The 56145-nt window shown below is 65.7% G+C and carries 52 protein-coding genes (1 of these 52 running past the window's edge); 24 read left to right on the forward strand and 28 right to left on the reverse strand.

The features are described 5' to 3' along the window. Positions 1-138: the 5' portion of a tripartite tricarboxylate transporter substrate binding protein gene (locus tag C8C99_RS10070; protein WP_056640497.1), read on the reverse strand. It extends 825 nt beyond the left edge of the window; the window shows 138 of its 963 coding nt (coding positions 1-138); the start codon lies at positions 136-138; its stop codon lies off the left edge, out of view. Positions 139-378: 240 nt separating this feature from the next. Beyond that, positions 379-4503: an ATP-dependent RNA helicase HrpA gene (hrpA, locus tag C8C99_RS10075; protein ID WP_056640495.1), complete on the reverse strand. Its 4125-nt coding sequence runs from the start codon at positions 4501-4503 to the stop codon at positions 379-381. Between the two features lie 329 nt (positions 4504-4832). On the opposite strand from hrpA, the gene C8C99_RS10080 reads away from it, so the two are divergent. The 3 genes from C8C99_RS10080 (at position 4833) to argA (ending at position 7232) form a co-directional block, all read left to right on the forward strand. Beyond that, positions 4833-5084, forward strand: coding sequence for a hypothetical protein (locus tag C8C99_RS10080; protein WP_056640493.1), 252 nt, complete (start codon positions 4833-4835; stop codon positions 5082-5084). 218 nt (positions 5085-5302) lie between these two features. After that, positions 5303-5812: a hypothetical protein gene (locus C8C99_RS10085; RefSeq protein WP_056640490.1), complete on the forward strand. Its 510-nt coding sequence runs from the start codon at positions 5303-5305 to the stop codon at positions 5810-5812. A gap of 73 nt (positions 5813-5885) precedes the next feature. Further along, on the forward strand, positions 5886-7232 hold the full coding sequence (argA, locus tag C8C99_RS10090) for an amino-acid N-acetyltransferase (RefSeq protein WP_056640487.1): 1347 nt from the start codon (positions 5886-5888) through the stop codon (positions 7230-7232). Here argA and bla read toward each other — a convergent pair. Next, positions 7229-8143, reverse strand: coding sequence for a class A beta-lactamase (gene bla, locus C8C99_RS10095; RefSeq protein WP_056640646.1), 915 nt, complete (start codon positions 8141-8143; stop codon positions 7229-7231). The genes argA and bla overlap by 4 nt on opposite strands. A gap of 113 nt (positions 8144-8256) precedes the next feature. Here bla and C8C99_RS10100 point away from each other — a divergent pair, with 113 nt between their 5' ends. Continuing rightward, a complete protein-coding gene (locus C8C99_RS10100; protein ID WP_056640483.1) occupies positions 8257-9177 on the forward strand; it encodes a LysR family transcriptional regulator in 921 nt (306 codons plus the stop codon). Between the two features lie 102 nt (positions 9178-9279). Here C8C99_RS10100 and C8C99_RS10105 read toward each other — a convergent pair whose 3' ends face one another. Continuing rightward, a complete protein-coding gene (locus C8C99_RS10105) occupies positions 9280-10908 on the reverse strand; it encodes an HD family phosphohydrolase (RefSeq protein ID WP_108625660.1) in 1629 nt (542 codons plus the stop codon). A 91-nt stretch (positions 10909-10999) separates the two neighbouring features. Here C8C99_RS10105 and C8C99_RS10110 point away from each other — a divergent pair, with 91 nt between their 5' ends. The 3 genes from C8C99_RS10110 to C8C99_RS10120 all read left to right on the forward strand — a co-directional run bounded on the left by C8C99_RS10110 (position 11000) and on the right by C8C99_RS10120 (position 13068). After that, entirely contained in the window at positions 11000-12007 is a 1008-nt protein-coding gene (locus C8C99_RS10110; protein WP_108625661.1) for a rhodanese-related sulfurtransferase, read from the forward strand. Next, positions 12004-12672, forward strand: coding sequence for a glutathione S-transferase (locus C8C99_RS10115; protein ID WP_108625662.1), 669 nt, complete (start codon positions 12004-12006; stop codon positions 12670-12672). Before C8C99_RS10110 ends, C8C99_RS10115 begins: the two co-directional genes overlap by 4 nt. 177 nt (positions 12673-12849) lie before the next feature. Next, positions 12850-13068 carry a hypothetical protein gene (locus tag C8C99_RS10120; RefSeq protein WP_108625663.1) on the forward strand — a complete coding sequence of 73 codons (219 nt, stop codon included), beginning with the start codon at positions 12850-12852 and terminating at the stop codon, positions 13066-13068. A 141-nt stretch (positions 13069-13209) separates the two neighbouring features. On the opposite strand, the gene C8C99_RS10125 is transcribed toward C8C99_RS10120, so the two are convergent. The 6 genes from C8C99_RS10125 to C8C99_RS10150 all read right to left on the reverse strand — a co-directional run bounded on the left by C8C99_RS10125 (position 13210) and on the right by C8C99_RS10150 (position 18634). After that, entirely contained in the window at positions 13210-13746 is a 537-nt protein-coding gene (locus C8C99_RS10125; protein ID WP_108625664.1) for a disulfide bond formation protein B, read from the reverse strand. A 146-nt stretch (positions 13747-13892) separates the two neighbouring features. Then, positions 13893-15017 (reverse strand): sulfate/molybdate ABC transporter ATP-binding protein, encoded by a 1125-nt coding sequence (locus C8C99_RS10130; RefSeq protein WP_056640465.1) that lies wholly within the window; start codon positions 15015-15017, stop codon positions 13893-13895. Beyond that, positions 15014-15919 (reverse strand): sulfate ABC transporter permease subunit CysW, encoded by a 906-nt coding sequence (cysW, locus tag C8C99_RS10135; RefSeq protein WP_108625665.1) that lies wholly within the window; start codon positions 15917-15919, stop codon positions 15014-15016. Before cysW ends, C8C99_RS10130 begins: the two co-directional genes overlap by 4 nt. Then, the gene (gene cysT, locus C8C99_RS10140; protein WP_108625666.1) at positions 15916-16785 is read right to left on the reverse strand and encodes a sulfate ABC transporter permease subunit CysT; all 870 of its coding nucleotides are present in this window, start codon (positions 16783-16785) and stop codon (positions 15916-15918) included. The genes cysW and cysT overlap by 4 nt, the downstream gene beginning before the upstream one ends. A 24-nt stretch (positions 16786-16809) precedes the next feature. Then, positions 16810-17814, reverse strand: coding sequence for a sulfate ABC transporter substrate-binding protein (locus C8C99_RS10145; RefSeq protein ID WP_108625667.1), 1005 nt, complete (start codon positions 17812-17814; stop codon positions 16810-16812). A gap of 232 nt (positions 17815-18046) precedes the next feature. Continuing rightward, positions 18047-18634 (reverse strand): alpha/beta hydrolase, encoded by a 588-nt coding sequence (locus C8C99_RS10150; RefSeq protein ID WP_056640454.1) that lies wholly within the window; start codon positions 18632-18634, stop codon positions 18047-18049. A 193-nt stretch (positions 18635-18827) separates the two neighbouring features. On the opposite strand from C8C99_RS10150, the gene C8C99_RS10155 reads away from it, so the two are divergent. From C8C99_RS10155 to C8C99_RS10165, 3 genes are read left to right on the forward strand one after another with little or no spacing between them, the layout of a single operon-like run. Further along, entirely contained in the window at positions 18828-19736 is a 909-nt protein-coding gene (locus tag C8C99_RS10155; protein ID WP_108625668.1) for a hypothetical protein, read from the forward strand. A gap of 38 nt (positions 19737-19774) precedes the next feature. Continuing rightward, positions 19775-20389, forward strand: a complete 615-nt coding sequence (locus tag C8C99_RS10160; RefSeq protein ID WP_369867245.1) for a sigma-70 family RNA polymerase sigma factor — start codon at positions 19775-19777, stop codon at positions 20387-20389. Continuing rightward, complete coding sequence (locus C8C99_RS10165; protein WP_108625669.1) at positions 20386-21456, forward strand: ankyrin repeat domain-containing protein; 1071 nt, start codon at positions 20386-20388, stop codon at positions 21454-21456. The genes C8C99_RS10160 and C8C99_RS10165 overlap by 4 nt, the downstream gene beginning before the upstream one ends. Positions 21457-21557: 101 nt before the next feature. On the opposite strand, the gene C8C99_RS10170 is transcribed toward C8C99_RS10165, so the two are convergent. After that, positions 21558-22427, reverse strand: a complete 870-nt coding sequence (locus C8C99_RS10170) for an HDOD domain-containing protein (RefSeq protein ID WP_108627114.1) — start codon at positions 22425-22427, stop codon at positions 21558-21560. Between the two features lie 138 nt (positions 22428-22565). Continuing rightward, entirely contained in the window at positions 22566-23513 is a 948-nt protein-coding gene (locus C8C99_RS10175) for a LysR family transcriptional regulator (RefSeq protein WP_108625670.1), read from the reverse strand. 146 nt (positions 23514-23659) lie between these two features. Between C8C99_RS10175 and C8C99_RS10180 the strand changes: the two genes are divergently transcribed. Beyond that, positions 23660-24304 (forward strand): FMN-dependent NADH-azoreductase, encoded by a 645-nt coding sequence (locus C8C99_RS10180; protein WP_056640442.1) that lies wholly within the window; start codon positions 23660-23662, stop codon positions 24302-24304. A gap of 168 nt (positions 24305-24472) precedes the next feature. Here C8C99_RS10180 and C8C99_RS10185 read toward each other — a convergent pair whose 3' ends face one another. The 4 genes from C8C99_RS10185 to C8C99_RS10200 form a co-directional block, all read right to left on the reverse strand. Beyond that, a complete protein-coding gene (locus tag C8C99_RS10185; RefSeq protein ID WP_108625671.1) occupies positions 24473-26779 on the reverse strand; it encodes a bifunctional diguanylate cyclase/phosphodiesterase in 2307 nt (768 codons plus the stop codon). 275 nt (positions 26780-27054) lie between these two features. Next, positions 27055-27858 (reverse strand): MetQ/NlpA family ABC transporter substrate-binding protein, encoded by an 804-nt coding sequence (locus C8C99_RS10190; protein ID WP_233247198.1) that lies wholly within the window; start codon positions 27856-27858, stop codon positions 27055-27057. Between the two features lie 265 nt (positions 27859-28123). Then, complete coding sequence (locus C8C99_RS10195) at positions 28124-29212, reverse strand: DUF6817 domain-containing protein (protein ID WP_108625672.1); 1089 nt, start codon at positions 29210-29212, stop codon at positions 28124-28126. 323 nt (positions 29213-29535) lie between these two features. Beyond that, positions 29536-29844: a hypothetical protein gene (locus C8C99_RS10200; RefSeq protein WP_108625673.1), complete on the reverse strand. Its 309-nt coding sequence runs from the start codon at positions 29842-29844 to the stop codon at positions 29536-29538. 281 nt (positions 29845-30125) lie between these two features. Here C8C99_RS10200 and C8C99_RS10205 point away from each other — a divergent pair, with 281 nt between their 5' ends. Beyond that, positions 30126-30419, forward strand: coding sequence for a hypothetical protein (locus C8C99_RS10205; protein ID WP_056639501.1), 294 nt, complete (start codon positions 30126-30128; stop codon positions 30417-30419). A 215-nt stretch (positions 30420-30634) separates the two neighbouring features. Here C8C99_RS10205 and C8C99_RS10210 read toward each other — a convergent pair whose 3' ends face one another. Further along, positions 30635-31774, reverse strand: coding sequence for a zinc-binding dehydrogenase (locus C8C99_RS10210; RefSeq protein ID WP_056642393.1), 1140 nt, complete (start codon positions 31772-31774; stop codon positions 30635-30637). A 286-nt stretch (positions 31775-32060) separates the two neighbouring features. On the opposite strand from C8C99_RS10210, the gene C8C99_RS10215 reads away from it, so the two are divergent. After that, positions 32061-32540, forward strand: a complete 480-nt coding sequence (locus tag C8C99_RS10215; RefSeq protein ID WP_056642391.1) for a MerR family transcriptional regulator — start codon at positions 32061-32063, stop codon at positions 32538-32540. Beyond that, positions 32467-32868 (forward strand): carboxymuconolactone decarboxylase family protein, encoded by a 402-nt coding sequence (locus C8C99_RS10220; RefSeq protein ID WP_056642389.1) that lies wholly within the window; start codon positions 32467-32469, stop codon positions 32866-32868. Before C8C99_RS10215 ends, C8C99_RS10220 begins: the two co-directional genes overlap by 74 nt. A gap of 55 nt (positions 32869-32923) precedes the next feature. Here the strand turns inward: C8C99_RS10220 and C8C99_RS10225 are convergent, their stop codons facing one another. Both C8C99_RS10225 and C8C99_RS10230 read right to left on the reverse strand, forming a co-directional pair. Beyond that, positions 32924-33511 carry a DUF1566 domain-containing protein gene (locus C8C99_RS10225; protein WP_056642385.1) on the reverse strand — a complete coding sequence of 196 codons (588 nt, stop codon included), beginning with the start codon at positions 33509-33511 and terminating at the stop codon, positions 32924-32926. A gap of 128 nt (positions 33512-33639) precedes the next feature. Further along, the gene (locus tag C8C99_RS10230) at positions 33640-34614 is read right to left on the reverse strand and encodes a LysR substrate-binding domain-containing protein (protein WP_056642382.1); all 975 of its coding nucleotides are present in this window, start codon (positions 34612-34614) and stop codon (positions 33640-33642) included. A 166-nt stretch (positions 34615-34780) separates the two neighbouring features. On the opposite strand from C8C99_RS10230, the gene C8C99_RS10235 reads away from it, so the two are divergent. The 4 genes from C8C99_RS10235 to C8C99_RS10250 all read left to right on the forward strand — a co-directional run bounded on the left by C8C99_RS10235 (position 34781) and on the right by C8C99_RS10250 (position 39181). Further along, on the forward strand, positions 34781-35869 hold the full coding sequence (locus C8C99_RS10235; protein ID WP_108625674.1) for a tartrate dehydrogenase: 1089 nt from the start codon (positions 34781-34783) through the stop codon (positions 35867-35869). Between the two features lie 41 nt (positions 35870-35910). Beyond that, entirely contained in the window at positions 35911-37215 is a 1305-nt protein-coding gene (locus tag C8C99_RS10240; protein WP_108625675.1) for a glycerate kinase, read from the forward strand. A 65-nt stretch (positions 37216-37280) separates the two neighbouring features. Then, a complete protein-coding gene (locus C8C99_RS10245) occupies positions 37281-38315 on the forward strand; it encodes a tripartite tricarboxylate transporter substrate binding protein (protein ID WP_056642376.1) in 1035 nt (344 codons plus the stop codon). A gap of 86 nt (positions 38316-38401) precedes the next feature. After that, entirely contained in the window at positions 38402-39181 is a 780-nt protein-coding gene (locus C8C99_RS10250) for an N-acetyltransferase (protein WP_056642410.1), read from the forward strand. Positions 39182-39339: 158 nt separating this feature from the next. Here the strand turns inward: C8C99_RS10250 and C8C99_RS10255 are convergent, their stop codons facing one another. From C8C99_RS10255 to C8C99_RS10265, 3 genes are all read right to left on the reverse strand, one after another. Next, positions 39340-40005, reverse strand: coding sequence for a methionine ABC transporter permease (locus C8C99_RS10255; protein WP_015013836.1), 666 nt, complete (start codon positions 40003-40005; stop codon positions 39340-39342). Positions 40006-40020: 15 nt separating this feature from the next. Continuing rightward, positions 40021-41067 carry a methionine ABC transporter ATP-binding protein gene (locus C8C99_RS10260; RefSeq protein WP_108625676.1) on the reverse strand — a complete coding sequence of 349 codons (1047 nt, stop codon included), beginning with the start codon at positions 41065-41067 and terminating at the stop codon, positions 40021-40023. 169 nt (positions 41068-41236) lie between these two features. Then, positions 41237-42445 carry an MFS transporter gene (locus C8C99_RS10265; protein ID WP_233247199.1) on the reverse strand — a complete coding sequence of 403 codons (1209 nt, stop codon included), beginning with the start codon at positions 42443-42445 and terminating at the stop codon, positions 41237-41239. A 186-nt stretch (positions 42446-42631) separates the two neighbouring features. Here C8C99_RS10265 and C8C99_RS10270 point away from each other — a divergent pair, with 186 nt between their 5' ends. Then, positions 42632-43228, forward strand: a complete 597-nt coding sequence (locus tag C8C99_RS10270; RefSeq protein ID WP_056642407.1) for a hypothetical protein — start codon at positions 42632-42634, stop codon at positions 43226-43228. A 147-nt stretch (positions 43229-43375) separates the two neighbouring features. Here C8C99_RS10270 and C8C99_RS10275 read toward each other — a convergent pair whose 3' ends face one another. Continuing rightward, on the reverse strand, positions 43376-44611 hold the full coding sequence (locus C8C99_RS10275) for an MFS transporter (protein WP_056642367.1): 1236 nt from the start codon (positions 44609-44611) through the stop codon (positions 43376-43378). A 97-nt stretch (positions 44612-44708) separates the two neighbouring features. On the opposite strand from C8C99_RS10275, the gene C8C99_RS10280 reads away from it, so the two are divergent. Then, complete coding sequence (locus C8C99_RS10280; RefSeq protein WP_056642364.1) at positions 44709-45653, forward strand: LysR family transcriptional regulator; 945 nt, start codon at positions 44709-44711, stop codon at positions 45651-45653. 658 nt (positions 45654-46311) lie between these two features. On the opposite strand, the gene C8C99_RS10290 is transcribed toward C8C99_RS10280, so the two are convergent. From C8C99_RS10290 to C8C99_RS10300, 3 genes are all read right to left on the reverse strand, one after another. Then, positions 46312-47316 (reverse strand): DUF4917 family protein, encoded by a 1005-nt coding sequence (locus tag C8C99_RS10290; protein ID WP_108625678.1) that lies wholly within the window; start codon positions 47314-47316, stop codon positions 46312-46314. Positions 47317-47774: 458 nt separating this feature from the next. Beyond that, positions 47775-49133 carry a type II toxin-antitoxin system HipA family toxin YjjJ gene (yjjJ, locus tag C8C99_RS10295; RefSeq protein WP_056642360.1) on the reverse strand — a complete coding sequence of 453 codons (1359 nt, stop codon included), beginning with the start codon at positions 49131-49133 and terminating at the stop codon, positions 47775-47777. Between the two features lie 87 nt (positions 49134-49220). Next, a complete protein-coding gene (locus C8C99_RS10300) occupies positions 49221-50150 on the reverse strand; it encodes a LysR family transcriptional regulator (protein WP_233247200.1) in 930 nt (309 codons plus the stop codon). An 83-nt stretch (positions 50151-50233) separates the two neighbouring features. On the opposite strand from C8C99_RS10300, the gene C8C99_RS10305 reads away from it, so the two are divergent. The 4 genes from C8C99_RS10305 (at position 50234) to C8C99_RS10320 (ending at position 54138) form a co-directional block, all read left to right on the forward strand. Next, positions 50234-51250, forward strand: coding sequence for a tripartite tricarboxylate transporter substrate binding protein (locus C8C99_RS10305; RefSeq protein WP_108625679.1), 1017 nt, complete (start codon positions 50234-50236; stop codon positions 51248-51250). Between the two features lie 102 nt (positions 51251-51352). Continuing rightward, positions 51353-52993 (forward strand): FAD-dependent monooxygenase, encoded by a 1641-nt coding sequence (locus tag C8C99_RS10310; protein WP_108625680.1) that lies wholly within the window; start codon positions 51353-51355, stop codon positions 52991-52993. A 250-nt stretch (positions 52994-53243) separates the two neighbouring features. Beyond that, positions 53244-53705, forward strand: coding sequence for a DUF1801 domain-containing protein (locus C8C99_RS10315; protein ID WP_056642403.1), 462 nt, complete (start codon positions 53244-53246; stop codon positions 53703-53705). A 37-nt stretch (positions 53706-53742) separates the two neighbouring features. After that, entirely contained in the window at positions 53743-54138 is a 396-nt protein-coding gene (locus tag C8C99_RS10320) for a VOC family protein (protein WP_056642348.1), read from the forward strand. Positions 54139-54160: 22 nt separating this feature from the next. On the opposite strand, the gene C8C99_RS10325 is transcribed toward C8C99_RS10320, so the two are convergent. Continuing rightward, positions 54161-55096: an aldose 1-epimerase gene (locus C8C99_RS10325; protein WP_056642345.1), complete on the reverse strand. Its 936-nt coding sequence runs from the start codon at positions 55094-55096 to the stop codon at positions 54161-54163. A 75-nt stretch (positions 55097-55171) separates the two neighbouring features. Continuing rightward, the gene (locus tag C8C99_RS10330; RefSeq protein ID WP_056642343.1) at positions 55172-56125 is read right to left on the reverse strand and encodes an SMP-30/gluconolactonase/LRE family protein; all 954 of its coding nucleotides are present in this window, start codon (positions 56123-56125) and stop codon (positions 55172-55174) included. Positions 56126-56145 lie beyond the last annotated feature (20 nt).

Raw genomic sequence — 56145 nt, forward strand, 5'->3', positions numbered from 1 at the left:
CACCGCATCGCTCGGACCGCCAGCCACGATCGGCACGATCAGTCGGATGGGCTTGTTCGGATAGGAGGCCTGTGCTGCCACAGAAGCCGTCCATATCGCCAACGCGCCCACAACGATGCCAGTCTTCAGTCGGTTCATTCCAAGCCCCTGCCGAGTCCATGGAGCACAGTATGGATGGAACCGGACACGCCAGAAAGAAGGTGGCCGTTGTGGCTGGCCTGAACTTCTGGTTCAGCCCCCGTCCCGAACAAGGCTGCCGCAAAGCGGCCACAGGGGCGCATGACCTTGCATGCATGCGCTGGGCGCAGGATGGCCAGTTTTCAACCTGCGACGAAGGGGGCACGACCGGCAACAGTCGCGGCCTTGGCGTCCCTCACGTCAACTCTGAATCTGTGCCCACAGCTTGTCCAGTCGCTTCACACTCACCGGCTGGGGCGTGCGCAGCTCCTGCGCGAAGAAGCTCACGCGCAGCTCCTCCAGTAGCCAGCGCAGCTCTTGCATGCGGGCATCCACGGCGCCCTTGCGCTCGGCAACCAGGCGCCAGTAGCGCTGCTCTTGCGGGCGCAGTTCAGCCAGCTTGGCGGCGTCGCGGGCTGGGTCGGCACGGACCTTGTCCAGGCGCAGGGTAATGGCCTTGAGGTAGCGCGCGTAGTGGGCCAGTTGCGCCCAGGGGGCGATGGCGATGAAGTTCTTGGGCACGAGACGCTGTAGCTGCTGCAGTGCGTCCGCTGTCGCCTCGGGGGCGCTCTTGGTGTCCTTGATCTTGCGGGCGGCAGCGGCGTATTCGATGAGGATGGTGCCCGCGAGACGCGCCACCTCGTTGGCAATCAGCGTCAGGCGTCCCCGGCCCTCTTCCACGCGGCGCTTGAAGTCGAAATCGTTGGTAGGCAGCGGGTCGAGCAAAAAGGCGCGGTCGAGCGCCACGTCGATGATCTGGTTGCGCAGTTCTTCCTGCGTGCCACCACCGGCCCCGTCAGGCGACCGCCCGACTTGCATGTAGGCCACGGCCATCTTCTGCAGGTCGGGGATGTTCTTTTCGAGATACTTGAGGGCGTCCTTGATCTGCAGCGCAAACAGGCGACGCAGTCCGGCGCGGTGCTTGGCGGCAGCCACCTCGGGTTCGTCGAAGACCTCGATGGTCACAGCGTCGCCACCGTCGATCAAGGCCGGAAAGCCGATCAGCGTCTGGCCCGCCTTCTTGATCTCCATGAGTTCAGGCAGCTCACCAAAGGTCCAGGTGGTGTAGCGCTGGCCAGCGGGAACGGAAGGGGCGGCGGGTGCAGAATGCGCGGCGCTGGCCGGCTTGGCTGAGGCATTGGGGCCATTTACTCCTGATTTAATAGCACCTTGGGCATGTTTCTCTAACGCATGCGGTGCTTTTTGCTTTAAATCCGTTGCATCAGCCGCTGTTCCGCCCAATTTGAGCCCCGCCAGCGCCTGGAAGGCCCCGCGCGCCTTGGCACCCCACTCCGCTTTGAGCGCGCCTAGGTTGCGGCCATGGCCCAGCTGGCGGCCATGCTCGTCCACCACCCGGAAGTTCATGAACAGGTGTGGGCTGAGCATGTCGAGCTTGAAGTCCGCACGCTTCACGTCGAGCGAGGTCTCATCGCGCACTTGCTTGAGCAGCACATCCGTCAGGCTGCCCGTGCCAAAGCGCTCGGGCGCGCCCAGCAGTTCAGCCAGGCGCGTGGCCGATTCGGGCAGCGGCACAAAGCGGCTACGCGGGCGCTGCGGCAGGCTCTTGAGCAGCGCCTGGATCTTGTCCTTGAGCATGCCGGGCACCAGCCATTCGCAGCGCTCGTCGCTCACCTGGTTGAGCACGAACAGCGGGATGGTCACGGTGATGCCGTCGCGCGCATCGCCGGGCTCGTGCAGGTAGCTGGCGGCGCAGTCCACGCCACCCAGGCGCACGGTCTTAGGAAACGCGTTGGTGGTGATGCCTGCAGCCTCGTGGCGCATCAGCTCTTCGCGGGTGAGCTTGAGCAGGTCGGGCTGCTTCTTGGACTCGTCTCGGTACCACGCTTCAAAGCTGTGGCCGCTGCACACCCCGGGCGGCAGTTGCTGGTCGTAGAAGGCGTAGATCAGCTCATCGTCCACCAGCACGTCCTGGCGGCGGGACTTGTGTTCCAGCTCCTCTACCTTGGCGATCAGCTTCTGGTTGGCGGCCAGGAAGGGCAGCTTGGTCTCCCAGTTGCCGCCCACCAGCGCCTCACGGATGAACACCTCACGCGCGGCGTGCGGGTCCACCTTGCCAAAGTTCACGCGGCGGTTGTTGTAAACCACGATGCCGTAGAGCGTGGCGCGCTCCAGCGCGACCACCTCGGCGGATTTTTTTTCCCAGTGCGGGTCGAGCAGTTGCTTGCGCAAAAGATGCCCGCCCATCTGCTCCAGCCACTGCGGCTCGATGGCGGCAATGCCGCGCCCAAACAGGCGCGTGGTTTCCACCAGCTCCGATGCAATGATCCAGCGACCGGGCTTCTTGTTGAGGTGCGCGCCCGGGTGCTTGTAGAACTTGATGCCCCGCGCGCCCAGGTACCAGTCTTCTTCGTCGCCCTTGGCGCCTACGTTGCCCAGCAGGCCGGCCAGCATCGACAGGTGCAGCTGCTCGTAGCTCGCCGGTTGGGTGTTGATCTGCCACTTGTGCTCGGTCACCACGGTGAGCAACTGGGTGTGGATGTCGCGCCACTCACGCAGGCGGCGGATGCTGATGAAGTTCTGGCGCAGCAGTTGCTCATATTGGCGGTTGCTGAGCTTGTGCGTAGCGGCTGGGGCCGCAGCGGGTGCGGCAGGTACTGGGGCAGGACGACCACCGCCGCTGCGCTGCGCCACCGGCAAGTAGGCTTGCGATGGAGCCTTCTGCGCCGCCATGGCCTTCTGCGCGCGGGCCGACGGCAGGCTGGGCGCCCCGCCCCGGGCCTCGTTGATCCACTTCCACAGCTTCAGATACCCGCTGAACTCGCTCTTGTCGTCGTCAAACTTGGCGTGGGCCTGGTCGGCCTGCTGCTGCGCCTCCATGGGGCGGTCGCGCACGTCCTGCACGCTCAAGGCGCTGGCAATCACCAGCACTTCATCCAGCGCCTTGCGATCGCGTGCCTCGATGATCATGCGGCCCACGCGCGGGTCCAGCGGCAAGCGCGACAGCTCCACACCCATGGGGGTCAGCTCGTTGGCATCGTCCACGGCACCCAATTCGGCCAGCAACTGATAGCCGTCGGCAATGGCACGGCCCGAGGGCGCCTCGATGAACGGGAACTGCACCACGTCGCCCAAGTGCAGCGACTTCATGCGCAGGATGACGCCGGCCAGCGAGCTGCGCAAAATTTCGGGGTCAGTAAAGCGCGGACGGCTGTTGAAATCTGCCTCGTCGTACAGGCGGATGCAGATACCGTTGGCCACCCGGCCGCAGCGGCCCGCGCGCTGGTTGGCGGCGGCCTGACTGATGGGCTCGACCAGCAGTTGCTCGACCTTGCTACGAAATGAATAGCGCTTGACGCGCGCTGTGCCTGCATCAATGACGTATCGGATGCCCGGCACGGTGAGCGAGGTTTCCGCCACGTTGGTGGCCAGCACAATGCGGCGGCCCGTGTGGCCGTCAAAGATGCGATCCTGCTCGGCTTGCGACAGGCGCGCGAACAGCGGCAGCACCTCGGCGTTGCGCATCACGGGCTGGTGCGAAAGGTGCTTGCGCAAATGGTCTGCCGCCTCGCGGATCTCACGCTCCCCGGGCAAGAAGACCAGGATGTCGCCCGCCGCGTTGCCCTGCCACAGCTCGTCCACGCCATCGGCAATGGCCTCGTTCAGGCCGTAGTCGCGGCTTTCTTCAAACGGGCGGTAGCGTTGCTCCACCGGAAAGGTGCGGCCCGACACCATGATGACCGGGGCCGGGCCCTTGGCGCTTTCAAAGTGTTTGGCAAACCGGTCGGCATCAATCGTGGCCGACGTGACGATGACCTTCAGGTCCGGCCGGCGCGGCAGGATCTGGCGGATGTAGCCCAGCAGGAAGTCGATGTTGAGGCTGCGCTCGTGCGCCTCGTCGATGATGATGGTGTCGTAGGCCTTGAGCAGCGGATCGGTCTGCGTCTCGGCCAGCAAGATGCCGTCGGTCATCAGCTTGACGGAGGCATCGCGGCTCAAGCGGTCCTGAAACCGCACCTTGAAGCCCACCACATCACCCAGCGGCGTGTTCAGCTCTTCGGCAATGCGCTTGGCCACGCTGCTGGCCGCAATGCGGCGAGGCTGGGTATGGCCGATGAGCTGGCCCTTCTGGCCTGGCTTGGCATTGCACTTGCCCCGGCCCAGCGCCAGTGCAATCTTGGGCAGCTGGGTGGTCTTGCCCGACCCAGTTTCACCGCACACGATGATCACCTGGTGCTTGGTGATGGCCTCCATGATCTCTTCGCGCTTGCCCGATACGGGCAGGGATTCTGGGAACTCGATGGTGAACGCGCGGGGAGAAGGCGGATGGGAAGGCTCTGGCGGCCGCTGCTGATCGGGAGAAGACATGGGGCGCAATTATCGGGCCGCGCTGTGCGTTTGGCGCGACAGACGGGCTTATGCCCCCAGCGCTCGCTTGCCACGCGCTGCGCGCGTCGCCACAATCGCGCCTTCGTTGTTCAGCCAGGTTTGGGTCTGTCACCCGCCGCTGAAAACCACCTGGAGGTCACTGCTATGTCTGCCCGCTCGTCCGCTCCCGCCTGATCACTTCCACCGCCCCGGCTGGACTGTGTCTTCACGCATCCAGCCAAGGCAGACCGGCGCCCTCTTGCACCCTGTGCAGCGCTCCCCAAGCCCTGGCTATTTCGCCGGGGTTTTTTGTTTGGTGGAACGCACACATGAGTGCCAAGAAATTGTCTCGGGCCTTTGCCCAGGGTGAAATCAAGAAGCTGCGCCGCATGAAGCAGCCCCTGGTGCTGACGCTCGAAGCCTCGGGCCCGCCCCGAAACCCGGTGGCCATTGCACTGGCCCAACGCAGCCTGTCCAGCGCGGCAGGCAAGCACATCCGAGACCGTGGGGCCCAACGCCGTGCGGACAACGTCGCCCTGCGCAAGGCAACACTTAACGCACGCTTTGCCGAGAGCGACTGAGGGGTGGCCAATGAACGCCGTGGAGCCCTTATTGCCTGCCCTGTCTCAAGCAGCCGCTACGTACCACCCAAAGCGCAGCCCCGACCAAAGCCGGGCCGCAAAGGCTGACTTAGCCACGGGGCCAGTCACCCACCACACGACCCGGCATCTCCGTGGCATGCTCCTGCCACACCATTGCATTGCCGCGTATGCACGCAGGTCTGCCACCAGGAACCGCCATGGCCCACGGTTTTTCAGAATCATCCAACGGGGTGCGTTACGCGGAGCACATTTCCGTGCCCATGCGCCTGTTTGTGGGCCTGCTCAGCGCGGCGATGTTCTTGATTCCGGTCCCCTTTGTGCAACATGCCAGCACCGCCACTCCGTGGCCTCACCTCCTCCTGGCCGCCGCCTGCGTGCTGGCGGCCAGCGCGATGGGGTTGCTGTTCATGGCCATTGCAATGGGACGGGTGCTCACGCTGCAGTTCGACGCCGCCCGGCGATGCATGGTGCGCACGTCCCGCTGGCCGCTGGGTGCGCGCAGCACCTCCATTGCATTCGACCAGATCGCGCCGCCCGACATCCAGCGACGCGAATCGGAAGACGGTCCCTACTATGTGCTGCGCCTGGCGGTACAGGGGGAGCGCCCCCTGCAACTGGGCGGCTTTGACCGCAGGGAAGAAGCCGAGCACTGGTGCCACCGCATCGCTGCGCTGGTAAGGCCTGGCATCCACTCGGCGCCCGGATGAAGGAGCAGGTTCTAAGGACACTTATCATTCGCACCTCGCACATTTCCGCCACCGCCCCACGCCACCTCCGTCCATGTCCGCCGTCTTCAACTTCACCTTTGTCCCCTGGTTCCGCTCGGTGGCGCCCTACATCCACAAATTTCGCAACCAGACGTTTGTGATCGGGCTCACGGGTGAGGCCATCGCGGCAGGCAAACTGCACAGCATTGCGCAAGACCTGGCGCTGATCCAGGCCATGGGCGTCAAGATCGTGCTGGTGCACGGTTTTCGCCCGCAGGTGAACGAGCAGCTCGCGGCCAAGGGGCATGCGGCCAAGTATTCGCACGGCATCCGCATCACCGACTCGGTGGCCCTCGATTGCGCGCAAGAGGCTGCGGGCCAGCTGCGCTACGAGATCGAGGCGGCCTTCAGCCAAGGCCTACCCAACACACCCATGGCAGGCGCCACCGTGCGAGTGATCTCGGGCAACTTTCTCACGGCGCGGCCCGTGGGCATTGTGGATGGGGTGGATTTTCAGCACTCGGGCCTGGTGCGCAAGGTGGATGTGGCCGGCATTCAGCGCACGCTGGACATGGGGGCGCTGGTGCTGCTGTCTCCGTTTGGCTTCTCGCCCACGGGCGAGGCCTTCAACCTGAGCATGGAAGAAGTGGCGACCAGCGTGGCCATCGAGTTGCGGGCTGACAAGCTGATCTTTTTGACCGAGGTGCAGGGCATCCGCATGTCGCCCACCGAGCCCGAGAGTGACGACAACCCCATCGACACCGAGCTGCCGCTGGCCGCTGCGCAGGCCCTGCTGGCCCAGTTGCCACCCGCCCAGCAGCCCACCGACACTGGCTTTTATCTGCAGCACTGCGTGAAGGCCTGCAAGGCCGGCGTGGAGCGCAGCCACATCCTGCCGTTTGCGGTGGATGGCTCGCTGCTGCTGGAGGTGTATGTGCACGACGGCATCGGCACCATGGTCATCGACGAAAAGCTGGAAGAGCTGCGCGAGGCCACCATCGACGACGTGGGCGGCATCCTGCAGCTGATCGAGCCCTTCGAGAAGGACGGTACGTTGGTCAAGCGCGACCGCACCGAGATCGAACGCGACATCTCCACCTACACCATCATCGAGCACGACGGCGTGATCTTCGGCTGCGCCGCGCTCTACCCCTACCCCGAGGCCAAGACGGCGGAGATGGCCGCCGTGACCGTATCGCCACAAAGCCAGGGCACGGGCGACGGCGAAAAGCTGCTCAAACGCATCGAGCAGCGTGCACGCCTGCTGGGGCTGGACAGCATCTTTGTGCTGACCACCCGCACCATGCACTGGTTCATCAAGCGCGGCTTCTCGCCGGTAGACCCTGACTGGCTGCCCGACGCCCGCAAGCGCAAGTACAACTGGGATCGCAAGAGCCAAGTGCTGGTCAAGAAGCTCTAAGCACGGGTGAAAGTCTCGTGTGCGGCCGCCACGGCGCGCGCCACCTGGGCAATCGCCGCATCCCGCTGCTCGGGCGACGCCATGGAGCGCGTGAGGTAACAGGTCACCAGCACCGGGGCGCCGCCGCCCTGCGGCCACAACACGCCGATGTCGTTGGCCGTGCCGCTGTCGCCCGCCGTGCCTGTCTTGTCGCCCACCTTCCAGCCCGGCACACCGGCGCGCAGCCGTTTGTCGCCCGTGCTGGTCTCCACCAGCCAGCGCTGCAGCCAGGCCCGGGACGTGGGGCTGAGCGCGTTGCCCAGCACCAGTTTCTGCATGGTCTGCCGCATGGCCAGCGGCGTGGTGGTGTCACGCGGGTCGCCCACGGCAGCCTCATTCAGTGTGGGCTCCGTGCGGTCCAGCCGCGTGACCTCATCACCCAGGGAACGCACGAATGCGGTGAACCCGGCCGGGCCGCCGTGGCGGGCCAGCAGCACATTGGCGGCGGTGTTGTCGCTCAGGCTCACGGTGGCAGCGCACAGCTCTCCCACCGTCAGGCCACCACCATCGCCCGCGCGCGGGCCGCTGACGGGCGAGTACGCCACCACGTCGGCCGCTGCGTAGTGCACACGTGCATCCAGCCGCTCTTTGCCCTGGTCCACCAAAGCCAGCATCCAGCCGGCGAGCACCAGCTTGAAGGTGCTGGCCATGGCAAACCGCTCGTCTTGCCGCCAGCCCAGCGCCAGGCCCGACCCGGTATCGAGCATGGCCACACCCAGGCGGCCCTGGGCGGCGCGTTCGATGCCGGCGAGGGTGTCTTTCCAGACGCGGGTGGTCTGGTCGCGGCGGTCCGGGTTGCAGACGGCAGCGCAACCCCACAAAGGCAGGGCCGTGGCGGCCATCAAACCCAAGGAAAACTGTCTTCTTTGCATATCGATGGAAAGCGTGTTGAGGAACAAGGCCCGAACGATACTGGGGTTCAGCCCCCAGCACCATCGACAATAATTGCCAAAAGCCCCAAGAAAAACTTTGACCTTTTGGCGCCATGCACTTGCCGCTCAACGCCCTGCGTGCCTTCGAGGCCTCGGCCCGCCACCTGAACCTCACGCGCGCCGCCCAGGAGCTGCACGTAACCCAGACCGCCGTGAGCCAGCACATCCGCAAGCTGGAAGACCGGCTGGGCAAACCGCTGTTCCGGCGCCTGCCGCGCGGGCTGGCACTGACGGATGAAGGCCAGGCACTGCTGCCCGTGGTGGTGGAGTCGTTCGGCAACTTGCAGCGCGCCCTGGAGAAGCTGGGCGACACCCGCCCGCGCGAGGTGCTGACCGTGGGGGCTGTGGGGACGTTTGCGGTGGGTTGGTTGCTGCCACGGCTGCGCGATTTTCAGCAGGCCTGCCCCTTTGTGGATCTGCGCCTGCTCACGCACAACAACCGGGTGGACATGGCGGGCGAAGGGCTGGACTACGCCATCCGCTTTGGCGACGGCGCCTGGCACGGCACGCAAGCCGACCGCATCATGGATGCGCCCATGTCGGTGATGTGCTCACCCGCCCTGGCCCACGGCCTGCGCACGGCTGCCGACCTGGCGCGCCAGCCTTTGCTGCGCAGCTACCGCACCGACGAATGGACGGCCTGGTTTGAGGCGGTGGGGGCGCCCTGCCCCGTGGTGCGTGGCGCGGTGTTCGACTCGTCCCTCACCCTGGCCGAAGCAGCGGCGCAGGGCGCGGGCGTGGCGCTGTTGCCGGTGACGATGTTCGCGCGCGAACTGCAGCAGGGCCGTCTGGCACAGCCCTTCGCACAAGAGCTGCACCGGGGCGCCTACTGGCTGACGCGGCTGCAGTCCCGCCCTGCCACGGGGGCCATGACGGCGTTTCGGGACTGGCTGCTGGCGCAGGCCAGCGCCGGGGCGGGGGCAGCACTGGTACCAGCGCCATCGCAGAGAAATTGGAGTGATTTAGGCCGGTAGCGCTAGTGTATATTGCGCTAATAGCTATCAATTAAATAGCAAACCATCCGAAGGCATCGGTGCGCGCTATGGGACGATGCGCCACCCGGGCGCCCGGCGAAATCAAAAACCCATCGCCGTCACATCCACCGCGTCCACCTGCCCCGCCTCCAGAAACTGTTCGCCATACCGCAGGTACACACGCTCCCGCACAAACACCTCGAACAGGTCGGGGTCGATGTGTCCGTTGTCCCGCATGCGGCACATGATGGCCAGCGCCTGCGACAAGGTCATGCCGCTCTTGTAAGGCCGGTCGGCCGCCGTGAGCGCCTCGAAGATGTCGGCGACGCCCATCATGCGGGCCTGCAGCGACATCTGCTCGCGCGTGAGGCCGCGCGGGTAGCCCTTGCCGTCCATGCGCTCGTGGTGGCCGCCTGCGTATTCGGGCACGTTTTGGAGGTGCCGCGGCCAGGGCAGCGTCTCCAGCATCTTGATGGTGGCAACGATGTGGTAGTTGATGGTGTCGCGCTCGGCCTGGTTCAGGGTGCCGGCTCGGATGGTGAGGTTCTCCACCTCCTCGGCCGTCAAAAAGCTCGTCTGAACGCCTTGCGGGTTGCGCCAGTGGCGCATGGCGGCGATGTCGCGCACACGCTGCTGGTCCTCGGGGCGCATGGCCTCGGTGCCGGTGTTGCAGTGGCGCAGAAACTCGCGGTCGTCCTCCAGCGCCTGGATCTCGTGCTGCAGGGCCTGCAGCTCCTGCCCCTCGGCACGCGCGTCCACCACCGGGCGCAGCGCCAGCTGGCGGCGCAGCGCAACCAGCTCGGCATCGCGCTTGAGCACTTCAAACCGCGTGTCCACCAGGCCGATGCGGTCGTAGATGGTTTGCAGCTTGGTCGCCTTGTCCACCACATGCACGGGCGTGGTAATCTTGCCGCAGTCGTGCAGCAGGCCCGCCATCTTGAGTTCGTAGCGGTCGCGGTCGCTCATCTTGAACGCAGCCAGCGGCCCCTCGCGGGTGGCATCCACGGCTTCGGCCAGCATCATGGTGAGGGCCGGCACGCGCTGGCAGTGGCCGCCGGTGTAGGGCGATTTTTCGTCGATGGCCAGGTTGATCAGGTTCACAAACGACTCAAACAGCCGCTCGAGCTGCGTGATGAGCAGCCGGTTGGTCAGCGCAATGGCCGCTTGCGACGCGAGCGACTCGGCCAAGCTCTGGTCGGCTTGCGAGAAAGTGATGACTTCGCCTGTCTCCGGGTCGCGCGCATTGATGAGCTGCAGCACGCCGATGAGTTCAAGATCGTGGTTCTTCATCGGCACCGTGAGGAACGACTGCGACCGGTAGCCCGTGCGCACATCAAACGCGCGTGTGCCCGAAAAATCAAACCCCGCCGCGCTGTAAGCGTCGGCAATGTTCACCGTGCGGTCGTGGATTGCAGCGTGGGCCGCCACCAGCGAATCGTTGGGCGCGCCATCGACCGTGCGCAGGGGCAGCAGCGGCAGCTCGATGGGCTTGCCGGTCGTGCCCCCGAGGCGGATGCCCAGCGAATCCGTGCGCAGGATCTCGAACTTGAGGGCTGACTGGTCTTCCGTCACGCTGTAGAGCGTGCCGCCATCGGCCCCGGTGATGGTCTTGGCGGCCTCCAGGATGTTCTCCAGCAGCCGGTCGATGTCCCGCTCGCGCGAGAGCGCGGCGCCGATGCCGTTGAGCTGCTCCAGCCGACGGAACAGATTGAGAGTGGATTCCTTGCTCATGCGACCACCTTGCAAGCAGCGTTGGTAACCCCGCATCGTAACGAAAGGTGACAGCTATCATCACCTTTCCTGTTTCAAAAACGCCCAATTCGTGGACTCGGTCACACCCCGCTTTCTCACCGCCGCGCTTTACCAGTTTGTGGACCTGCCCGACTTCGCAGCGCTGCGCGAGCCCCTGCAGGCCCTGTGCGACGCCCATGGCGTGCGCGGCATGCTGCTGCTGGCGCCCGAGGGCATCAACGGCACCATTGCGGGCGAACCGCAGGGCGTGCACGCCGTGCTGGCGTGGCTGCGCAGCGATGCGCGCTTTGCCGCCCTGCAGCACAAGGAGGCGCTGGCCGAGCGCATACCCTTCTATCGCATGCGCGTGCGCCTCAAGCGCGAGATCGTCACCCTGGGCGTGCCGGGCCTGAACCCCGCGCGCAATGCGGGCACCTACGTCAAACCCGAGGACTGGAACGCCCTCATCGACGACCCGGGCGTGGTGGTGGTGGACACGCGCAACGACTACGAGGTGGGCATTGGCACGTTTGAGCGCGCCATCAACCCACACACGCAGACCTTTGCGGAGTTCCCGGCCTGGGTCGAAAAAGAGAAACAACCCGGCGGCGTGCTGGCAGGCAAGCCCAAAGTCGCCATGTTCTGCACCGGCGGCATCCGCTGCGAAAAATCCACTGCGCTCCTCAAATCGCAAGGCTTTGACGAGGTCTACCACCTGGAAGGCGGCATCCTCAAATACCTGGAAACCGTGCCCGAAGAATCCAGCCGCTGGCAGGGTGACTGCTTTGTGTTTGACGAGCGCGTGTCCGTAGGCCACGGCCTCGCACCAGGCCACTACCAGCTGTGCCGCTCCTGCCGCATGCCACTGGGAGAGGCCGAACTGCAGTCGCCCCATTACGTGCCCGGCGTGAGCTGCCCGTACTGCCACGGCACCCGCACGCCCGAGCAGGAACGCGCCCTGGCCGAGCGCGAGCGCCAGATGCAACTGGCCCGGCAACGCGGGCAGGAGCACATCGGCGCACAGCAACCCGGCCGCCCCGAGCGCAGTGCAGGCCAGGGCTCGGGCGCGGGCGACGATGGTATGGGTGACACGGCGTGACCGCCCTGCCCATCCTGTACTCCTTCCGCCGCTGTCCTTATGCCATGCGCGCCCGCCTGGCCCTGGCCGTGAGTGGCCAGGCTTGCGAACTGCGCGAGGTGGTGCTCAAGAACAAGCCCCAGGGTTTGCTGCTGGCATCGCCCAAAGGCACTGTGCCGGTGCTGGTGCTGCCCAGCGGCCAGGTGCTGGAGCAGAGCCTGGACATCATGCTGTGGGCGCTGGCGCAGCACGACCCGGAAGGCTGGCTCAACCCCAGCAACGGCACCGTGGCGGACATGCTGGCGCTGATTGCAGAATGCGACGGCCCTTTCAAGCAGGCGTTGGACCGGTGCAAATACCCCGGCCGCTACCCCGATGCCGACGCGGCCCTGGCACGCGCCCAAGCCGTGGATTGGTTGCAAACGCTGGAGAGCAGACTGACCGAATGCACCGGTCTGTTTGGCGACCGGGCAACCCTTGCCGACATGGCCATTGCGCCCTTCGTACGGCAGTTTGCGGGCATTGACGCCGCTTGGTGGAGCGCCCAGCCTTGGCCGCGCTTGCAGGCCTGGCTGGCGCAGTGGCAGTCCAACCCGCTGTTTGACCATGTGATGCCCAAATTGCCCGCCTGGTTGGACGGCACGGAAGGCGTGCTGTTTCCGAACGGAGCCGGAGTGGCAGACTGACACTAATGTCCCGGCCCTGCTTGAGATCTGTGCTTCGGGCATCATCTTCTTCAGACACCCCACGCTCCAGGCACCAAGGGTGGCCAGAACACCCCCTCTGTCGGCCGTGCGCACGCCCCAAGCCCTGCTCAGATTCACAGCGCAGAGCCCTTTCCAAGAACCCTTGATGGACCCTACATGAAGATCATCGACGAGATGCTGAACCTGGACCTGCTCACCCGTGAGCAGCACGTGCAAATCAGCGCGTGGATTGCACGATCTGCCTCGCCTGACGAGATCTTGCAAATGCCCGCTCCCCTGTGGCAGGCCGTGGAGCGCGCCAGCCAGACCATGGGCATCAACGAGGACCTTCTGCGTCCGCCGGCGCTGGACGCTGGGGGCGTGGTGCCGGGCTAGCCTGCACCCTTGCGGTTGCCCAGGCACTCCGGGGCGGTCTGCGCTTCTTGCAGCAGAAGGCCTGGCGTTTGAAGTCCGCCCCTGAACAGAAAAGGCGCTCCACGGAGCGCCTTTTTCATGAAAGTCTGTACACCACAGGCATCAGGCCATCGAATAGCCTGCGCCCCGCTTGTTGCCGCCCTTCAGCGCTCGCGCCAACAGTACCAGCAGCACCAGGCCAAACCCCACGAAGCAGACGAACGACCAGTTGGCAATCGAGCCACCCAGGAAGGTCCAGTCAATCGCAGTGCAATCTCCCGAGCCTCGGAAGATCATGGGTATGGCGCGGCTGATGGGGTAGTTTTCGATCATGCCGTAGAAGTCGCGGCCACAGGTGGCGATCTCCGGGGGGTACCACTGCAGCCAGCTCTGGCGGGCCGCCACAAAGGCGCCAAACCCGGCAGTGAGCACAGCCAATACCGCCCAGGTCATCCACCAGCCCTTATTGCCCCGTGCGCTTGCCAGGGCGGTGAAGACTGCCACGCCAATGAGTGCATAGCGCTGCACGATGCACATGGGGCAAGGCTCCAGGCCCACCACGTGTTGCAGGTACATGCCAAAGGCCAGCATCGCCACACAGGCCATGCTGATCAGTGCCAGCACGCGGCGCGGGGCCTGATCGATCCAGTTCAACAACATCTTTGTTATCCCTCATCCAACAGTAACCGCCCAGGGCATTGCCTCTGAAACCGTTACTCCCCAAGCATGCGGACGGCCAGCAAGGGCCGTCCCGCAGAAGAGGTCGTCGTCCCCTCGGGGGAAGACGCGAAGCGGCTCAGGGAGAATCAAATCCCAGCGGCGTGATCCAAAAACACTCGGGCGCGGCGCGGTGTCACCACCAGCGTTTCGCCCTCTTTGAAACCCATCTCCTTGAACTGCTGCGCAGGGATCTGCGCTTCGATCAAGGGGTCCGGGGACGCATTGTCCGCTGGTTTGTGGTCGCCCGAGGGAATAAGTTCCAGTCGCGCAATCGGCCCCACCACAATGGCGCGGCTCAGCTGGGCCACGATGCCACGGGGGCGGCCCTCGGCGTCCAGACCTGCGCCGGGGGAGTAACGCTCCACGTCCAGGTCGTGCGGACGCACATAGGCAAAGGCCTTGGCGTTCTGTGCGGCCTGGTGCTCGGGCGAGTCGATCTGCATGCCTTCGAGATGCACCAGACCCTCGTGGGCACGCCCATGGAACAGATTCACGTCGCCCAAAAAGCCATACACGAATGGGCTGGCGGGCTGGTCCCACACCTGCTGGGGCGAGCCACTCTGCTCGATCTTGCCCTGGTTGATCACCACCACGCGGTCGGCCACTTCCAGCGCTTCTTCCTGGTCGTGGGTCACGAAGATGGAGGTGACATGCAGCTCGTCGTGCAGGCGGCGCAGCCAGCGGCGCAGTTCCTTGCGCACCTTGGCGTCCAGCGCGCCAAAGGGTTCATCCAGCAGCAGCACCTTGGGCTCCACCGCCAGGGCGCGGGCCAGGGCGATGCGCTGGCGCTGGCCGCCCGACAGCTGCGAGGGGTAGCGCTCGGCCAGCCAGTCGAGCTGCACCAGCTTGAGCAGGTCCATCACCTTTTTCTTGATCTGCGCCTCGCTCGGGCGCTCGCTGCGGGGCTTGACGCGCAGGCCAAAGGCCACGTTTTCGAACACCGTCATGTGGCGGAACAGTGCGTAGTGCTGGAACACGAAGCCCACGTTGCGCTCGCGCACATGCACGTCGGTGGTGTCTTCGCCGCTGAAGTGGATGGTGCCCACATCGGCCGTCTCCAAGCCCGCGATGATGCGCAGCAGCGTGGTCTTGCCGCAGCCCGAGGGGCCCAGCAGCGCGATGAGTTCGCCCGAGGCGATATCGAGGCTCACATCGCGCAGGGCCTGGAAATCACCAAACTGCTTGCTGACGTTACGGATTTCGATGCTCATGGTGTCGTTCCTTGGGAGGGCCGCTCGGGGGGGAGTTCTGCGGCGGCCTTCAGAGCCTGTTCATTGCGGTGTTCGGCAATCGTCTTGATGACCAGCGTGACCAATGCCAGCAGAGCCAGCAGCGAGGCGGCAGCGAACGCTGCCACGGACTGGTATTCGTTGTAGAGAATCTCGACGTGCAGCGGAATGGTGTTGGTCTGCCCCCGGATGTGGCCCGACACCACCGACACCGCGCCAAACTCGCCCATGGCGCGTGCGTTGCACAGGATCACGCCGTACAGCAGGCCCCACTTGATGTTGGGCAGCGTCACATACCAAAAGGTCTGCCAGCCGCTGGCACCCAGCACGATCGCGGCCTGCTCCTCGTCGTTGCCCTGAGCCTGCATCAGCGGGATCAGCTCGCGCGCGATGAACGGGAAGGTCACGAAGATGGTAGCCAGCACGATGCCCGGCACGGCAAAGATGATCTTGATGTCGTGCTCCTGCAACCAGGGACCAAACCAGCCGTTGGCGCCGAACATGAGCACATACACCAGCCCGGCTACCACGGGCGATACCGAGAACGGCAGGTCCACCAGCGTGGTCAGAAAGGCCTTGCCTCTGAACTCGTACTTGGCAATGCACCAGGCCGCCGCCACACCAAACACCAGGTTCAGCGGCACCGCGATGAGTGCGGTGATCAGTGTGAGCTTGATGGCCGACCAGGCATCGGGCTCGCGCAGGCCTTCGAGGTACGCGCCAAAGCCCTTGCGCAGCGCCTCGGCAAACACTGCGGCCAGTGGCAGCACCAAAAACAGCAGCATGAACGCCAGCGCAACGCCGATCAGCGTGTAGCGCACCCACCGCGCTTCCGTGGTGCCTGCTTGTGCACGGCGAATGGTTCGGGAGTTGTTGCCGCTCATGCCGGAGCCCCCGCGTGGCGGCGCTGCCAGGCTTGCAGCGCGTTGATGATGAGCAGCAGGATGAAGGAGATGACCAGCATCACCACAGCCACCGCGGTGGCGCCTGCGTAGTCGTACTGCTCCAGCTTGCCGATGATGATCAGCGGCGTGATCTCCGACACCATGGGCATGTTGCCGGCGATGAAGATCACCGAGCCATATTCACCCACGGCCCGCGCAAACGCCATGGCAAAGCCGGTGAGCAGTGCGGGCGTGATGGAGGGCAGGATGACCATGGTGAAGGTCTGCCACCGCGTGGCGCCCAGGCAGGTGGCAGCTTCTTCGAGTTCTTTCTCGGCATCCTCCAGGACCGGTTGCACCGTGCGCACCACAAACGGCAGGCCGATGAAGATCAGCGCAATCACGATGCCTGCGGGCTTGAACGCGAGCTGGATACCCATGGGCTCCAGAATGCTGCCCACCCAGCCATTGCCCGCCAGCAGGGCGGTGAGCGAGATGCCCGCCACAGCCGTAGGCAGCGCAAACGGCAGGTCCACCAGCGCGTCCACGATCTTCTTGCCCGGAAACTTGTAGCGCACCAGCACCCAGGCGATCAGCAGGCCAAACACCAGGTTGACCAGCGCCGCCATCAGCGATGCGCCAAAGGTGAGCCGGTATGAAGCCAGCACGCGCGGCGCACTGATGGCCGCCCAGAACTGGTCCCAGGTGAGGGTGAAGGTCTTGAAGATCAGTGCCGACAGCGGGATCAGCACGATGATGCTCAAGTAAAACAGGGTGTAGCCCAGAGACAGCCCGAAGCCGGGTAGCACACGCTTGGGCGTGCGCCGTCCGGCCGGGGCTGCGGCCACAGCAGTCGCAGTGGTCATAGGTGAGTCAGAAGCGAGGCGGGCTTACTTGGCGCCAGGGGTGTAGAGCTTGTCGAACTGGCCGCCGTCGTTGAAGTGCACCTTCTGTGCTTCGGTCAGCGAACCAAAATACTTGGCCACCGTGAACTGCTTGAGCGGCTTGAACGTGGCTTCGTACTTCTTGAGCACTTTTTCCGAGCGAGGGCGGATGGCGTGCTTGGCGGCGATCTCTTGCGCTTCATCCGAGTACAGGTAGTCCAGGTAGGCCTTGGCCAGCTGGGCCGTGCCCTTTTTGGCCACGGTGCGCTCCACGACGGCCACGGGGTTCTCGGCCACCACGCTCACTGAGGGGTAGATGGCATCGACCTTGCCCGCGCCAAATTCGCGATCGATGGAGACCACTTCGGATTCAAAGGTGATGAGCACGTCGCCCTGGTTGCGCTGCAGGAAGGTGGCGGTGGCGTCACGCCCACCCTTGGCCAGCACGGGCACGTTCTTGTAGAGCTTGCCTACAAACTCGGCGGCCTGCGCTTCGGTGCCGCCCTTTTCACGCACGGCGCCCCAGGCGGCCAGGTAGGCATAGCGGCCGTTGCCGCCGGTCTTGGGGTTCACCACAATCACCTGCACGCCGGGCTTGATGAGGTCGTCCCAGTCCTTGATGCCCTTGGGGTTGCCATTGCGCACCAGGAACAGCATGGTCGAAGTGGTGGGCGATGCGTCGTTGGGAAACTTCTTGGCCCAGTCCTTGGCGACCACGCCGTTGTCGGCCAGGAACTGCACGTCAGTGGTCGTGTTCATGGTCACCACGTCGGCGGCCAGACCGTCGTTCACGGCCCGCGCCTGGGCGCTGGAGCCGGCGTGCGACTGGTCGATCTTCACGTCCTGGCCGGTGGTCTTCTTGTAGTGGGCGGCAAAAGCGGTGTTGTAGTCCTTGTAGAACTCGCGGGCCACGTCGTACGACACGTTGAGCAGCGAGTTCTGTGCGGCAGCCATGCCGCTCGCGGCCAGGGCCACGGAGGCCAGGAGGGTCTTGAGTTTCAGAGAAGTCATGGTGTGTCGCCCAAAAATTGCTGGAGATACCGCATTGTGCGGAGGCCTCTTTAAAACTCAAAAGAATATATTCTTGTTAATTAATCGTATATTGGCATATAGATTTTTCATCGGACTCCAGGAAACGATTGCACGCCTTCTGGAAGGCCGAGGCCCCGCGCATGAAATTTCAAGCCAAAAGTGCTTCTAGTGCTTGTCAATCAAGCGTCAAATGCTATCAACAATATAGCAATCAGGCGACTGCAGACGATGCGTGTGTCGAGGCTGCGGGGCGTTGCGGCACGGTGGCGTGGTCGCCTTCCAGCGACTGCAGCAGCGCCCAGCCCAGTGGCCATTCGCCGTGGCCAGACTCGATGTTGATGTGCCCTGCGTTTTGCATGCGCACGAACTCGCTGCCCCAGGCCCGCGCATAGGCGCCAGCCAGACGGATGGGGCAAAACGGGTCGTTGCTGCTGGCCACCACGATACTGCGGTAAGGCAGTGCGGCATAGGGCACGGGCGCAAAGTCGCTCAGGATGGCCCGGCGCTCGGGGTCAGCCGGGGCCACCAGCAGCGCGCCGCAGACCTTGGCCGCAGCCTCAGGGCCCATGTGGGTGGTGGCAATGCAGCCCAGACTGTGCGCCACGACCACCACGGGGTGCGGCGCTGCCAGCACCGTCTTTTCCAGCTGGCTCACCCATGCGGACCGGGTGGGCGTGATCCAGTCGTCCTGCACCACACGGCGCGCGTTCGGCAGGCGCTCGGCCCACAGGCTCTGCCAGTGGCCGGGGCCGGAGTCGCGCCAGCCGGGAACGATGATGATGGAGGTGGTGGTGGTCACAGCTTTGGCATTCTGCGAGCCACGCTTTAAAACCCAAACGACTTAATTCTTGTTATTTAATCGCCAAATCATCTAAAAACAGCGAATTTCCGTGGCCCGTGAACGCGTCAGCTGATTTTTTACGCGGGCTTAACCCCATTCCACCGCCCCGTTCGTTTCACCCAGCACCCCTCACTTTTTTGATGGAGCTGCCATGAAACCCGGTTCACTCGCCCTCCCTGCCCTGACGGCATACGCCTCCCTGGCCGCCCTGATGGCGCTGACCAGCCCTCCCGCCCAGGCCATTGGCCGCCTGGCCGATGTCACCATCGTGGACCGCGATACCGGCGCCACGCTACCGGTGCACTACGCCCGGGGCGAATACTGGGTGGCCGGGCGGCCCGGTGCGCGCTATGCCATCACCGTGCGCAACCGGCTGGGCGAGCGGGTGTTGGCCGTGCCCTCGGTGGACGGCGTCAATGTGCTCAGCGGCGAAACCGCTGGGTGGGGACAGGGCGGGTACGTCTTCTCTCCCCACGAGCGCTACCAGATCACCGGCTGGCGCAAGAGCAACAGCGAGGTCGCGGCCTTCGAGTTCTCCCACATCGCCAACTCGTATGCCGCCCGCACGGGCCGCCCGGCCCACGTGGGAGTGATTGGCGTGGCGCTGTTCCGCGAACAGCCACCGGTGCCCCAACCGGCCCCGGCATTCACCCCCGAGCCCTACAGCCAGCGCCGCGACAACGGCCTGGGCCTCGGGCGCCTGCGGGAAGAACCCGCGTCGCCCGCAGCCGCTGGGGCTGCCGGTGCGCCTGCTGCCCCAGTTCCGTCGGCCGAGGCCGAATCCTCTGCCCGCTCGCAATCTGCCGACAGTGTGGCCAAGGCCGCCCCCATGCCGTCGGCCAAGCTGGGCACGGCGCACGGCCAGCGCGAGACCTCGGTTGTCTCGCACACCACCTTCAACCGGCTGCAGGACCGCCCCAACGAAATCATCAGCATCCGCTACGACAGCCGCGACAACCTGGTTGCTGCCGGCGTGATCCGTGAGCCCGTTGCCCCACCGCAGGCGCCCCGCGCGTTTCCGCAATCAGACACCCCATCGTACGTGCCTGACCCTCGATAAGCTTGGAAGACGCCCCCGTTTGCCCGGGTATGCGCTGGATGAGGGCCTCGCATAATGCCCGGGTGCCCACCGCCCCGCCCTCTGACGAAGCCAGCGACACCGACGAGACGCTGATGCTGCGCTACGCCGGTGGCGACATGGCCGCTTTTGACCGGCTCTACGCCCGGCACGAGCTGGCCGTCTGGCGGTTTGTGTTTCGCAGCGTCAAGGTGCAGGCCGTGGCCGACGACCTGCTGCAGGACGTGTGGTTTGCCGTGGCGCGCAATGCCAGCCGCTACGAGGTGAAAGCCAAGTTCCGCACCTGGCTGTTCACGCTGGCACACCACCGGCTGGTGGACCACCTGCGAACCGCCAAGCACCACACCAGCCTGGATGCGAGCGACGACGATGCGCGCACGCTGGCCGACACGCTGGTGGCTGATTCGGGCTTTGGGCCCGTGCGGCAACTGCAGTCGCGCGAGCAGGCGGCTGCGCTGATTGCGGCGGTAGAGCAGTTGCCGCTGGAGCAGCGCGAGGCCTTTTTGCTGCAGGCCGAAGGCGACCTGAGCGTGCAGGAGATTGCCGAGGCCACCGGCGTGAATTTTGAAACCGCCAAGAGCCGCCTGCGCTACGCACGGGCCAGTCTGCGCCAGCACCTCAAGGAGTTTGCATGACCCGGCAGGACGACGAACTGGTCCGGCGCTACCACGAAGCCAGCGAGCAGGAAGGCGCCCGCCCCGGCGCGCATGTGCGCGAGGCCGTGCGTGCGCACGCCCAGATGATCGCCAAGGCTGCGGCATCGGCATCAGCAGGCCCCGTGTCAGCCCCTGCCGCCAACCAGGCCCGCTGGAAGATTTCGGCCCTGGCCACGGTGGCCGTGGTGGGGCTGACCGGCTGGCTGATGCTGCAATTTGAACGCGGCACGCCAGAAGAGCGAGACACCGCTTTCAGCCACCGCCGGGCCGAGGCACCGGCAGCCCCAGCGCCAGCGGCCCCGCCAACGCCGCAGCCACCGGCTGAGCCCTCACCAGCCACTCCGCGCGCGCCCGATAGCGCGCAGAACAATGCGCGGAACAGCACCGGCCCATCGGCCGACGCCTTGCCCTCCAAGCCCTCCACGGTAGCCGCCCCCGCGCCTGTGCAGATACCGGCAGCCCAACAGCCTGCGGCCAAGGCGCCCCCCGCATCGCCCTCGGCCACTGAGCAGGAAGCCCTGTCAGCGCCCCGCGCAGCAGGCGCCCTCTCCGGCTTCCCAGCATCGCCCCCCGCGCCCTCAACGGCCGCAGCCCCCCGTGCCGAATCCGGTGCTGAAAGGCGCGAGCGCGCAGCTGCCTCCGCAGCACCTGCTCTCCAGGAGGCCGCTCCGGCTGCCGCACCAGCCGCCCGCAGCGCTATGGCTGACTCTGCAGCGCGCGACCACCACGCGGCTGCCGCAGCCCCTGCCATGCAAAAGAATCTGGGTGCAGCCTTGCCCAGCACCGTCTGGGAGGCCGCGCGCACGGGCCAGACCCAACAGGTCGAAGCGCTCGTGCAACAGGGCACACCGGTGGATGCCCGCGACCCCGAAGGAAAAACCGCCCTGATGCTGGCCGCCATGAACGGCCACACCGCTACCGTGCAGCGGCTGCTGGCCCTGCGCGCCAACCCGGCGCTGGTGGACAGTGATGGTCTGACTGCGGCGCAGCTGGCGGCCCAGCGGGGGCACACGCGCCTGGTGGAGCTGCTGGAAGCGGCGCGCTGAAAATCGCACCGCCAGGCCACACAGGGGCTGCGCCACGTACGCATGGGGCGAGCGTGACGGCCCCGTCGTGGCAGCGGCGGATCAGCCGCTCGCCAGAATCATCAGAACCGCACCGCCTCAAACGCCGGGTGCAGTGCGTCGATCCAATGGTCTAGCTCGTCCTGGGTCACATGCAGATGGTCCATGCCGGCCCGGCCGTGCTGCAACCATTCCCGGGTGGGCGGCAGGTTGTCGTGCTGGTTGACCAGGAACTCGGCCAGCAGGCCCAGCGCCACCAGGTGGCGCACGGTGGAATCAAACCGCTCGTCATTCAGGCACGCAAAGTCGTGGTGCAGCCAGATGGCCTGCGCCACGTCGCCCGGCAAATGCCAGGTGCGCGCCACGATGGCACCCATCACCGCGTGGTCAGTGCGGTGGCTGGCGTTCTCGGTCTGGGTGAAGGTGCGGTCCTTGCGCGCCAGGGCCTCGGTCACGGTGCCTGCATAGCCCCGCACGGCCTTCACCAGCACCGGCATGCCCACATGGCAGAACAGCCCGAAGCTGTAGCCCAGGCCCGGGTCCAGGCTGTAGAGCTGGTGGCCGATGTGCTCGCACGCGATGGCGCGGCGCTGCGAGCTTTCCCAGAAATGCTCCAGCAACGGCGAGCGCACCTGCAGCGCGTTGCGCGTGATGAAGGCCGACAGCAGCTCCACCGCCGGTTGCAGCCCCAGCACCGTCAGCGCCATGCCCACGGTCTGCACCGGCTGGGCCAGTCCGTACAGCGGGCTGTTGGCCAGCCGCATCACGGCGGCGGCCAGGGCCACGTCGGAAGATGCCAGCTGCTCCAGCGCGGTCGAGTCCAGCTCGGGCGCCGCCACGATCTCCTGCAGGCGCAGCAGCGATTCGGGGCACGGCGGGATCACGATGGCACGCACGGCAGGGTGCACGCGGGCTTGCCGGATGTCTTGGTCGATGGGGTGTGGAGCGGTCACAAAAAGTCCCCGGGCCGCCGCGTGTGCCGACCACACGGACGGGCGCAGCCCGCACAGTTGCAATTCGTTGCATTGTGGCGCTAAAAAGCGTGCCACCCACCGAACCCGTGCACCCGCGCCGTATTTGCGCTTGGCAACTCAGATGTTCGCGCCGTCGAGCCCCTGCATGGCCTGCCGCGTGCTCAGGCTGCTGCGGCCGGGCATGGCCTCACCCAGGTAGTCCAGAAACCGCCGCACGGCGGGCGAAAGCCCCCGGCGCGAGGGGAACACGGCGTGCACGATGGCGGGCGCGGGCGCCCAGTCGGGCAATACACGCACCAGCTTGCGCTCGCGCATTTCTTCCTGGCACATGTAGTCGGGCATCCAACACACGCCTGTGCCCGCCACGGCGGCGTACTTGAGCGTGAGCAGGTCGTCCGCCACGTAACGCGGGGTGTGCTGCACCATTTGGTGCACGCCGCCGGGGCCGATCAGGTTCCAGGTGGACCGGCCATCGGGGGCCGACATGGCAATGCTGTCGAGCTTGGCCAGGTCGTCCAGCGTCTGGGGCGTGCCCTGCCGGATCAGCAGCTCGGGGCTGGCCACCAGGATCTGTGTGGTGTGGTCCAAGCGCTTGACGACCATGCTGCCGCTGTCATCCACCGAGGGGCGCACGCGCAGCGCCACGTCAATGCCCTCTTCCACCAGATTCACCGCGCGGTTGCTCACCAGCATGTCGATGCGCACCTCGGGGTACTGAGCCAGAAACCGGGGCATCAGCTCGGCCACCACGGTCTGCGCCAGCGTCACGGGGCAGCTCACGCGGATGGTGCCGCGCGGTGTGGTCTGCACCTGGGCCACCGTGTCGGCCGCGGCCTGGGCCGACTCGCGCATGGCCTGGCAGTGGCGCAAATAGGCTTCGCCCACTTCGGTCAGCGAGAGCTTGCGGGTGGTGCGTTGCAGCAGGCGCACGCCCAGCTGCGTCTCCAGGTCAGACACCCGGCGCGACAGGCGCGACTTGGGGATGCCGAGGGCGCGGCCCGCAGCGGCAAAGCCACCGCGCTCCACCACTTCGGCGAAATACAGCATGTCGTTGAGGTCTTGCATGGCCGGGTCCGTAACACTTCAATCGTTCTATGGATAGAACAATCTATCGCAAGTTCACTACCTTATCAACAAATTGATCCATCCCCACAATTCATCCCATGGCCACACGCTGTGGCTCCGATCCACAGAACCCAAGGAGTTCCCTCATGCAACTGCTTCACATCGACTCTGCCATCACTGGCGATCAATCCGTGTCCCGCCAACTGACTGCCCGCACCGTGGCTGCATGGCAAGCCGCCCACCCCGGCACCACCGTGCAATACCTGGACCTGGCACAGCAGGCCCCTTCGCACCTGTCGGCCCAGTCGCTGGGTTTCCGCACCGGCCAGGCCGCTGCGACCGAGGTGGAACGCAATGAAAACGCCCTGTCCGAAGCGCTGGTGAGCCAGTTCCTGGCCTCCGACGTGATCGTGATCGGCGCGCCGCTGTACAACTTCTCCATCCCCAGCCAGCTCAAGGCCTGGATTGACCGCCTGGCGCAAGCGGGCCGCACCTTCAAGTACACCGACAAGGGCCCCGTGGGCCTGGCTGGCGGCAAGACGGTGATCGTGGCCTCCACCCGTGGCGGCGTGTACTCCACCAGCGAAGGTGGCCAGGCCATGGAGCACCAGGAGAGCTATCTGAAGGTGGTGTTCGGCTTCTTCGGCATCACCGATGTGCGTTTTGTGCGCGCCGAAGGTGTGGCCATGGGCCCCGACGCCAAGGCCACCGCCCTGGCTTCGGCCGACGTGGAGATCACCACCCAGACCAGCGTCGCCGCCAACCAGGCCCGCGTGTCGCAGGCAGCGTAAGCGGTTCACGGACGACGGCGCCCAGGGCTCAACAAGCCCTGCAAGCTCCCAAGAACCCGGATCTGTGCCGGGTTTTCGCATTTATCAAGGCAAAACGGCTGGATGCGCTAGTGGAATATGCCTGAGCAGCTATCATTTTTGATATGCCGCGCGCAAGCATTGCCGCAGTCACTGCGCCGCGGATGGCGCCTGCCGCTGCAACCATTGCTCGGCGAGCTGCCGGGGCGGCAGAGCCGGGGCAAACAGCCAGCCCTGAAAGCGCTCGCAGCCCATGCGGATCAAAAACTGCAGCTGTTCCTCGGTCTCCACCCCCTCGGCCACCACCTCCAGCCCCAGCGTGCGGGCCAGGGCATTGACGGTGGCGCAGATCTCGCGGTCGTTCACGTCCACCACGATGTCACGCACAAACACCTTGTCAATCTTCAGCTCGCTCACCGGCAGGCGCTTGAGCTTGATGAGCGATGAGTGGCCAGTGCCAAAGTCGTCGATCGACAGCGCGAAACCCGCGTTCTTCAGGTCGAGCGCAATGGCGTACAGCGACTCATCCAGCAACTGCGACTCGGTGATCTCCAGCACCAGCCCGGCGGGCGCCACCCCCGCGCGCTGGGTCACGTCCAGCAGGGTCTGGGTGAAGCCCGGCTCGCGCAACTGGATGGTGGAGACGTTGACCGACACCACCGGCACCTGCCAGCCCTCGGCGCGCCACCGGGCCATCTGGCGGCACGCGGTCTCGAACACCCACAGGCCAATCGGCACGATGAGCCCGCTCTCCTCGGCCAGCGGGATGAACTCGTCGGGCGGCACCGGCTTGCCATCCACCGACCAGCGCAGCAGCGCCTCGGCCCCCACCGTCTGGCGCTGCTGGTTGAGCTGGGGCTGGTACACCAGCGTGAACTCGCCGCCCTGCAGCGCACCGTGCAGGCGGCGGCGCAGCTCCAGCCGGCCGCGCGTGATCTGCGTGAACTCCTCGATGTAGAACCGGTACGAGCCCCGCCCCACGTTCTTGGTGGCATGCAGCGCCGAATGTGCGTGGCGCACCAGCTCCACGCTGTTCGCGGAGTCGTCCGGGTACAGGCTGATGCCCAGGCTGGCGCCCATGTACTGCGCGCCCACCTCCGACAGGTCCCAGGGCTGCGCCAGGCCCTCCAACAGCGAGGCCGCCAGCTGTGCCAGTTCGGTGCGCGAAGCGGGGCGCAGCAGCATCACGGTGAACTGGTCATTGGCCAGCCGCGACACCAGGCCCTGCCCCGCCAGCAGCTGGGTGATGCGCTGGGCCACCTCGCTCAGCAACGCATCGCCCACGCGATGGCCATAGGTTTCATTCACGCTCTTGAAGTGGTCCAGGTCGATCAGCAACAGCGCCACGCGGCGGTTGGCGGCCTGGGTGTCGCGCGCAGCCTCGGCCACGGCGCGCTCCAGCGCGTCTTCAAAGTAGCGGCGATTGGGCAGACCGGTGAGTGCGTCAAAGTGGGCCACGCGGTACAGCAGCTCCTCGTTGCGTAGCACAGCGGCCTCGGCCGTGCGCAGGCGGTTGAGCAGGCTCACCACGATCGTCTGGCGCAGTGCGGCCAGCAGCAGCACCAGCAGGCAGCACGCCAGGATCAGCGCCTGCATGCCCGCGCGCCCGTCGGGGGCCACAAACAGCAGCACCAGGGTGATGGCGGCCAGCGTCATGGACAGCAGCGGCACATAGTTCATCGCCCGGTCGCACTGGCGGCGGTAGGCGGCGTCTGCCGACACTTCGAAACGCATCCAGCGCGAGCCCCATCCCAGCACCAACGCCGACACACTGAAGCTGGCGTTGAACCAGATGCCCGGTTGCACCGTGCCGCTGATGACCATGAGATTCCACTGCATCCAGCTCAGCCCATAGCCCAGCAAGCCCAGCAGCACCAGCACGTGAGAGCGCTCGATGCGCACCCCCACCGTGGGAATGGCCAGCGCCGTGACCCCGGCTGCCGCGAGAAATCCGGCCGGGTACAGCACCAGCACCGTGCCCACGGCCAGCGAGTCCACCTCGCCCGAGGGCAGATAGATCACCAGCGTGAACGCCAGCAGCGCCAGCACCGTGCCGCCAAAGTCCAGTGCTGCCGGGTAGGCGCGGTCGCGCGAGAGGCGCGCAAACGTGGCGCGGATGACGCTGGCAGCCCATAGCGGCCCACCGGCCAGAAACAGCAGATCGGCAGGCGCTGGGAACGGGTTCCAGCCCAGCGCCACCTGCACGTTCCACACCATCTGCCCCAAGGCCACCAGCACGGCAAAGGCCAGCAGCCCGGTGTGCAACGCGCGGTCGGTAGGGGGCGCTCGCCGCCAGCCGCCCCAGGCCCAGAAGGCGGAGAGCCCAAACCCCAGCGTCCAGGACGCGTTGTCCAGAAACAGCCGCACGCCAGGTTCCGGCACCCACAGCGAGGCAACGAACAACAGCGTGGTCGCACTCAACCAGGCCGCTGAGAGGATTCGTTCCGCGAAGGGCATGGTGGAGGGTTAGGTGTTACCGGACGTTACCCTCTCATTGTGTATCCAAGCGCGATACCGCAGGTTGCCCGGCGCAACGCAGCGGGAATGGGATCGGTGTTTTGCTATCACTTAAATAGCTTTTGGTGCTTTATGGATAAGCACCAGGGGCCAAAAGCGCATGAAAAGTCACGCGCTTTCTGGGTGGCCCCTCAGGCCCTGCCCCCCTTGCGAGAGAGGGAGTCGCATCGCAGAACTGCAGCGCTGACCGTGAAAGGGTGCGCTTGCAATTGGCCTCAGAACCCGGGCAGCACCGAGCCCTTGAACTCGGTCTGGATGAACTTCCTGATTTCTTCGGAGTGGTAGGCCTTCACCAGCTTGGCCACCCAGGGCTTGTCCTTGTCGGCTTCGCGCACGGCGATCAGGTTGACGTAGGGGCTCTTGGCGTTTTCTTGCGAGATCGCGTCCTTGCCAGGGTTCAGGCCTGCCGACAGCGCAAAGTTGGTGTTGATGGCCGAGGCGTCCAGGTCGTCCAGCGAACGGGGCAGCTGGGCGGCGTCGAGTTCGACGAACTTGAGCTTCTTGGGGTTGCTCACCACGTCGAGCGGCGTGGCTTTCAAGCCCGCGCCGTCACGCAGCTTGATCAGGCCCTTGTCCTGCAGCACCAGCAGCACACGGCCGCCGTTGGTGGGATCGTTGGGGATGCCGAACTTGGCGCCTTCCTTCAGGTCTTCGAGCTTCTTGACCTTCTTGGAATATAGGCCGATGGGGAAGTTGACGGTGTAGCCCACCGACACCAGCTTGTAGCCACGGTCGGCCACTTGCGCATCGAGGTAAGGCTTGTGCTGGTAGCTGTTGGCATCCAGGTCGCCCGCAGCCAGCGCAGCATTGGGCTGCACGTAGTCGCTGAACTCGACGATCTGGATCTTGAGGCCGTCCTTCTCGGCGACCTTTTTCACCTGCTCAAAAATCTGCGCGTGGGGGCCGCCGGTCACGCCCACCTTGATGGGCTTGTCCTGGGCCATGGCGCCCGACGAGAAAGCGGCAGCGGCAGCCAAGGCCAGGGCGGATTGCAGGAGAAGGCGCTTGTTGTTGTTCACAGGGAAAACCTTTCGTTGAGAGATGGCTCGCATCCTAGGGTTTCCCCGATAAAACAGGAACAACTAAGTTTTCATTTCATTACAACTTATTCGAATAAGAAGACAAGGCCCGTGCCCCCACCCCCACCTCATGAAACTGGCGCGCGCTCGGCGAGGGCAGCCCAGCAAGGGCCGTCCCGCAGCAAGGGCTGCGTCCCCCTTCCCGAATCGCGCAGCGATTCGAGAGAAGGGGGAAGTGGCGCAGCCACTCAGGGGGTGTTCCAAATCAACCGCGCAGCGCCACGTTGTTCAGCTTGTCCAGCCGCTCGGGCCAGGTGCCTTCCACCGTCGCGCCCTGCAGCAGGATGCGCGTCCAGGCCACCCAGGCGTCCCACTGCACGCGCTTGTCCCACGCATTGCCCCAGGCGCTGAACAGGTGCAGCGCGCTCTCGGCAGCGGCCTTGGCTTCGTCCTTGCGGCCAGCGGACAGATACAGCTGGGCCAGCACCATCTGCGGCTCGCCCACCCAGGGGTTGTGGCGCACGGCGCTTTCCAGCACACCGGTGGCCACGTCCAGGTCCACCAGCGGCTGGTCTTGCTGGATGACCGACCAGTACAGCGATGTGGCTGCTGCCTCGTTGGCAGCAGACAGGTGCTGCGAGCAATGCGCAAACACGGGGGGCATGGGCAGCACGTCCTTCAGCCCCGGGTGCTGCAGCGCCTTGGCCAGCCCGTTGATCTGGTGCACCATGCGCCCCGACGGCCGCATGGGCCCGGGCCAGAGCGATGCAGCCCAATGCGCCTTCTGGTTGCGGTGCTGCACGTCCGGAAAGCGCGAAAAGATGTCGTCTTGCCAGCTGAACCACTGCTCGATGGTGTCCGCCATGCTCACGATGATGAAGGCAGCCACCTCGTAGGGCGTGAGCACGTGGTCCTGCCCGTCTTTTTGCAGCACCAGGCTGCCGTCGGCCTCCAGCGCATGGGCCAGCACCTTTTGCACAAACTGCGTGCGCGACTGGGTGCAAAACAGGTAGACCAGGTGCTCGGCCGACTCGCCCGCAATCTCGCGCACCCGGGCGCGCTCCTTGGCGGGGTCGAACTTCACCAGGTCCACAAACGCATTGCCGTACACGCTGTGCAACAGGCCCAGCAGGCGCACATCGCGCGGCTGCTGCCACACCGTCAGCGTGCGCGTCACGCCCACCAGGTGATGGCGAAACGTACCCGCCTTGTGCCAGTCCTGCCCCACATTACGTGCCAGCACCGTGGGCAGCACGGGCGCCAGCTCGGGGTCGCGGGTCAGCCACTCGTCGTCCAGCAGCGGCAATGCGCGGGCAAACAGGTCAGGGTCCAGGGGGTGAAGCGGCAGGGTCATGGGGTGGTGTCTCCGGCGTTGAGGGTGCAGGGAATGCAATGTACACACAGTATCTGCCCCCACGGCGGTTGCGCAAGCACGGGGGCGACCCGGCCCCTACACCAACCACGCGCCTGCACGGCGGCTCGGTCAGCCCCATTGCGTGCTGCGTGCCTTCAGGTGCAGAGACTGAGAGTTTTTCAGCCGGGCCCGAAAGGCGCGCCCATACGCCTCGGATCTAGGCGCAAGGCACAGCCATAGCTCAGGCTATGGAGAGCATTGGTAACGACGAACCGGGGCGTATGGGCGTGCCAGGCGGGCGTGAATAAAGGACTCTCAGCCTCTTAGACCAGCCGCACCTCAAAGTACGCGCCCTCGCCTTCCCCCAAGTCCCGGAACCCGGCCTGCAGGGCCGCCACGCTGGCCTTGCCCCAGGCCTTGAGCAGGGTGAGATCGCCCGGGGACACCACCTCGGGAGGCGACTCCTCCAGGCTCTGCATGGTGTCCAGCGCGGCCGCCACCTGTTCGGGGCCGCCGAGCTGCTTTTCCAGGGCCCTGGCGTACCGGGCTTCGGCGGCTATGCGCTCCTTGGCAGGAAGCTCCTCGGGGTAGTCGCGGAGGTTGACGACGTAAGTGGATTCGATGACTTGCATGGCGCTGCTTCTCCTGTGGTTTGATGCTGTATAAATATACAGTTTTTTCCAGCAGAAGGCGAGGGATTAAAGATCGCCCGAGAGCGCGAGAGGATGGAAAGATTGTTCTCAATACTGGAACAGTTAGTTTGCGACTAGGTGGTTTTTCCCTGAACACCATCGGCGTACAGTTCATCCCATCGATGAGCCGAACCCGCAAGGCGACTCACCGAACCCGGTTCAGGAATGGTTTTTGACCCGGCTTTTTTGAGACGCTTTTTTAGCCTTTAAGGATTTTCATCATGAACAAGACCGCTCGTTTCCTCTCCGTCGCCGCTGTTGCCGCTTTCGCCGCCTTTGGCGCCCATGCTGACGAAGCCGATGGCTCGCAATTTGCCCTGAAGTTCGATACGAACCGCACCCGCGCTGAAGTGGCTGCCGAAGCCGTTGTCGAAGCCCGCACCCACAACATGGAACCCGCAGGCTCGCGCGTGGTGACCTACAAGTCCACCGCTGACCGCGCTGCCGTGCGTGCCCAGGCTGCCGAAGCCGTGCGCACCGGCCAGATCCCTTCGGGCGAATTCAGCGCCATGTAATTTGGCAGACCAACTGCTGAGATTGGTTTGAAGCAGTTGCGGGACTTCCCATGGTGGTGGCACTTCGCGCGGTGCGGGTGCTGCTGCCATGGGGAGTGTTAACTGAACCGCAGGGGCGGGCAGGCAAAAAGGGCTCCCACTGGGAGCCCTTTTTGTTGGTGCCTGCCGTGTAGCCCCACCCCTCAAAGGCGCCAGGCGCGCCCCTGCAACCTCGCTTACAGCGACGGATCGATCAACACCTTGGCCCCGGTGTTGCGCGGGCCGTAGAACGCAATGGCGTCCGCGCTCAGCGCGCCCGCCAGCGACACGGTGCGCGCGTAGTGGCTGGCAAACGTGGTCTTCAGCTCGGCCGCCACACGCTGGCGCAGCGCCTGCGTCGCCTCGTCGCCAATCTTCTGGAGAAACGGAAACAGCAACCACCCGCCCATGCCCCAGGCCATGCCAAAGGTACGGTGCACTTCGGTCGGGCGCGTGTCCAGGTGGCCGTACAGGTACACCTGCTTGTGCACGGCCGAGCCGTAGCGGCTGTATTCCTTGGCCTTGCGGTTGACGGCGGCCTCCATGCACTGCAGGATCTGCCCGGCCAGCGTGCCGCCGCCCGTGGCATCAAACGCGATGGTGGCGCCCGTAGCGGCCAGCGCGTCGGTCAGCTCGGCCATGAAGTTGGGCGCACTGCTGTCGCACACATACTGGGCGCCCAGCCCGCGCAGCAGCGCCGCCTGCTCGGGTTTGCGCACGATGTTGACCAGGCCGACGCCATCCTTCTGGCAAATCTTGAGCAGCATCTGGCCCAGGTTGCTGGCTGCCGCGGTGTGCACCAGCGCGGTGTGACCCTCGCGCTTCATGGTCTCCACCATGCTCAGCGCCGTCAGCGGGTTGACGAAGCACGATGCGCCCTCGGCCGCCGTGGTCCCGGGCGGCAGCGGCAGGCACTGCGCCGCCGGCATGGCGCGGTATTGCGAATACATGGCACCGCCAATCACCGCCACCGTGCGGCCCAGCAGCGCCTGCGCGGCGGGTGAGGCACCCGCAGCCACCACAAGGCCCGCGCCCTCGTTGCCCACCGGCATGCTCTGACCCAGGCGTGCCGCCATGCCGGGCATGGCGCGCTCCGGGATACGCGCCGTAGCCACCGGCCGCTCGGCCGTGCCCGTGACCTGCACGGTCGACAAATCGGCCGGGCCCAGCAGCAGGCCGATGTCCGACGGGTTGATGGGCGTGGCCTGCACCTGGATCAGCACTTCGTCAGGCCCCGGCGTGGGCACGGGTGTGGGCTCCAGGCTGATCTGCAAGGTGCCATCGGCTTGCACAAGCGAGCGCAACTGCAGCGCGGTGGTGGGGATGGAGGGGTTCATGGAGGACTCGCAGGTAGAAGATGGGACAAAGGGCCTGCGCGCTGGACCGCGCAGTGTGGTGAAAGGGTGCCGTATTCAACGGCGCCTCACCACCACCAGCCCGCATTCTTGACCAAGCTGCGCGACCGCGCTGTCCCCTCGGTGAATGGCTGCCCCCCATGCGCTGGGACGAACGATGCACGCAGGGCGCTGCAGCTACATGCCAGAAACGCTTTCACACGCCCCGTCCAAAGTCATGCACGTGTCGCTTGACTTAGAGTGCGCTCTAACTTTCAGAATCGTTCCTATGGCATCCCTCCTCACCATTGCCGAAGTCGCCAAGCGCACAGGCCTCACCGCACACACCCTGCGCTACTACGAGCGCGCCGGGTTGATTGCGCCGGTGGCGCGTGCACCCGGCGGCCAGCGCCGTTATGCGGCGTCGGACATGGAATGGATCGGATTCCTGCTGCGCCTGCGTGAGACCCAGATGCCCATCGGGCAGATGCAGGCCTTTGCGCAGCTACGCAGCGAAGGGAACGCCACCGCCCCCGAGCGGCGCCAGTTGCTGGAACAGCATCTGGCGCAGGTGCTGGCAACGATCACCGCCATGCAGCAAGCCGCGCAGGCCCTGCAAGCCAAGATCGCGCATTACCAGGGCCTGGAAGCTTCCCTTCGACCCACCCTGTCGTCCACCCACCAAGGAAGCTCCCATGTCCCCCGAAACCCAACCCCGATATCTCCAGGGCCTCGCCAAGCTGCGCGAAATCGACGGCCACGCGGGTGAGCGTGTCGTCGCCAGCCTGGCCGACATTGCCCCCGACTTCGCGCGCTACCTGATCGAGTTTCCGTTTGGCGACATCTACTCGCGCCCCGGACTCGATCTGCGCAGCCGCGAGATTGCCGTCGTCGCCGCCCTGACCGCGCTGGGCAACGCCACACCTCAGCTCAAAGTGCATTTGCAGGCCGCGCTCAACGTGGGCGTCAGCCGCGAAGAGATCGTGGAGGTGCTGATGCAGATGGCGGTGTACGCGGGTTTTCCGGCCGCACTCAACGGGCTGACTGTCGCGCGCGAGGTGTTTGCAGCGGCTGACGAGCAACCCGTGACTGCTTGAAGCGACCTACCGTGCGTGGCGCACCTGCGCAGCGCACTCTCCCGGAGACGACAGGCTATTTGCCCCCACCCACCGGCATCGGCCGTACCAGCCGCACGGGCAGCTTGCTGGCCCGCGCCGCATCGCCGCGCGCCTCGCCGGTGGACAGGTTCACCGCCCAGCCATTGATCATGGCGGCCTGGCGCGCGCTGTCGCCCGCGCGGCTCTGGGAGATGTTGCCGTAGGTGTACTGATTGACGCTGGGCGCGCTCACGTTGCTGGTGGACGACCAGTGCCACTGGCCGGGCGCCACCGGAAACAAAATCGGGTTGAGGCCCGGGGGCGACAGCGACTTGTCCACCAGCCGCTGCAGCTCGGCCGCACGCGGAATGCGCCAGCCCACGCCCTCGGCCTTCCAGCGGTCCGAAGCCAGGGCCGTGGCCTCGGCGCGGTCCAGCAGCAGGGGCTGGCCGGTGCAGGTTTTTCCATTCCACTGCATGCCCTCCACACAGCGCGGCCAGGCCAGGCCCGCGCGCTGGTCCAGCACATAAGCGCCATCCACGGACAGAGACCAATCGGCTGCCACCAGCGAATCGGCGGCCTGCGCAGGCCCGGCAAACAGCGCACCCAACAGCGGGGGGATGAGCAGCAACAACGTTTTCATGGACGAAACAGGGGCGATAAAAGCAAGAGAAAAGTCGGCGGGATGAAAAGCACCTCAGAAACCACAGGGGTCAAAAAACGCCTCGCCAACACCCTAACCCGGCAGCGGCACCTGCGCCACCCGCCAGGTCAAGAAACCCGCACGGCACGCCGCTTGTCCACACGGGCACCCACGCCCACACCCGCCAGCGTGCCCGACGCGGCCAACGCATCTGCCAGGAACCCAACGAACGCCTGCACCCGCGTGGAGAACTGGTGCCGCTGCGGGTACACCGCATAGATGTCGGCCGCAGGCGTGTGGTACTGCGGCAGCACGGGCTCCAGCAGGCCCTGGGCCAGATGGCGGTTCACGTCCCACTCGGCGCGCATCACGATGCCGTGGCCCTGCAGCGCCCACAGCACGGCGATCTCGCCGTCGTTGGTGGTGAGGTTGCCGGTGATCTTGATCGACTCGGTGTGCGCCTTGCTGCCACGCCCGGTGATCAGGCGCCACAGGCCGTAGGCCTCGTCGCCCTGGCGGATGCCGATGCACTGGTGCTCCATCAGGTCGCGCGGCACGCGGGGCCTGCCGTGCTGCGCCAGGTAGGCGGGTGCGGCGCACAGCACACGCCGGTTGGGGGCTATGCGGCGGGCAATCACGCGGCCATCGGGTGGCTCGCCAAAACGCACGCAAACGTCGTAGGCATCGTCGGTGATCGGTGGTGGGTGCACCGACAACTGCAGTTGCACATCCACTTCGGGGTACTGGCGCACAAAGTCCGAGATCACGGGGGCGATGTGCATGCGGCCAAAACCCAGCGTGGCATTCACGCGCAGCAGGCCCTTGGGGCTGGCCTTGGACTGCACGATAAGTTCGTCCAGCGCGTCGATCTCGCGCAGGATGCGGCGCGCGTGCTCCAGCAGCAGCTCACCCTCGGGCGTGAGGCTCATGCGACGCGTGGTGCGGTTGATGAGCACCACACCCAGGCGCTTTTCCATCTGCGCCAGGTGTTTGCTCACGGCGGCGGTGGACACACCCATTTCGCGCCCGGCGGCGCTCAGGCTGGGGCTGGCGGCCAGTGCCGAAAAGAAACCCAGTTCTGCGGGCTGGATGGTGGAGCTCATCGCTGCATTATCAACTGCAGGTTAACGATGGATTCACTTGGCCGCCGTTTTTACAACGAGCGGATGCCTACAGTCGCTCTCACTGTTTTGTTCCACCCGTTTTTCGCGGCCCGGCATCCCCACAGGCCTTCCCCGACGCTTTCACACACCAAGATCAGAGACCTTCATGAAAACCTACCAAATCGCCACCATCCCCGGAGACGGCATCGGCAAGGAAGTGATTCCCGCCGGCCAACGCGTACTCGAAGCCCTGGCCGCCCGCCACACGGGCCTGCAGTTCCAGTTTGAGAACTTCGGCTGGGGCGGAGACTGGTACCGCGCCCACGGCGTGATGATGCCGGCCGATGGTCTCGATGCGCTGCGCGGCAAGGACGCCATCTTGTTCGGCTCGGCGGGCGACCCGGACATCCCCGACCACATCACGCTGTGGGGCCTGCGCCTCAAGATCTGCCAGGGCTTCGATCAGTACGCCAACGTGCGGCCCACGCGCATCCTGCCCGGCATTGATGCGCCCCTGAAGCGCTGCACGCCCAAGGACCTGGACTGGGTCATCGTGCGCGAAAACTCCGAGGGCGAATACTCCGGCGTGGGCGGCCGCGTGCACCAGGGTCACCCCATCGAGGCAGCGACGGACGTGTCCATCATGACCCGCGTGGGGGTGGAACGCATCCTGCGTTTTGCCTTCCGCCTGGCGCAGTCGCGGCCCCGCAAGCTGCTCACCGTCATCACCAAGAGCAACGCCCAGCGCCATGCGATGGTGATGTGGGACGAGATCGCCGCGCAGGTGGCCACCGAGTTCCCCAATGTGAAGTGGGACAAGGAGCTGGTGGACGCTGCCACGGCCCGCATGGTCAACCGCCCCGCCACGCTCGACACCATCGTCGCCACCAACCTGCATGCCGACATCCTCAGCGACCTGGCTGCTGCGCTGGCGGGCAGCCTGGGCATTGCGCCCACCGGCAACATCGACCCCGAGCGCCGCTACCCCAGCATGTTCGAGCCCATCCACGGCTCGGCGTTCGACATCATGGGCAAGGGCCTGGCCAACCCCATCGGCACCTTCTGGTCGGTGGTGATGCTGCTGGAGCACCTGGGCGAGGTGGATGCTGCCCGCGCCGTGATGCAAGCCATCGAACAGGTCACCGCCAACCCCGCCCTGCACACCCGCGATCTGGGCGGCACGGCCACCACGGCGCAGGTGACCGACGCCGTGTGCGCACTGATCGGCAGTACGCCGCTGCAAAAGGCGGCCTGAGCCGCGTGGCTCCCACGCATTGCGCCCTGCCCCACCACCCGATGACCCCACACATCGACACCCAGGCCCGCCACTGGCTGCGCAGCATGTTCGACGCCGCCATCGCATCCGCGCAGCCCTCGATATGCCTGCCACCTCACCTGCCGGCCCCGCCCCGGGGCCGCACGGTGGTGATCGGTGCGGGCAAGGCATCAGCGCAGATGGCGCAGGTGCTGGAGGCCCAGTGGCCGGCACCACTCACAGGCGTGGTGGTCACGCGCTATGGGCATGCTGCCGCCTGCCAGCACATCGGCGTGCTGGAGGCCGCCCACCCTGTGCCCGATGCGGCGGGCCTGACAGCCGCGCAACAGATGTTGAAAGCGGTGGAAAGTCTCACGGCAGACGACCTGGTGATCGGCCTGTGGTCGGGTGGCGGCTCGGCGCTGCTGCCCTTGCCGTTACCTGGCATCACGCTAGCCGACAAGCAGGCGCTCAACCAGGCCCTGCTGCGCAGCGGCGCCAGCATTGGCGAGATGAACTGCGTGCGGCGCCACCTCTCGGCCATCAAGGGCGGGCGGCTGGCCCTGGCGTGCAGCCCCGCCCGCGTGGTCAACCTGGTGATGTCGGACGTGCCGGGCGACGACCCGCTGGACGTGGCGTCTGGCCCCACCGTGGCCGACCCGACCACCCGTGCACAGGCGCGGGCCATCTTGCAGCGCTACCGCATTGCACTGCCGCCCGCCGTAACGGCCGCACTGGACACGGCCGCCAGCGAGAGCATCAAGCCCGGCGACACCCGGCTGGGGCCCATCACCACCCACGTCATTGCCACGCCCGACCTGGCGCTGCGGGCGGCGGCCCAGGTGGCGCGCGAGGCGGGCATAGAGCCCACGCTGCTCGGCGACGCGCTGGAGGGCGAAGCCCGCGACATGGGCACGGTGCTGGCCGGTGTCGCCCGCTACGCCGCCAAGGCCCCGTCACCACGGCACCGCGTGCTGCTGAGTGGCGGCGAAAGCACCGTCACCCTGCGCGCACCCGCCCCCGGGCAACCCACGCCAACCCCAGGGCGCGGCGGGCGCAATGTGGAATGCCTGCTGTCCATGGCTCTGTCGCTCAAGGGCTTGCCCGGCGTGTACGCGTTAGCTGGCGACACCGACGGCATCGACGGCCTGGAGCACGTGGCAGGCGCCATTGCCACGCCAGACACGCTGAAGCGCGCCGCAGCACTGGGCCAACACGCCACCGCCGCGCTGGACGCGCACGATGCCCACACCTTTTTTGGCGCGCTGGGCGACGCCGTGATCACCGGGCCCACGGGCACCAACGTCAACGACTTCCGCGCGATCCTGATCGCAGCCAAGGGCTGACGCCACGCCCCCCGCGTCCCCACCGGCCATACCACCACAAGAACCACAACCCCACGGAGACAACCATGACACGCATTGCACAGCCGCACCACCCACCGTCAACGCCGCCCACAACGCCCACTACACGCCGGCACCAGCTGCTGGCACTGGTAGCCCTGGCTGCCGCTGCCTGTGCCCTGCCCAGCGCACCGGCCCATGCGCAGGCCTGGCCGGTCAAGCCCGTCACCATCGTCGTGCCCTTTGCAGCGGGCGGCACCACCGATGTGCTGGCACGCGCACTGGGCGAAAAACTGGGCACGGCCCTGGGCCAGCCCGTGATCGTGGAAAACCGGGGCGGTGCGGGCGCCACCATCGGGGCCGACTACGTGGCCAAGGCCCCCGCCGACGGCTACACGCTGCTGATGGGCGCGGTGCACCACACCATTGCCACCAGCGTGTACAAAAAGCTCAACTACGACTTTCAAAAGAGTTTTGCGCCCATCACCACCGTGGCGCTGGTGCCCAACGTGCTGGCCGTGAGCGCGGCCACGCCCGCCAAGGACGTGAAGGAGCTGGTGGCGCTGATCAAGGCCACGCCCAACAAGTTCTCCTACGGCTCCAACGGCGCGGGCACTGCGCAGCACCTGATCGGCACGCAGTTCGCCACCTCCATCGGCCAGCCCCTGCTGCATGTGCCCTACAAGGGCAGCGGCCCGCTCACCACCGACCTGCTGGGCGGGCAGGTGTCGATGTCGTTCGACACCGTCACCCCCGTGCTGCCGCACATCAAGGCGGGCAAGCTGCGCGCCCTGGCGGTGACCACGGCCAAACGCTCGTCCACCTTGCCTGACGTGCCCACGCTGCAAGAAAGTGGCTTTGCGGGCTTTGACATCGGCACCTGGTTTGGTGTGCTGGCCCCCGCCCGCACGCCCGCCGACGTGGTGGCACGGCTGAACACCGAAATGGTCAAGGTCATCCAGTCGCCCGACTTTCAAAAGCGCATGCAGGACATTGGTGCCGAACCCATCGGCAACACTCCCGCGCAGATGGCCGAACAGATTGCGGCCGACACCGCACGTTTTGCCAAGCTGGTGGCCGACAACAAGATCACCACCGACTGAGCCAATGGCAAAGAGGGGTTGCAAAGAGCGGTCGCACAGGGTGGCTGGCGCGGTGAATGGTCAAGGTGGGTTGGTATAAACCTGTGATGACCGACACCGCCGCCCCTATCGCCAACACCGTACCCGCTGCCCTCGTCCGCGCGCTGGAAGAACGCGCCTTCAACGCCTGGCCTGCGCACCAGACGGTGTTTCACCGGGGCTGGGTGTTTCGGCTGTCGGGCGGGTACACCAAGCGCGCCAACTCGGTCAACGCGCTGGTGCCCGGCGCGCCGTTTGACGGTGTGCGCGAGGCGGCGGCAGCGCTGTATGCGCGGCATGGGTTGCCCGCCGTGTTCCGCATCTCCCCCCTGGCCCCGGCAGAGGCCGACCAGGAGCTGGCGGACGCGGGCTACCAGCACTTTGACCCCTCGCTGGTCCTGCACCGGCCGCTGGCGCTGGGCGCGGTGCCCCGGCCCGACGGCAGCACGGTGGTCAGCACTTCGCCATCGCCCACGTGGCTGGAAGGGTTTGCGGCGGCCAACGGCGTGGCGCCGCATCACCGCAACCTGCACCGCAGCATCCTCGACGCCATTGCCCACCCGGTGGGCTATGCGCTGCAACACGACGCCCAGGGCCATGCCGTGGGCTTTGGCCTGGCGGTGCTGGAGCGCGGCGCGGTGGGCCTGTACGACCTGGCCGTAGCGCCCGAACACCGGGGCGGCGGGCGCGGGCGCGCGCTGGTGCAGGCCCTGCTGCACTGGGGCGCCGAGGCCGGGACGACCAGCGCCTACCTGCAGGTGCGAGCGCAGAACACGCCAGCGCTGCGGCTGTATGAATCGATGGGGTTCAAGACGGCCTACGGCTACCACTACCGGGTGCCGGGCTGAGGTTGACTTCTGCACCTCTCCCACAGGGTGCGAGGGACCCGGGACCAGCGCAGAGGCCCAGGCTGTGCCCCCACGCGTGGTTTTGAAGCAAAACAGGCCGCAAGCGCCAGTGAATCATGCGCCAGCAGCTATTGATTCAATAGCAAGCCATTCACCACTCAACGGTGGCTCAGCTTGCGCACGGCCCAGTCGCCCAGGCTTTGCACGGCCTGCACAAAGAAGATCAGCACCAGCACCACGGCCAGCATGATCTCGGGCAGAAAGCGCTGGTAGCCATAGCGGATGCCCAGGTCGCCCAGGCCGCCACCGCCAATAGCACCGGCCATGGCCGAGTAGCCGGTCAGGCTCACAAACGTGATGGTCAGGCCCGCCACGATGCCGGGCAGGGCCTCGGGCAGCAGCACCTTCCACACGATCTGGCTGGTGGTGGCGCCCATGGCTTGTGCGGCTTCGACCAAGCCGTGGTCCACCTCGCGCAGCGCGGCCTCGACCAGGCGGGCCACAAACGGGGCAGCGGCAATGGTCAGCGGCACCACGGCGGCAGCGGTGCCGATGGACGAGCCGGTGATGAACCGCGTGAACGGGATGATGGCCACCAGCAGGATGATGAAAGGCGTGGACCGCACGGCGTTGACCAGCCAGCCCACCAGCTTGTTGACGGGGCCGTTCTCCAGCACACCGCCGTCATCGGTCAGGCGCAGGAACACGCCCAGCGGCACCCCCAGCAAGCCGCCCACCAGGCCGGAGATGCCGACCATGATGAGCGTCTCCCACAAGGACGAAGCAAACAGATCCAGCATCGCTGGCGTGAAGTTGTTGAACATGATGTGTGCTCCCTCTTAACCGGCCACGGCCACTTCTTCGACCTCGACACCGCCCGCGCGCAGGTGCGCCACGGCGCCGCGCACGCTGTCGGCCTCGCCACTGGCGTACACGGCCAGCGAGCCGAAGGTCTCGTCCTGAATCTCGTCCACCTGGCCGTGCAGGATGCTCATGTCCACCCCAAACTGGCGGATCAGCTGCGACAGGATGGGCTGGTAGGCGCTGTCACCCGCGTACGACAGGCGCAGCAGCTGGCCCGTTCGCCCGGCACCCAGCTCGCCTGCGAGCTTGCGCACATGGTCCAGCACGCTGGCGGGCAGCTCTTGCGGCAGGATCTCGTCGATCAGGCTCTTGGTGATGGCCTGCTGCGGGCGGGTGAACACGTCCAGCACCCGGCCCTGCTCCACGATGCGGCCGGCTTCGATCACGGCCACGCGGTCGGCCACCTGCTTGATGACCTGCATCTGGTGCGTGATCAGCACCACCGTCAGGCCCAGCTCGCGGTTGACCTGGCGCAGCAGGTCGAGGATGGAGCGCGTGGTCTCCGGGTCCAGCGCGGACGTTGCCTCGTCGCTCAATAGCACCTTGGGGCGGCTGGCCAGCGCACGCGCAATGCCCACGCGCTGCTTTTGCCCGCCGCTGATCTGCGCGGGGTAGCGGTCGGCCAGGGCCGACAGGCCCACCAGATCCAGCAGCGGGTTCACACGCGCACGGATGGCGGCCTTGTCCATGCCCGCCAGCTCCAGCGGCAGCGCGGCGTTGTCAAACACCGTGCGTGACGACAGCAGGTTGAAGTGCTGGAACACCATGCCGATCTCGCGGCGCGCCTCGCGCAAATGCGCGTCGTTCAGCTGGGTCAGGTCTTGCCCGCCCACGATGACCTGGCCCGTGGTGGGCCGGTTGAGCAGGTTGATGACGCGCACCAGCGAGCTTTTGCCCGCGCCGCTCTTGCCGATGATGCCGAACACTTCGCCCGGCTGGATGGTGAGGTCGATGCCCTTAAGCGCCTCGACCGGGCCTTGTGAGCCCTGGTAGGTTTGGGTGATACCCCGTAGTTCGATCATGAAACACAAAGGGCCGCCACACGCCGGGCGGCGCGGGTTCGGCCCTAAAAGACACAAAGATAAGGGAATGTACTATTGCGCCATAAAGAATCAAACTATCAAAAAATAAAGTAATAAGACATCAAAGTTATTTGCGCATTGCAGCCGACGCGGTGCAGCCGAGTCGGGTCTACGCCCCCGCAGGCGCCGCCACCCTGCCATTCACCTTGCGCGACACCAGCGCGCCAAGCACCAGCACCCCCAGCGCCGCCACAGAGAACACGGGCGCAATCCAGCCCCGGTCCACACTGGCCGCCACCAGCAGCACCCCCAGCGACTGCCCCAAAAACAGCAGGCACGCAAACAGCGTGACCGCCGTGCCCCGCGCCTCGGGCGCCATCTGCGTGGCCTGCACCTGCAGCGTGTTGTGCAGCATGTAAAAGCCCACCCCGGCAAAGAAGCAGCCCAGCACGCCCCAGGCAGCCACCGGCCCCCAGGCCAACAGCAACAGCCCGGCGGCGATCAGCGACGCACCCACCAGCGCCAGGCCCCGCTCGCCCAGCAGCGCCAGCCAGCGGCGTGCCAGCAGGCTGTAGATGAGCCCGCCCACGCCATACAGCACCATCACCCCACCGGCGGCCGAGGCCGACAGCCCAAACCCGTCCACCATGCGTGCGGGCACAAAAGCCAGCGTGCCAAAGGCCAGCGCGCCCTCCACCGCCACCACGGTCAGCACCCAGCGCACCCGGGGCATGCGCAGCAGCGCGGCCGTGTTGGCCAGGTAGGCCGACAGCGAAAACGCGGGCGGCACCGCACTGCCAGCCGCAGGCGCGGGCGTGCTGGCCGCCAGGGCGCGGGACTGCCGCCACAGCAGGCTGGCAGCCGTCAAAAACAGCAGCGACAGCACCACAAACGCCGCCCGCCAGCCCAGCGCCTCCACCGCAAAGCCGCCAAACCACTGCCCGGCCATCATCCCCGACACCGTGGCCACCATCAGCTGCGCCAGGGTCTCTTGCCGCTGCTCGTACGGCACGTTGTCGCCAATCCACGCCATCGACAGCGGGATGATGCCCGCCGCTGACGCCCCCATGGCCGCACGCGCCGCCACCAGCACCGGCAGCGTGGGCGCCAGCGCCGTCACGCCGCTGAAGAGCGCACAGGCAAACGTGGCACCAATCACCACCCGCACCTTGCCCAGCCGGTCGCCCAGCGGGCCATAGAACAACTGCAGCACGCCATACGACACGGCAAACGCGGCAATGACGGCCGACGCATCGCCCGTGGTGACAGAAAACTCGCGTGCCAGAGACACCAGCATCGGGTCGCACACGCGCATGGAGGCCATGCTGCAAAAGGCTGCCAGGCTGATCACCCGCAGCATCGTCGAAGAAGAGGTCATATGACCCGATTGTGGTGCGGCTGGCGTCGGGCCGCTGTCACCACAAGGCAAGCACCCTGGCGGCTGAAGGTTGGGCACGCTGCACACCGCCTGTTGCGAGCCTGTTGCGATTTATTGCGTGGCAAGCGCGGCTCCAGCACTTACCATCCGCCCCTGATTTCCACCAAGGAGCACCCTCCCATGAACATGAACAAGCGCAACTTCGTCGCCGCCGGCATGGGCCTGGCAGGTCTGTGGACGGCCACGGGCAGCAGCCACGCCGCCACACAGGCCAAGGCCCCCAGCGGCCCCACACTGCTGACCATCAGCGGTGCCATCACCCAGTCCAACCGTGGCGCTCTAGATGCCACCATCGACCAGATGATGGGCAAACACGGCATCCAGTTTGACAAGGCCTACGCGCTAGACGCCGCCGCCCTCGCGCGCATGCCCGCCGTCACCATCAAGCCCACGCTGGAATACGACAGCAAGCCCCATACGCTCAAGGGCCCCCTGCTCACCACCGTGCTGGCAGCCGCCGGTGTAGCCGCTGGCAGCCCCGTGCAACTGGGCCTGCGCGCGGTGGACGGCTACAACGTCAACATCAGCATGGCCGACGCCCAGGCCTACCGCATGATCGTTGCCACCCACATCGACGGCCAGCCCATGGCCCTGGGCGGCCTGGGCCCGCAGTGGGCCGTGTACGACGCGGATGTGCTGCCCGCCTTCAAGGACAAGCCCGTGAAGGAACGCTTTGGCCTGTGCCCCTGGGGGCTGTACCACATTGAGGTGAAAAAGGCCTGAGCCCACGCAGGCCCAACACCGAAGGGCGGTTGAGCACCAGCACGGCACAAACCGCCACCCAACAAAAAGAGCGACCCCAGGGTCGCTCTTTTTTTGATAGCTGCCAGCGCATGATCCACTAGCGCTACCGCCCTATTTCGTTCTAAATCAGCCCCGGCGCCGCCCCATGCGCACCGCCAGTGCCGCCAGCGACCCGGCCGTGGCCAAGCCCACCACCCCCAGCCAGCCCCACTGCGCCAGCGCCAAGCTGCCCAGCGCCGCGCCGGCCGACATGCCGATGAACATGCCGGTGAACAGCAGCGCATTAAGCCGGCTGCGCGCCGCAGGGTCGATGCCGTACACGATGGTCTGGTGCGCCACCAGCGTGGCCTGCACGCCAAAGTCAAAGCCGATGGCACTGGCCACAATCAAGCCCAGCTGGGCCTGCGCAGGCAGCAACGGTGCCAGCGCCATCACCGCAAACGATGCAGCGGCCAGCCCGGCGCCGTAGCTCGTCACCACCTCGGGCCCGCGCTTGTCGGCCAGGCGCCCGGCCAGCGGGGCGGCCAATGCGCCCGCCGCCCCGGCCAGGCCAAACGCGCCCGCCGCCGCCGTGCCCAGCCCAAACTGGCTGTGCAGCATCACCGCCAGCGTGGACCAGAACGCGCTGAAACCCACGGCCAGCAGCCCCTGCGCCCAGGCCGCGCGGCGCAGTGCCGCGTGCTGGCGCCACAGTGCCACCATGGAGCCGATCAGCGCGCCATAGCCCATCTGCGTGGTGGGCGCAAAGCGCGGCAGCCCGCGCCACACGGCCACCGTCAGCAGCGCAATGGCCACCGCCGCCGCCACATACACCGTGCGCCAGCCCCACTGCTGCGCCACAAAGCCGCTGACCACGCGCGACAACAAAATGCCCAGCAGCAGCCCCGTCATCACAATGCCCACCATGCGCCCGCGCTGTGCGGCAGGGGCCAGCGTGGCGGCGGCGGGCACCACGTCTTGCGCCACCGTGGCCGCCAGCCCCACCGCCAGGCTGGCCGCCAGCAGCGCACCCATGCCAGGCGCCAGGCCGCTCAGCAGCAGCGCCAGCATCAGCGCGATGGACTTGATGACGATGATGCGGCGCCGGTCAAACCGGTCGCCCAGCGGCGCCAGCAGCAAGATGCCCAGCGCATACCCCAGCTGCGTGAGCGTGGGCACCAGCCCCACCACACGGCTGTCGGCCTGCATGTCGGGCCCCAGCACGCCCAGCATGGGCTGGCTGTAGTACAGCGACGCCACGCTCAGCCCCGCCGTGGTCGCCAGCAGCAACAGCAGCGGCGCACTCACCGCCCCCTCTGCAGGCGGCGCCACCGGGGCCAGCCCCGCCGCACCGCTTGCATGCACGTTTTGAATGGAAGACATCACAACACCATTGGTTAGAAAGGAATGGTGCGATTGTTCTAGCCCTCCACCGCACTGGGTAGTAGGCTGAATTGCAGATTCGTTATACGCTTGGCGCATGACCAACCCCCAGCCAGCCTTGCAACCCGGCGCCGACCGCATCGAGCTGATGCAGACCTTTGTCCGCATCGTGGAGGCTGGCAGCCTGTCTGCCGCCGCCCAGCAACTGGGCACCAGCCAGCCCACCGTGAGCCGCCGCCTGCAGGCGCTGGAGCGCAGCCTGGGCATCAAGCTGCTGCAGCGCTCCACCCATGTGATGAAGCTGACCGAAGACGGCGACCGCTGCTTTGCCCACGCCAAGGCCCTGCTGGAAGACTGGCGCGCCATGGAAGACGACCTGCGCGGCACCGCCGACACCCCGCGCGGCACCCTGCGCGTGCTGGCGCCGCACGCCTTTGGACAAGACCAGTTCATCGCCCCGCTGATGGCCTACCTGCGCCGCTACCCCGAGGTGGACGTGGAATGGATGCTGCACGACCGCCGCCCCAACTTCATCGCCGAAGGCATCGACTGCGCCATCCAGGTCGGCGCGGTGGACGACCCCAGCGTGGTCGCCGTGCGCCTGGCCGAGGTGCCCCGCATCGTGCTGGCCGCCCCCGCCCTCATGGCCGGGCGCCCCACGCCCCAGCACGCGCAAGACCTGCAACCCCTGCCCTGGCTGGCCCTGAGCACCTTCTACCGCCGCGAGGTCACGCTAACCCAGGAGCCCGGCGGCGAGGCCCACACCTTCGGCATCACCCCGCGTCTGGCCACCGACAGCCTGTACGCCCTGCGCAGCGCCGCCCTGGCTGGGCTGGGGGCGTGCATTTCATCGGCATGGATCGTGGACAACGACGTGCGGCAGGGGAACTTGCTGCACCTGGTGCCCAACTGGCACGCGGCGCCGCTGCCGGTGTACTTGGTGTACCCGTATGCGCGGTTTTATCCGGCGCGGCTGCGGTTGTTTTTGGAGGCGATGCGGGGGGCGATGCCGGGGTTGGTGGGGATGCGGGCGGTGGGGTGAAGGGCCGAGGCTGGTGGAGGAAAGCGGTCAGAAGCAAGCCGCTCACCTCAAATGAAAGCGGAAGCTCAATATTCAATGTAACCGGCGCCCCACGGCACTTCCGGCGCTCCCTGAGGACGTTCTTAGGGGTCCGTGCTGATAGACGCACCAGACCTCGGCCTACGGTAAGAGGCGTGAGGGCCCCGGGGGACAACAGGTACCACCAATTCGATAGCGTCTGGCGGGCCCATCGATGGATGGTGGAAGATGGCGTACTGCAACCGAAAGAGACCTAAGGTTTCCCGCATTTCATCGAGTTCAGCTTCGCCAGACGCCCAGAATTCATGGACCATCGTATCCATGCGATACATGCAATCGTCTGTGAATCCCAAATAGTCCATCGGTACGACAAGACCCGAATCGAGTGTGAGTCGACCCTCAAAGTGGCTGAGATACGCCGACAGCCTGAAGCCAACGCCCTTTGACAAAACCATCAGACGGCTATGAAGTCTGAACGACACCCGACCGTCACCCTTGCGGTACATGCGGAACGTCGTGTCGGACAAGCGCATTTGCATATGAGCTTTAGCATTTGACATGGGAGGCCGCAGTGGCCCCAAAGCGGCGGGGGAGGATATTCACAAGCACAGCTTACAAATCGTCCATCTCGACGGAATTTTTATACATGATGCTTCAACTCCGGATTTCCTAGTGGATGTGTTGTGGAGTCAAAGAAATAGATATTTTTCCCAACAAGCTCAGCGACAATTCGGGCTTTGAAAAGCAATATCTGCCCTTCATTTTGATGAGGCCAAACACCAATTGCAATTGAAGCTAAATCGCTATTATGCAAAGCATCCACTAGATGCTGATCATAATCCTTTTGAAGAGAATGCCCAATTACAACCAATCCTTCATCTATAGACTGGAATTTTTCAAACGAGAAACGCAAATAATCATTTCTCTTTATTCTGGACAACTTCCTCTCAGATGCGCCCTCCGATATGAAAAGAGGAAAGTACTCTGGATGGTTTAGGTTAAACAGGTCCTTAAGGCTTTCAATTCCGTTCGCCGCTAGCTTTTTGGTCCTTCCATCAGGAAGTTCAACCAGATGAATAGCCCCATGAAGGTATGAAATAACACATCTATCCGCATTGACGGACGTGTTGCTTGGATCAAATGTCCCGTCCTCCCCCCAAAAGAGATCTTTGAACCGCCAAAGATCTTCTTGCATGATCGCCCAATACGGAATGAGATCATAGTTGGTTGTAAATACGTTTCTATAGACGCGGAGAGCCTTATTTATTGCAGCTAAGCCGTTAAACCCGTGAGAAACGTGAGAGTGATTCACAGCAGCCGCAAGTGCATTTTTCGTACAACTATACAGGGCGTCAATCTGATTTCTTTGCGGGCAGTTTAGTTGCTCATCAACTATTCGTGCATGAAAAAGAACTCGAAGCACATCTTCAAAATTACTTGAACCAAGCCGATCAAATAGGGCTACACTGTTTTGATCAAGCGGCTCTGCAATCGCTTCATCTTTCGCAACCTCAAAAAGACTTGCATACCCGAATCCCGGCCAAACGTTCATGCTAAAACCGTTACCCAGCAAAAGCGATTTCCATTTTTCCCCCTGGATTTCACCCCAAGATATCAATTTTGGATCAATGTTTTTTTCGGGCATAACTACTCCATCAATGCAAAATGCAATTTACTTCAAAAACCAGCAAAACCAATCAAGCCAAATTAAACATTCTGGAAATTCATTCCTACGAAAAGTGGCTTGCAACATGGGTTTACAAGGGGCATGCATTTAAATATCTATTAATAAAATTCTGCGAAGCTTGGCAAATATTTAGCCAACAACTGCAGCGAGCCAGCATGCACAAACGGTATTTTGAATTTCCCCTTTGGGCACCAAGCAATTAATTTAATTTAATTTAATTTAATTTAATTTAATTTAATTTAATTTAATAGCCAATCTTGCTCTCAATTTCATAGCCATTAACACCTAAAGAGCAAGCACCATTCGCATATTTGGCATTAAATCCGTTTTAAAAGCCGTGTCCTATGTCCGACGTATTCAGCATCCGCAAACGTCATAGCCACGGCCTTTTGCCGCGTTTCCTGCAGGCATCCACCCTAAACCACAAGCCGCCCAACACGCTCGGCCGCCACGGCCACATGGCGCACCAACTCAGCCTTGCACACATCAAAACCCGCGCTGAACCCTTGTTCGTCCTCCAACCGCCGAACAAACACCTGCGCCATCGCAAGCGCCTCCTTCCAAGCCGCCGCACTGACCTGCTCCCCCACCGTGAGTTCCAGCGCCCGATCCGACAAACCTCCCCCCGCCGTGGGAGCAAACGCCATGGGCGTCATGTCATACGCAGGCGCCAGCTCGTAAGGCCTTCGCCCCTCTGACAAGCACGACAGATTGCCGCTGTGCATGTCGGTGTTGCCGATCAGGGTGCCAAACGCCCACAGCAGGCAGGCCGTGTCAAAGGCTTGGGGGGTGATGACCCCGGACTTCCACAACGCCCGGGCAATCACCGGCCAGTTGCCGCCGCTGCCGACAAACTCGGCATCGAGCGCCGCGAAGGAATGCAGCGCCCTGCGCCCGCGAGCGCCCAGGCGGTCAAACCGCTGCACTTCCAGAAATCGTTGGGTGCCGTGCATCCAGGTCATTGATTGCGCGGCAGGCACGCCGTGGTCGCGCAGCACCTGCAGGGCGATGTGTTCGGCCAGCAGCAGGTCGCGCCAGCGGGCGCTGACGGGGGTGTCAAGTTCGGCGGTGAACTTGACCATGACATGCGCGGCGGTGCCATCGGCTTGCTCGGCGTAGGCGGTGAACTTGGGCTGCTCTCCGGCGGCTGACGAGCCCGCCACTTCGCCGCGCGCGGACAGGTCGGCCAACTGGGCGTAGGTGTGCAGCTTTTGCGCGGCTGCAATGGGCACGGGGTCGGGCGCGTTGACGAACTGGTCGCGCGCGGTGGGGCCGATGAGCAGGTTGCCGGGCATGTCGTCGCCCTGGTCCAGGATGGCGCGCAGCGCGTGGGTGTCGCTCCAATCGCCCAGCCGCTCGGGCAAGCCCAGGCGCTGGCCGTGCCGCTGGCAGTAGGCGCGCCCCAGGTAGCCCTGCGGGCGCATGTCATAAATCCACCACGGGAGGCCGTCGCTGTGTTGCCGGGCCCCGCCCGCCTCGACCATCACAAAGCCCTGCGGGCACACGGGGACGAGGGTGCCCAGGGTTTCGAGCGCGCCCTGGGGGGTGACGCGGTACACAGTGGCCTCCAGATCGGCGCGGACTGGATCGCGGAGGGTGTATTGAATAGATCTGGCGGCGCCAAAAGGCACCACCTCATCACCCAGCGCGCTGAGGGCTCGGGAGACGGTGGGCTGGCTGACCTGCAGCGCCTGGGCCAGCGCCTGCGCCTTGGCGGGGCCGGGGCGCAGCAGGGGGCGGATGGCGTTGGCATAGGTCTGGGCGGCGGAGGGCATGCCCTAAGGATACGCCGATTGAATGGAAAATTGAATAGATAAAAGAATAGATAAATCAGGCTGAATGGATGCCTCAGGATCGCTCAACTACGCTGGCAACCGCACCGCCGCCTCTCGCAACGCCTCTGCAAACGCCATCGCCGCTGGTTTTTGCTGCGTGCCCCGGCGGTAGGCGAGGTACAGGTCCAGATGCACCACGGGCTCGCGCAGCATGGCGACGCCCAGGCCCTGGCGCAGGCATTCTTCCAGCGCAAACGAAGGCACGATAGCGCTGCCACGGCCTGCGCGCACCATGCCGATGAGGGTGCCGATGAGGTTCATGCGGGGGCGCTCCTGGTGGGCCAGGCCCAGGCGAGATAGCTGCTTTTCAATCACCACCTGGATGGGGTTGTCGGACGGCAGGCTGACCAGGGGCACGTCTTTGAGGCGGCTCCAGGGCTGGCTGTCTGACAGCTGGCCGCTGGTGTGCGCCGCGTCGGGCGGGCTGATGCGCATGAGGCGGAACTTGCACAAGGGCTGGCGCGACAGCCCCACGGCGGGTTTGACGAAGAAGCCAAAGCCGATGTCGGCCTCGCCGTCGAGCACGCGCTGGCGCACGGTGCCCACCTCTACGTCGCTGAGCTGCACCTGCACGCCGGGGTGGCTGTGCGCAAAGCCGCGAATCACCTCGGGCAGCAGGCTGGCCGAGATCATGGGCGTGGCCGCCACCAGCAGACGCGAGCGCACGGCGGCCTCGTTGCCATCCAGCACGGCGCCCAGGGCGCGCAGCTCGCCCACCACACGCTCGGCCACGGGCTGCAGGCGGCGCCCGGCGTCGGTGAGGGTGATGGACCGTGTGGTGCGGTCAAACAGGCGGGCGCCCACCTGGTCCTCCAGCTCCTTGACCAGCATGCTCATGCCCGAGGGCGACAGGTGCACCTGCTCGGCCGCCTTGGCAAAGCTTTGCAGGCGCGTGACCTCCAGAAAAGCGTGGAGCTGGCGGGTGCTGACATTCATCAGCTTTGATGAAGAATTCATCAGAATTTTCCGTTTGATCAATGTCAAGAGTGTCGTTGTAATCGACCCGCAACGCCCTTTCAACGACTAAAGAGACAAGCCCCATGTTCGATCAGCCTGTATTGCGTGCCAACGCGCACCCGCCCTCCCCCCAACGTCGCAGCCTGCTGCTGGGCGCGCTGGCCGCCACGGCGGCAGCCGCCACGCCCAGGGCCTGGGCGCAGACGGGTGCTGACGCACCTGTGCGGCTGGTGGTGCCGTTCACGCCCGGCACAGGCATTGACCTGATTGCGCGGCAGATTGCACAGCCGCTGTCTGACCGGCTCAAGCGCCCGTTTTTTGTGGAGAACAAGGCGGGTGCGTCCGGCATCATCGGCACGCAAGAGGTGGTACGCGCCACGCCCGACGGCACCACGCTGCTGGTCAGCGTGAACACGCTGGTGATGAACATGGCGCTGTACCCCAAGCAGGGCTTTAACCCGCTGACGGACCTGGTGCCCGTGAGCCAGACGAGCTGGGGGCAGCTGCTGCTGGTGGCGTCGGCCGGGTCCAAGATCGAATCGCTCAAGGACCTGATGGACCGCGCCCGGGCCAAGCCCGGTTCGCTCAACTACGGCTCGCCCGGTGCGGGCACGCCGCACCACTTGGCGATGGAATTGCTGAAGAACCGGGCCAAAATTTCGCTCACCCACATCAGCTACCGGGGCACCGCCCCCGCCGTGACGGACCTGCTGGGCGGGCAGATCGACGCGATGTTTTTGCCCATCCACGTGGCCCTGCAGCACGTCAAGGCGGGCAAGCTGAAGGCGCTGGCCATCAGCTCGGACACGCCCCACCCGCTGCTGCCCGAGGTGCCGTCGCTGGGCACCCTGAAGCTGGGCGACCTGAACGTGGACATGTGGTACGGCGTGTTTGCCCCCGCAGGCACGCCCCGCGCCATGGTGGACCGGCTGAACACCGAGCTGCGTGACGTGCTGGCATCGCCCGCCGTGGCCAAGTCGTTCGAGACCCAGGGCATGACGCCTGCCCACAGCTCGCCAGACGCCTTCCAGAAGCTGGTGACGGCTGACGCCAAGCGCTGGGCTGACCTGATCAAGGCCCAGGGCATCACCGCCGAGTAACCACGACCACCCGTACCCAGCGGTAGCCAGTAGCGCGAAGCACTGCACAACACCGCATAGTGGCCAATGCCAAACCGACCCGTACCGAACAACACCAACAACATGAACCAGCAAGCAACCGTGGCGCCACAGCAAGACGCCGAAGTGATCATCGTGGGCGGCGGCCCGGTCGGCATGGGCCTGGCCATTGAGCTGGGCCAGCGCGGCGTGAGCGTGATCGTGGTGGAGCGCTATGTGCAGCCCCAGCCCATCCCCAAGGGGCAGAACCTCACGCAGCGCACCATGGAGCACTTTCACTTCTGGGGTGCTGAAAAGCAGCTGCGCGCGGCGCGCACCATCCCGGTCGAATACGGCATTGGCGGGCTGACCGCACACGGCACGCTGCTGGGGCCCTACAGCTACGACTGGCTGCAGCGCGATCTCGTCAAACCCTACTACTTCACCGCCAACGAGCGGCTGCCTCAGTACGCCACCGAGGCCGTGCTGCGCCAGCGCGTGGCGCAGCTGCCGTCGGTGCAGACCCTCTACAGCTGGGAGACCAGCACCTTGGCGCAGGACGATGCGGGCGTTTCCGTCACCATCCAGCAGCGTGGCGACAGCAAGGCCCAGCGCGTGCTGCGCGGCGCCTATGTGGTGGGTTCGGACGGGGCACGGTCGGTGGTGCGCGAGCAGGCGGGCATCACCCACACCCGCACCGACCACGACCGCATGATGGTGCTGCTGGTGTTCAAGTCGCAAGGCCTGCACCAGCTGCTGGAGCGCTATCCCGGCAAGTCTTACTACAACGTGCTGCAGCCCGAGCTGAAGGGCTACTGGAAGTTTCTGGGCCGGGTGGACCTGGGCAGCACCTGGTTCTTTCATGCACCAGTGCCGCCGGGCACCACCAAGGACAACTTTGACTTTGCGGCCTACCTGCACGAGGCGGTGGGCGCGGAGTTTGAGGTGGAGTTTGAGCACATCGGCTTTTGGGACCTGCGCTTCATGCTGGCCGACAGCTACCGCAAGGGCCGCGTATTCATCGCGGGTGATGCCGCGCACAGCCACCCGCCCTACGGTGGCTACGGCGTGAACTCGGGCCTGGAAGACGCGCGCAACCTGGGCTGGAAGCTGGCCGCCGTGCTGCAGGGCTGGGGCGGCGAGCGGCTGCTGGACTCGTACGACGCCGAGCGGCGCCCGGTGTTTGCGTCCACCATCAACGACTTCATCGCGCGATCCATCGAGACCGACAAGGAATTCTTGGACGCCTACGACCCGGCGCGCGAACAGGCCGCGTTTGAAGCCGCGTGGCAAGCGCGCGCCCTAGGGGCCGTGGGCGAAGTGCATGCGTTTGAGCCGCACTACGAGGGCTCGGCCATGGTGTGTGGCAGCGAGGGCCGCATCACCAGTGCCAAGGGCTCGCACCAGTTCACAGCGCGGCCAGGCCACCACCTGGCGCCCGCCACGCTGCCCAGCGGGCGCAACGTGTTTGAGGAGCTGGGCGCAGGCTTTTCGCTGCTGGTGGTGGGTGGCGACGGCGCGCATGCGCCCTCGGTGCAAGCCTTTCGCGAGACGGCTGCGGGCCTGGGCCTGCCGCTACGGCTGGTGGACTGTGGCGACGGGGGCAAAGGCACCGAGCCCGCACGCTATGGCGCACCGCTGGTGCTGGTGCGGCCCGACCAGTTTGTGGCCTGGACGGCGCAGGCAGGCGGCCCGGCAGTGACTGCGGAGCAGGCGCGCGAAGTGATGGCGCGGGTGGCGGGATAGGTCGTGGCGCACGGCTGAAGCGAATCGGGCGGACGCGCGGAGCAACGCCGCGCATGGGAGGGCAGGTCCTGCAGCCATCGACGCGCTTGCCTGAATGAACAGAGGCGAGCCAGAAGGTAACAACCCGTTGTACCGGGGTTGCCAAGGTGCGCAGAGTGGCAACAATGGCGGGGCCGCACCCCTCGCCTTTTGCACCCACTCCACCAAGGACCACCCCGTGGCTGCTGCCAAAAAATCCCCACCCGCTGCCATGGGCCGTGCGCCCAACACCGCCGCGCCAGACGCGGCAACCACCGGGCCCGCCGCATCGGCACTGATCGACCAGCGCATTGCCGACCTGGGCGACTGGCGCGGGCAGGTGCTGGCGCAGGTGCGCCAGCTGATCCACGAAGCGGCGCCCGGTGTGGTGGAAGAGTGGAAGTGGCGTGGCACGCCGGTGTGGTCGCTGGGCGGGATCTTGTGCACGGGCGAGAGCTACAAAGCAGCCGTGAAACTCACGTTTCTCAAAGGCGCCGCCCTGCCCGACCCGGCGCGCCTGTTCAATGCCAGCCTGGACGGCAACGCACGCCGTGCCATTGATATCCACGAGGGCGACACGCTGCCTGCCGATGCGTTCCGCGCGCTCATCCGCGCGGCGGTAGAGCTCAATGCGCTGGGCAGCAGCAAGGCCCGCAAGGGCCGGGCACCGGGGCACATAGGGTCGGCCGCATAGGCCCCAGCATTCAGACCAACGGAAGGATCACCCCATCATGCTGTCGCACGTGTTTGTGGGCATTTCAGACTTTGAGCGCGCGCTGGCGTTTTACCGGCCCGTGCTGAGCGTGCTGGGCGTGAAGGAGCGTTTTTGCGAGCCCAGCCGGCCCTGGGCAGGTTGGGAATCCAACCCCGGCCCCCGCCCGCTGTTTGTGATTGCCCGCCCCTTTAATGGCGAGGTGCCGCAACCCGGAAACGGCACCATGGTGGCCTTTGCGGCCGCCACGCGCGACCAGGTGGATGCTGCACACGCCCTGGCGCTGAGCCTGGGCGCCGTGTGCGAGGGCCGCCCGGGCTTGCGGCCCGAGTACCACGCCCATTACTACGGCGCGTATTTTCGGGACCCTGATGGCAACAAGCTGTGCGTGGCGTGCCACGCGGCGCTGCTGTAAGAACCTGGTTTAAGGCCCACCCTCAATCAGTCAGCGGCTGGTAGCGCCACTGCACATTCATCACCATCGTCTCGCCCTGCGCCAGCGTGCGCAGGCCGGGCTGGCCCGGTTGGTGAAAGGCGTCGATGGGCTGTGTGATGGGCTCAAAGCAGAACGCCGGGCCCTGCGGCGGGCGGTAGACCAGGCAGTAGTGCTGGGCCGCGCCGCCGTCTTTTTCAAAATCGGGCATGTGGGCCGTGAGGCGCAGGCCGCGCTCGGGCCAGTCGATGTGCGCCGTGCCGCCCCAGCCGGTGTAGGCGTTGTCGATCAGGCAGCCGTTGGCAGGCGCACCGCTGTTCAGGTCCCAACCGGGCGGGAAGTGCTGCGTGTGCTCCGTGGGCAAAGGGTCGTCGCCACACAGCCACACGCCCTGCACAGGCGCTGTGATGCGCGTGCCGGGGGTGCGCGGAAACCAGGGGTGCAGGCCCAGGCCATAGGGCAGCGGCTGTGCGCCCAGGTGGCGCACCTGCACCGACTGGTCCAGGCCGCCCTCCACCAGCCGGAAGGTCTGCACGCATTCGTACTCGTAGGGGTTGCCGTCAAAGCGCTCGGAGCGCAGCTGCATCTGCAGCGTGTCGGGCGCGGGCTGGGTCAGCAGCCAGGGCTGCAGCCAGCCATCGCCATGGATGGGGTACGGCTCGCCCACGCGGTTGGGCCGCATGGGGTGGAACTGCCCCGCATGCTCAAACCCGCCGCCGCTGATGCGGTTGGACCAGGGCACCATGGCAAACGACGCGAGCTGGTACAGGTCGGGCGTGGCGCCGTCCCACGGGCGCCACAGGTCGATGCGCGCGCCCGCCACTTGCGGGTTGTCGATCTGCCAGGCCGCCACGCTGCCGCCGAGCGTGGGCACCAGGCCCAGGTGCTGCCCCGCGTGGTGCAGCCAGACGATGGGGTGGGATGAAGAGGCCTCGGTCATGGGCGGTGTGCTTTCTGCGAGATGGAGAAAAGAAGAGGCGGAGCCACGGCCCCACCGCTGCGCGTGGGGTCGGCGTCAGCCGCCGAACTGGTGTGCGGGAAGGCCGGGCGCGCTGACGTCCACGGCAAACAGTGCACCCGCCAGCGGCTCGGCCGCGATCTGCTCGGGCGTGAGGCCGGTGCGGGCCGAGGTGATGTACAGCGTGCGCAGGTCTGCACCGCCAAAGGCGCAGTTGGTGACCTGGCTCACGGGTAGCGTGATGCGGGCCAGCTCATCGGCCGTATCGGCGTCGTGGCAGGTGACGCAGCCACCGCCCCAGTGCGCAATCCACAGGCGGCCTTGCGCGTCGGTGGTCATGCCGTCTGGCACGCCGTCCACAGCGGGCCAGCGCTTCCACAGCGTCTTGTCGCTCACGGTGCCGGTGGCCGGGTCGCAGCGGTAGCGGTAGGTGGTGCCCAGCACCGTGTCGTTGAAAAACATGGCCGGGCCCTGCGCGGTGGGGGCCCAAGTGGGTCCGTTGGTCACGGCAAAACCATCGTCGTGCCGCACGCAGTGGCCGCTGGCGGTGTAGGTGTACAGCGCGCCCGTGGGGGCCTCGCACGCAAAGTCCATGCTGCCGGCCCAAAAACGCCCCTGGGCGTCGCACTTGCCGTCGTTGAATCGGTTGCCGGTGCGCTCTGGCTCGGGCTGGTGCAGGTAGCGTGGGGCGATGTCGGCAGCGGGGTCGAACAGCGCAAAGCCTCGGCGCAGGGCGACGATGAAGCCCGGGGCGTTGGCGCGCTCGGCGATGGCGGAGATTTCTTCGTCAAACGTCCAGCGCTGGTGGGCGCCCGTGGCCGGGCTCCAGCGGTGCAGCTCGCGCTGCAGGATGTCCACCCAGTACACGGCCTGCTCGCGCACCGACCACAGCACGCCCTCGCCCAGCGCGTTGCCCAATGCGACCACGCAGCGCACGGCGCCGGTGGTTGTTGGCGCAGAGGCGGACACGCCGCTGGACGGTGGGATGGGGGTATCCAGCGAAGGGCGCACGTTGGTTGTCTCCGGTCGTT

This window comes from Acidovorax sp. 107 (genome assembly GCF_003058055.1).
In the GTDB taxonomy this organism is placed as follows: Bacteria; Pseudomonadota; Gammaproteobacteria; order Burkholderiales; family Burkholderiaceae_C; genus Acidovorax.

Excerpts from the sequence above, each read along its gene's own strand:
- hrpA (WP_056640495.1), bottom strand. The coding sequence starts at position 4,503 with ATGTCTTCTCCCGATCAGCAGCGGCCGCCAGAGCCTTCCCATCCGCCT.
- C8C99_RS10080 (WP_056640493.1), top strand. The coding sequence starts at position 4,833 with ATGAGTGCCAAGAAATTGTCTCGGGCCTTTGCCCAGGGTGAAATCAAG.
- C8C99_RS10085 (WP_056640490.1), top strand. The coding sequence starts at position 5,303 with ATGGCCCACGGTTTTTCAGAATCATCCAACGGGGTGCGTTACGCGGAG.
- argA (WP_056640487.1), top strand. The coding sequence starts at position 5,886 with ATGTCCGCCGTCTTCAACTTCACCTTTGTCCCCTGGTTCCGCTCGGTG.
- bla (WP_056640646.1), bottom strand. The coding sequence starts at position 8,143 with ATGCAAAGAAGACAGTTTTCCTTGGGTTTGATGGCCGCCACGGCCCTG.
- C8C99_RS10100 (WP_056640483.1), top strand. The coding sequence starts at position 8,257 with ATGCACTTGCCGCTCAACGCCCTGCGTGCCTTCGAGGCCTCGGCCCGC.
- C8C99_RS10105 (WP_108625660.1), bottom strand. The coding sequence starts at position 10,908 with ATGAGCAAGGAATCCACTCTCAATCTGTTCCGTCGGCTGGAGCAGCTC.
- C8C99_RS10120 (WP_108625663.1), top strand. The coding sequence starts at position 12,850 with ATGAAGATCATCGACGAGATGCTGAACCTGGACCTGCTCACCCGTGAG.
- C8C99_RS10125 (WP_108625664.1), bottom strand. The coding sequence starts at position 13,746 with ATGTTGTTGAACTGGATCGATCAGGCCCCGCGCCGCGTGCTGGCACTG.
- C8C99_RS10130 (WP_056640465.1), bottom strand. The coding sequence starts at position 15,017 with ATGAGCATCGAAATCCGTAACGTCAGCAAGCAGTTTGGTGATTTCCAG.
- cysW (WP_108625665.1), bottom strand. The coding sequence starts at position 15,919 with ATGAGCGGCAACAACTCCCGAACCATTCGCCGTGCACAAGCAGGCACC.
- cysT (WP_108625666.1), bottom strand. The coding sequence starts at position 16,785 with ATGACCACTGCGACTGCTGTGGCCGCAGCCCCGGCCGGACGGCGCACG.
- C8C99_RS10145 (WP_108625667.1), bottom strand. The coding sequence starts at position 17,814 with ATGACTTCTCTGAAACTCAAGACCCTCCTGGCCTCCGTGGCCCTGGCC.
- C8C99_RS10155 (WP_108625668.1), top strand. The coding sequence starts at position 18,828 with ATGAAACCCGGTTCACTCGCCCTCCCTGCCCTGACGGCATACGCCTCC.
- C8C99_RS10160 (WP_369867245.1), top strand. The coding sequence starts at position 19,775 with ATGAGGGCCTCGCATAATGCCCGGGTGCCCACCGCCCCGCCCTCTGAC.
- C8C99_RS10165 (WP_108625669.1), top strand. The coding sequence starts at position 20,386 with ATGACCCGGCAGGACGACGAACTGGTCCGGCGCTACCACGAAGCCAGC.
- C8C99_RS10175 (WP_108625670.1), bottom strand. The coding sequence starts at position 23,513 with ATGCAAGACCTCAACGACATGCTGTATTTCGCCGAAGTGGTGGAGCGC.
- C8C99_RS10180 (WP_056640442.1), top strand. The coding sequence starts at position 23,660 with ATGCAACTGCTTCACATCGACTCTGCCATCACTGGCGATCAATCCGTG.
- C8C99_RS10185 (WP_108625671.1), bottom strand. The coding sequence starts at position 26,779 with ATGCCCTTCGCGGAACGAATCCTCTCAGCGGCCTGGTTGAGTGCGACC.
- C8C99_RS10195 (WP_108625672.1), bottom strand. The coding sequence starts at position 29,212 with ATGACCCTGCCGCTTCACCCCCTGGACCCTGACCTGTTTGCCCGCGCA.
- C8C99_RS10200 (WP_108625673.1), bottom strand. The coding sequence starts at position 29,844 with ATGCAAGTCATCGAATCCACTTACGTCGTCAACCTCCGCGACTACCCC.
- C8C99_RS10205 (WP_056639501.1), top strand. The coding sequence starts at position 30,126 with ATGAACAAGACCGCTCGTTTCCTCTCCGTCGCCGCTGTTGCCGCTTTC.
- C8C99_RS10210 (WP_056642393.1), bottom strand. The coding sequence starts at position 31,774 with ATGAACCCCTCCATCCCCACCACCGCGCTGCAGTTGCGCTCGCTTGTG.
- C8C99_RS10215 (WP_056642391.1), top strand. The coding sequence starts at position 32,061 with ATGGCATCCCTCCTCACCATTGCCGAAGTCGCCAAGCGCACAGGCCTC.
- C8C99_RS10220 (WP_056642389.1), top strand. The coding sequence starts at position 32,467 with ATGTCCCCCGAAACCCAACCCCGATATCTCCAGGGCCTCGCCAAGCTG.
- C8C99_RS10225 (WP_056642385.1), bottom strand. The coding sequence starts at position 33,511 with ATGAAAACGTTGTTGCTGCTCATCCCCCCGCTGTTGGGTGCGCTGTTT.
- C8C99_RS10230 (WP_056642382.1), bottom strand. The coding sequence starts at position 34,614 with ATGAGCTCCACCATCCAGCCCGCAGAACTGGGTTTCTTTTCGGCACTG.
- C8C99_RS10235 (WP_108625674.1), top strand. The coding sequence starts at position 34,781 with ATGAAAACCTACCAAATCGCCACCATCCCCGGAGACGGCATCGGCAAG.
- C8C99_RS10240 (WP_108625675.1), top strand. The coding sequence starts at position 35,911 with ATGACCCCACACATCGACACCCAGGCCCGCCACTGGCTGCGCAGCATG.
- C8C99_RS10245 (WP_056642376.1), top strand. The coding sequence starts at position 37,281 with ATGACACGCATTGCACAGCCGCACCACCCACCGTCAACGCCGCCCACA.
- C8C99_RS10250 (WP_056642410.1), top strand. The coding sequence starts at position 38,402 with ATGACCGACACCGCCGCCCCTATCGCCAACACCGTACCCGCTGCCCTC.
- C8C99_RS10255 (WP_015013836.1), bottom strand. The coding sequence starts at position 40,005 with ATGTTCAACAACTTCACGCCAGCGATGCTGGATCTGTTTGCTTCGTCC.
- C8C99_RS10260 (WP_108625676.1), bottom strand. The coding sequence starts at position 41,067 with ATGATCGAACTACGGGGTATCACCCAAACCTACCAGGGCTCACAAGGC.
- C8C99_RS10265 (WP_233247199.1), bottom strand. The coding sequence starts at position 42,445 with ATGACCTCTTCTTCGACGATGCTGCGGGTGATCAGCCTGGCAGCCTTT.
- C8C99_RS10270 (WP_056642407.1), top strand. The coding sequence starts at position 42,632 with ATGAACAAGCGCAACTTCGTCGCCGCCGGCATGGGCCTGGCAGGTCTG.
- C8C99_RS10275 (WP_056642367.1), bottom strand. The coding sequence starts at position 44,611 with ATGTCTTCCATTCAAAACGTGCATGCAAGCGGTGCGGCGGGGCTGGCC.
- C8C99_RS10280 (WP_056642364.1), top strand. The coding sequence starts at position 44,709 with ATGACCAACCCCCAGCCAGCCTTGCAACCCGGCGCCGACCGCATCGAG.
- C8C99_RS10290 (WP_108625678.1), bottom strand. The coding sequence starts at position 47,316 with ATGCCCGAAAAAAACATTGATCCAAAATTGATATCTTGGGGTGAAATC.
- yjjJ (WP_056642360.1), bottom strand. The coding sequence starts at position 49,133 with ATGCCCTCCGCCGCCCAGACCTATGCCAACGCCATCCGCCCCCTGCTG.
- C8C99_RS10300 (WP_233247200.1), bottom strand. The coding sequence starts at position 50,150 with ATGAATTCTTCATCAAAGCTGATGAATGTCAGCACCCGCCAGCTCCAC.
- C8C99_RS10305 (WP_108625679.1), top strand. The coding sequence starts at position 50,234 with ATGTTCGATCAGCCTGTATTGCGTGCCAACGCGCACCCGCCCTCCCCC.
- C8C99_RS10310 (WP_108625680.1), top strand. The coding sequence starts at position 51,353 with ATGAACCAGCAAGCAACCGTGGCGCCACAGCAAGACGCCGAAGTGATC.
- C8C99_RS10315 (WP_056642403.1), top strand. The coding sequence starts at position 53,244 with ATGGGCCGTGCGCCCAACACCGCCGCGCCAGACGCGGCAACCACCGGG.
- C8C99_RS10320 (WP_056642348.1), top strand. The coding sequence starts at position 53,743 with ATGCTGTCGCACGTGTTTGTGGGCATTTCAGACTTTGAGCGCGCGCTG.
- C8C99_RS10325 (WP_056642345.1), bottom strand. The coding sequence starts at position 55,096 with ATGACCGAGGCCTCTTCATCCCACCCCATCGTCTGGCTGCACCACGCG.